Source organism: Brevibacterium sp. ZH18 (assembly GCF_022748595.1).
Classification (GTDB): Bacteria; Actinomycetota; Actinomycetes; order Actinomycetales; family Brevibacteriaceae; genus Brevibacterium.
On sequence record NZ_JALDSX010000005.1, the window covers coordinates 1 to 57,671 of the forward strand.

A 57,671-nucleotide genomic window follows, 5' to 3' on the forward strand; every position below is an offset into this window, starting at 1 on the left:
GCCGGCCGAAGGCGTCTGTCGCGACGACGCGGAGCAGATCACCGAGCTCTTCGCCGGCCTCGTCTCCGGCGGTGCTGCACTCGGCTGGGTCGAACCGCCGGGCAGCGCTGCGATCACCGACCTCCTCGACGGGCTTGCCGCTGATGTCGCCGTCGACGATGCGTGCGTGTCGATTGCACGGTCCGAGAGCGGCAGGGTCGGCGGCATCGCCTACTGGACCAGGTACTCACGACCGACGTATCGGCCCCATGTCGATATCGAGAAGGTTGCCGTGGATCCTCGAGCTGAGCACGCAGGAGTCGGCCGAGGACTGATGAACGCACTCATCGCCTCGGCGCGGGACATTGGGGTCGAGGTCATGACACTCGATCTGCGCGACGACAACGTGCGGGCCATCGCTCTCTACCGCTCATTGGGCTTCGAGCGATACGGACTGCTCAAGGACTTCGTCGCCGTTGGGGACCAGCGCTACGACAAGCACCTCTTCGCGCTCGACCTGCGCCGCTGAGTCCTGGACCTGCGCTGCTGAGTCCCGGACCTGCGCTGCTCGGCCGCTGAGCCTCGGAGATGAGCCGCTGAGTCCCGGACCTGCGCTGCTGGGTCGCTGAGTCCCGGCGGATGCAGAAATCCCCCGAACGATCGTTCGGGGGATTTCTGCGTCTGACTGCTGGGGCCTGACAGTGAGTACCGGATGTGGGACTCGAACCCACACGTCTTTCGACAATGCATTTTGAGTGCACCGCGTCTACCGATTCCGCCAATCCGGCTCGGTCGCAGATCGAAGCTGCGACCGGAGCAAGTTTACGTCAGCGTTCCAGCGAATGCACAATCGACACTGGCGGGTTCCGGTACACGCGTGGCTACCATCACAGAAGAAACCTCGACACCGAGGTCAGTCAATGGCGGGGCCTGGTTTAGACTGGTGCCGTGCTTTCAAACAGCGAACAACCAACTTCAGATGAGTCCGTGCCGGTTCGTCGCGTCGTAGTGGCAGAAGACGAGGCCGTGATTCGTCTCGACATCGTCGAAATGCTGCGCGAGGTCGGATACGACGTCGTCGGCGAGGCCGCAGACGGCGAATCCGCGATCCGCTTGGCAGAGGAGCTGCGCCCCGATCTCGTCGTGATGGACATCAAGATGCCCATCCTCGACGGAATCTCCGCGGCCGAGAGAATTGCGAAGGCGCGTATCGCCCCGGTGGTCCTGCTCACCGCGTTCTCGCAGAAGGAGCTCGTCGAACGAGCTCGCGACGCCGGAGCCATGGCCTACGTGGTCAAGCCCTTCACCTCGGCCGATCTCCTCCCAGCGCTCGAAATCGCTCTTTCGCGTCATGCAGAGATCAACTCGCTCGAGAGTGAGATCTCGGACCTGACCGAACGCTTCGAGACCCGCAAACTGGTCGAGCGCGCCAAGAGCCTGCTCCAGACCTCGATGGGTCTGAGCGAGCCGGAGGCATTCCGCTGGATCCAGAAGACGTCGATGGACCGTCGTCTCACGATGCGCGAAGTCGCCGAGACCGTACTCAAGCAGATCGGTTCGAAGTAGCAGAACCGGCACCGCTCCGATAGCGGCACCACCCGCGCAACCGCAACCGTCAGAGGCAGCGTAACTGCCAGGGGCAGCGCAACCGTCAGAGGCCGACGAATCCGTATGGATTCGTCGGCCTCTTCGTGTCCCCTCGCGTGGTGCGGACTGCTATTTGGGTTCGGTCTTGAGGATCATGTTCGTGATGCGCACGATCGACAGGAGGCGCCCGGCCTCGTCGGTCATCTTCACCTCATGCGAAGCGATCGAGCGGCCCTGATGGAGCACCTCGGCGCGAGCGGTGACTATTCCCTCCTTCGCAGCGCGCAGGTGAGTGGCGTTGAGATCGACGCCGACGACGTTCTTCCCTCCTGAGATCAGGAACGAGTGCATCGACGCCAGGGACTCGGCCAGCACGACATGCGCACCACCGTGGAAGAGGCCCATCGGCTGCGTGTTGCCTTCGACCGGCACTGACGCCGCTGCATGGTCGTGGGCGAGCTCGACGAATTCGATTCCCATCCGCTCAGCCAGAGGACCGCCCGCGCCGGCGGAGTTGAGCTGTGCGAGCAGCTCCCGCAGTTCGTCATCGGTAGTGTCGGCGGTCAGTGATGTGCCCGGTCTGAACATCGTTCTCCTTCATGTCAGTTTTGAACGATAGGCTATGTCATGTGAGTCAAGTAAACGAATCGCTCCTGCTCATCGACGGACACTCTCTGGCATACCGGGCGTTCCACGCCCTGCCCGTGGAGAATTTCGCGACCAGCACCGGCCAGCCGACGAACGCCATCTACGGCTTCATCTCGATGCTCATCAACGTCCTCCGCGACGAAGCGCCCACCCATGTGGCCGTGGCCTTCGACCTGGGGCGCCAGACCTTCCGCCTCGAGGAGTACCCCGAGTACAAGGCCGGTCGCGCCAAGACGCCGCCGGAGTTCCACCCGCAGATCGACCTCATCAAGGACATCGTCACAGCGATGGGCATCACCGTGGTGACCAAGGAGGGATTCGAAGCCGACGACGCCCTGGCGACCATGGCCCGAATGGGCACCGAGGCGGGTGCCGCAGTCGAGGTCATGAGCGGGGACAAGGACTCGTTCCAACTCTCGAACAAGACTGTGACGATCCTCTACCCGAAGCGCGGGGTCAGCGACCTCAACCGGATGACCCCCGAGGCAATCGAAGAGAAGTACGCGGTCACCCCTGCGAACTACCGCGGACTCGCAGCTCTGGTGGGGGAGAAGGCCGATAACCTTCCCGGCGTGCCCGGAGTCGGTGACAAGACCGCCGCGAAATGGCTGACGGCCTACGGCGACCTGCCCGGCGTGCTCGAAAACGCCGAGTCCATCAAGGGGAAGGTCGGTGAGAAGCTGCGCGACCACATTCCTGATGTCGAACGCAATTTCAGGCTCAACCGCCTCCTCGACGATGTCGACCTCGGAGTGACCTACGACGACCTCAAATGGGGCGAGGGTGACCCGACTGAACTGTCGAGCCTGTTCGACCAGCTCGAATTCCAGGCATTGGGCAAGCGCCTGAGCGCGATCTTCGGCGACGAGGCGGCCCCTGCTGAGAGCACCGGACCTGCCCGTGAGGTGACCGTCGAGACCCTCGACGTGCCCGGCCTGCTCGAGAAGATCGCAGATTCCGATGTGCTCGCCCTCGACTCCGATGCCCGCTTCGAGCTCGGTCACGGTGATGTCCGGGTCCTCGCGGTCTCTGACACTCCCGGCCAGGCATGGGTGGTCGACCTCGCCGAGGCGGCCGAAACCGATGTCGCAGAACTGTCCCGGACTCTCGGGAAGAAGTCCCTCATCCTGCACAGCGCGAAGACGCAGATCAAGGCGTGGAAGTCCCTGGGGCTCGACGTCACCGATGTGGCCGGAGATACTGCCCTGGCGGCGTACCTCCTGGTGCCCGATCAGCGAGCCTACGAACTCTCACAGATCGCTTCCGAGCGCACGGGCATCGACCTGGCCGAGGCCGAGGGCGACAGCGGTCAGCTGGCGCTCGACCTTGAATCCGACCAGACCGCGCAGACTCACGGTCGCCGTGCTGCCGCGCTGCTCGAGGTTCATGAGGCCCTTGCCGCGAAGATCGACGAAGCCAACATGAACCAGGTCTATCGTGATATCGAACTGCCGCTCGTGACAGTGCTCGCGCAGATGGAGCTCGCCGGCATCGCCGTGGACGAGGACGGACTCTCAACCCTCATCGACGACTTCACGAAGCAGGCGACTGCCAGCGCCGACCTCGCCTATGAGGCGATCGGACACGAGGTCAACCTCGGTTCACCGAAGCAGCTGCAGACCGTGCTCTTCGACGAGCTCGACATGCCGAAGACGAAGCGCACGAAGACCGGATACACCACCGACGCCGAGGCGCTGGCTGAGCTGTTCGTCAAGACCGAACACCCCTTCCTGCAGCACCTGCTGGCCTACCGGGATTCCACGAAGCTCAAGCAGACAGTGGTCGGCCTGCTCAAGACCGTGGCCGAGGACGGCCGCATCCACACGACCTATCAGCAGACGGTCGCGGCCACGGGTCGGCTGTCCTCGCTCGACCCGAACCTGCAGAACATCCCGGTTCGCACCGAATCGGGGCGCCGCATCCGCGAAATCTTCATCGCCGACCCGCACATCGACGGCGGCCGGCTGCTGACAGCCGACTACTCACAGATCGAAATGCGCATCATGGCGCACCTATCCGGCGATGCCGCTCTGATCCAGGCATTCAAGGACGGAGAGGACCTGCACTCCTACGTGGGTTCGAAGGTCTTCGGCGTCGGCATCGACGAAGTCGACTCGGCGATGCGCTCGAAGGTCAAGGCCATGTCCTACGGACTCGTCTACGGTCTGTCCGCTTACGGTCTCTCACGTCAGCTGGCCATCGGTGTCGACGAGGCCAAGAACCTCATGGAGCAGTACTTCGAACGCTTCGGCGCGGTCAAAGACTACCTCGACGAGATCGTCGAACAGGCTCGGTCGAAGGGCTTCACCGAAACCATCATGGGACGCCGGCGCTACCTGCCCGCCCTGCACAGTGATCGCCGACAGCTGCGGGACATGGCCGAACGCGCGGCACTCAACGCTCCCATCCAGGGATCGGCGGCAGACATCATGAAGATCGCGATGCTCAAGGTCAACGACCGCATCCAAGGCAAGCGGTCAACCATGCTGCTGCAGGTCCACGATGAGATCATCGTCGATGTCCACCCCGATGAGACCGAGGAGATCACGGCGATCGTCACCGAGGAGATGGGCTCGGCCTTCGAACTCGACGTGCCGCTCGACGTCAACGTCGGCACCGGAATCTCCTGGCACGCCGCCGCCCACTGAGCGAAGCTGGTCGTCAGCGATCAGGCGCGAGCACGATCAGGTCGTCGGTGGGGGTCAGTCCTTGTTGAGCGTGGTGGAGAAGATCACGGTGCCCGGCATCAGGGCCCCGCGCAGCGGTGACCATCCGCCCCATGCTGTCTGATTGGATTCGGGCCATTCGGGCTCGGTCACCGAGTCGATCGTGAAGCCAGCGGTCACAAGCAGGCTCACCCAGTCGCCCATCGTCCTGTGGTGCTCCGCGTAGACGGGCTGACCCTCCGAGGAGATCTCCACATAGGGGGTGCGGTCGAAGTACGAGTACTCGACCGTCAGACCTGATTCGCCGGGCACATCGGGGAACATCCAACGCATCGGATGCGTCGTGGAGAACGCCCACCGACCGCCGGGACGGACGACGCGGGCGACCTCGGACAGGACCACCTCGGCGTCCTTGACGAAGGGCAGCGCTCCATATGAGGAGAAGGCGATGTCGAAGCTGTTCGACGCGAAAGGCAGCTGACGGGCATCGGCGTGGAGGAATGTCGGGGGAGTCGCATCCGAGCTGAGCGGATGCTCCCGTTGGAGACGGGAGGCCTGTTCGAGCATTCCGGCTGAGACGTCGACGCCGGTTGCGATCGCGCCTTCTTCGGCCAGCCAGCGGGAGCACTGACCAGCACCGCAGCCGACTTCGAGGATCTGCTTGCGATGTACATCGCCGAGCAGATGCACATCGGATTCGTGGATTCCCTCGGGGCACCACATGAATTCGGAGGCGCCGAGGAAGCTGCCGTGTTCGGCCAGATAGTCCTCAGCGGAATTGTCCCAGTACCCTCTGTTTGCGCGCACCGATGCCTCTTCATCGATGGGCAGATAGCCACCGCTGATGACCTCGGGTCGTTCACTTCCGTCGCTCATCATTCCTCCGTGGCCAGGGCCGTGATTCTTTTCAGACTTCGGCGTGCATTCACGCCATGGATGATGCTAGTATTGACAACCGTATGCGCGTATGCATGCATGTCCAAAATCGTAATCGAGACCGGATGCGACTCTGACGGCTGTTTCACAGCATCGCCCCAGAGTATCGGATCTGGACCATAATTCCATCGGAGTCCCAACCTATATGACCACCACCACGCCGGAATCGGTGCAGCCGAAGCAGGTCGCTGTCAATGACATCGGAACCGCTGAGGATTTCCTCGCCGCCGTCGATGAAACGATCAAGTACTTCAACGATGGCGACATCGTCGAAGGCACCGTCGTCAAGGTCGACCGTGACGAAGTCCTCGTCGACATCGGATACAAGACGGAAGGCGTCGTCCTTTCGCGAGAACTCTCCATCAAGCACGATGTCGATCCCGGCGAAGTCGTCGAGGTCGGTGACGAAATCGAAGCTCTCGTTCTTCAGAAGGAAGACAAAGAGGGCCGACTCATGCTGTCCAAGAAGCGCGCGCAGTACGAGCGTGCCTGGGGCGACATCGAGAAGATCAAGGAAGAGGACGGCGTCGTCACCGGCACCGTCATCGAGGTCGTCAAGGGCGGCCTGATCGTGGACATCGGTCTGCGCGGCTTCCTGCCCGCTTCACTCGTCGAGATGCGCCGTGTCCGCGATCTGGCTCCTTACATCGGCCAGCAGGTCGAAGCCAAGATCATCGAACTGGACAAGAACCGCAACAACGTCGTTCTGTCCCGTCGTGCCTGGCTCGAGCAGACCCAGTCCGCGGTTCGCCATGACTTCCTGCAGACGCTGCAGAAGGGTCAGGTCCGTCCGGGCGTCGTCTCCTCGATCGTCAACTTCGGTGCCTTCGTCGACCTCGGTGGTGTCGACGGACTCGTGCACGTTTCCGAACTGTCCTGGAAGCACATCGATCACCCGGGCGAGGTCGTCACCGTTGGTGACGAGGTCACCGTTGAGGTGCTCGACGTCGATATGGATCGCGAACGTGTCTCCCTCTCGCTCAAGGCGACGCAGGAAGACCCATGGCAGCACTTCGCTCGCACCCATGTCATCGGTCAGATCGTTCCCGGCAAGGTCACCAAGCTGGTTCCGTTCGGTGCGTTCGTGCGCGTCGAAGACGGCATCGAAGGCCTCGTCCACATCTCCGAGCTCGCAGTTCGCCACGTGGACCTGCCTGAACAGGTCGTCTCTGTCGACGAGACCATCTACGTCAAGGTCATCGACATCGACCTCGAACGTCGTCGCATCTCGCTCTCGCTGAAGCAGGCGAACGAAGGCGTCGATCCCGAGGCTGAATTGTTCCTCGACCCGGCTCTGTACGGCATGCCGCAGGAGTATGACGAGGACGGCAACTACAAGTACCCAGAAGGCTTCGATCCCGAGACCAACGAGTGGATGGAAGGCTTCGACTCACAGCGCGAGGTTTGGGAACAGCAGTACGCTGCTGCTCAGACTCGCTGGGAAGAGCACAAGAAGCAGGTCGCCAAGGCCATCGCTGCGGACGCCGAAGCAGGCTCCGCCGAGGCCGGCTCCGCTTCGGAAGCCGCTCCGGCAACCGGATCGTTCTCCTCTGAAGAGGCAGCCGACGAAGGTACGCTGGCCAGCGACGAAGCTCTCGCAGCATTGCGTGAGAAGCTTGCAGGCAGCTGATAACAGCACTCACAAGGGCTCCCGGTCATCTGATCGGGGGCCCTTTGTGTATGCATCCACGCGCCGACGCGAGCGCTGGCATCGACTCCGTCCTTGGCTCTGGTACACCCTGGTGCTCACACTCGTCAGCATCTGCGTGTTCGGCCAAGTTGCTGCCGACCCTGGAGGGCAGGTCGTCGCCGGCAACGACGACTCGTCGCTGTTCATCTGGTGGCTAGGCCACGGCGCGGACATCCTTGCCTCTCATTTGGGATTCGGCAACGCGGGCAGTCACGGGAGCGGTGCCGACGGGTTCCTCTACACCGAGGCGATGAATGCCCTCGGCGGGGGAGTCAACGGAGCCTGGAACACATCGTTGGCCGGCCTGTCGATCATCCTCGCCCCCTTGACGTGGCTGGCCGGACCGATCATCAGCTACAACGTCCTCATCGTTGCTAGTCCCGTGGTTACCAGCCTGGCCGCGGCGTTCCTGTTCACACGCTTCCTCAAGCGCTTCCCTGCCTTCATCGCTGCCGGAGGCGTCGGCTTCTCGAGCTATGTGATCGCACAGCTCTCGGGCCATCCGAACCTGGGGTTCGCGATCACCCCGCCCTTGGTCGCGGCGTTCGTTCTCATGCTGCTGCGCGGCACTCGTCGATCTGGTACCCCGTCGTCCGATGCGACCGGACACCGCACGACGGCGGCAGACGACACGAGGCAAGCAGACGATGTTCCGATCCCTCGTCGACGGATTTTCGCTGACGACTTCTGGCTCCTCACCGTCGGGCTCGGGCTTGTCCTCGGTATGCAGTTCTACATCTCCACCGAAGTCCTCGCCGGCACCTTCCTTGCGGCCCTGTGCCTCCTGCTCGCCTTCGCAGTCTTCGGGCGCAGAGTCTGCACCCGCTACGGGTGGCTGCGTCTCGGGATCGGAGGCGTCATGGCTTCCGCCATCGCTCTGCTCTGCGCGCTTCCGCTGCTGTTGACGATGGCTGGCCCCAACGCACCGACAGGTGCCATCCGACCCCACGGAGTGTGGAACACAGACCTGCTCGACCCGATTGTGCCCGCAGCTCCCACGCTGCTGGGCTCCGGTGCCTCTCCGCTTCCGCGCGTGATGGACATCGACGCCGCCGAACTCGGTGCCTATGTCGGAGTGCCAGCGCTCATCGCCGCTGTCATCATCGTCATCGGCCTGCTCCGGAACTCCCGGTATTCGACGGCCCTGGGCATCGCCTCGGCGACGGGGATCCTGGTCTTCATCCTTGCACTCGGCTCGCCTGTCCTGCTCAACGGGACGACCCTCCTCGAGACCGGCCCCTTCGCCCTTGTCGAGGCGATCCCCGTGCTCAACAACATCCTGCCGATGCGCTTGGTCCTGCACTCCACGATCGCCCTCTACGCCGTGCTCGGCTGCGGTCTCCAATGGGCTCTGGACAATGTCCGCACGCGATCAGGGAAGGGCCTCCTCGCCTTACTCCTTGTCAGTGCGGTCTGCGTCATTCCGAGCGTCCAGACCTCCCGTGCGGTCTACGTGCCCGACTTCTATCGCGAATCGATTGCCGAGGTGATCCCCGCGGGATCCGTCGTCAAGACCCTGCCCCGCCCGTTGGCCTGGGCGGAACCCCACGCCGACGAGGCTATGGTGTGGCAGTCCGTGAGCGGCTTCCGCTACCGGGAGACCGGCGGCTACTTCATCGGCTCGAGTCCGGACTCCCCGGTGATCTACTCGGCACCCGAGGATGCGCTGGACGAACTCCTGCACGACTCGGTCTTCGCCGGCGAGCCGATGCCCGATGCCGGAGGCGACGAGGTGAAGTCCGCCGTCGACGAGCTACGTGCCCAAGGTGTGGACTTCATCGTCCTCGCCCCCGATGCCCCGCTGCTGCCCGGCGGCCCGGGAGAGTACGAGGACTTCCTTAACCGCAGCCTCGGCGAACCGATCTTCTCCGACGAAGGCGTGCTGGTCTACTCGCTCGATCGCTGAACGCGCACGCTGACTGCGGTGCGGGCGAACCGGCTGACTCCAGTGCGGGCAAACCGGCTGACTGCGGTGCCGGCGACGGTTAGGCTGGAGCCATGCTGAGAATAGGTCTGACCGGTGGAATCGGTGCAGGGAAATCAACCGTATCCGCGATCCTCGCCGAGCACGGCGCTGTCATCATCGACGCCGACAAGATCGCTCGAGAGGTCGTGGCCCCCGGCGAACCGCTGCTCGAAGAGCTCGCACGTACCTTCGGCGACCAAGTCATCGCGGCTGACGGGGGACTCGACCGTCCCCGACTCGCTGCCGCGGCATTCGCCGACGAGGAGGGCACGGCTGCGCTCAACGGGCTCATGCATCCCGCGATCCGCACCCGCACGGCCGAGCACTTCGAAGAGAATTCCGACGCCGAGGTGGTCGTCCACGACGTGCCCCTCCTGGTGGAGAATGCGATGACCCCCGCCTACCACCTCAATCTCCTTGTCGACGTTCCGGCGGACCTCCGCCTCCAGCGTCTGATGGATGCGCGCGGCATGGACCGTGCCGACGCCCAGGCCAGGATCGCCCGTCAGGCCGGCGACGACGAGCGCCGCGCGGTCTGCGACGTCATCATCGACAATGCCGGGGCTGTCGAAGACACGCAGGCAGCCGTCTCACACCTCGTCAGCGATCGCCTCCTGCCATTCGCAGAGAACCTGAGGCTGCAGCGTCGCGCCGAGCGCGGGGGCATCGAACTCTGCGACCCTGCCGAAGCCGATTGGTCAGGCGAGGCGGCCCGAATCATCGCGAAGCTGCGCCATGGCACGGATGACAGGTACGACGTCGAGCACATCGGATCGACGGCGATCCCGGGGCTGGTCGCCAAGGACGTCATCGATCTGCAGATGCTCGTCCCCGACCAAGCGGCGGCCGACACCCTGGCTCCTCGACTCGCCGACCTCGGGTATCCGGGGGCGGCCGGTGTCGACCACCTCGGCGAAGGGGAGCACACGGCCAAGCGGTTCCATGCGAACACAGACCCCGGCCGGGCCGTGAACCTGCATGTGCGGACCGCGGGATCGGCCTCGGCGCGCTTCGCCACTGAATTCGTTTCGCTGCTCAGCCGTGATCGTGGCGAGAGGGACCGCTACGCCGAACTCAAGCGTGAACTGGCCGAGAAGTATGCCGGTGAGGCACGCACCGAGGGCTATGCGGATGCAAAGGAACCGTACTTCCTGATGATGCGCAGGGCGCTCGTGCCCGAGAGCTTCGCTTGAGGTGCAGGTAATCCGGGTCGGATGACACGGCCGATCCGGGTTCGTCGACATGGGCGAGCCGAGGCGGAGCACACTGTGCCATGCGCGTCACCGTTGTCCGCCGAACTCGGCGAGAGGGTATCAAAAGAGCAATTGCTCTTGTGGGAAAAGGTTGAATCGGACGGGTCTGTTACCAACTTGCAATCTTCATAAGTGAGAGAAGTCACACCAGCGCACGTATATTGCTTCTGTATGACTGAGCGAGGCCAGCGAAGATGCTGCGACCTCCGAGAAGAAAGCACACGTGAATCCTATGAAAAGAACGACCGGTCTTTCCGTAGCGGCGGTCTCCATCGCCGCGCTTCTGGCCATGAGTGGATGTGCCAACCAGGGATCATCCGGAGGAGGAGGCAGCGAGGCTTCCTCGAATCGAGTCGAGCTTCCCGTGCAGAAGAAGCTGGAGGTCTCACCGGACGTGGTGAAGGCTGCCGGCGACGGCAAGGCGAAGTGCGACGCGAAGACCACGATCGCCTACGTCGGTGCGATGACCGGACCGAATGCACAGCTGGGAATCAATATCTACAACGGTTCGCAGACCGCCATCGACGAGCACAACAAGGCCAACCCGGACTGCCAGGTGACCTTCAAGAAGATCGACACCGAGGGTGACCCTGCCAAGGCGACCGGCCCTGTCGCTCAGGCGACGAAGGAGAAGGACATCATCGGCGTCGTCGGTCTCCCGTTCTCCGGTGAGTCGAAAGCCACCGGCGGCATCTTCGAAGACAACGATCTCGTTCACATCTCCCCGGCTGCGACGAACCCCGATCTCTCCGCCAACGGCTGGAAGACCTTCTTCCGCGGGCTGGGCAACGACAATGTCCAGGGCCCAGCACTCGTGAAGCTGGTCGACAAGCTCAAAGCTGAGAAGACCTGCCTGATCGAGGACGACTCAGACTACGGCATGGGTCTGGCTAAGGTCGTCCGCGAGAAGATGGGCGACAAGCTCGTCTGCGAGGACGCTGTGACCACGGGGCAGAAGGACTTCGCTCCGACGATCCAGAAGATCATGGATTCGAAGGCTGACTCTGTCATCTACTCCGGCTACTTCGCCGAGGGTGCTCCGCTGGACAACCAGCTTGTCAACAAGGGCTTCGAAGGCTACTTCATCGGGCCCGACGGCGTGAAGGACACCGCGTTCGTCAAGCAGGCCGGTGACGCAGCGAAGAACACCTACTACACATGCACGTGTGTACCGGGCGATCTGATCCCAGAATTCGCAGACGCGTTCAAGAAGGTCTCGGGCGGTGATGCACCCGGAACCTACTCGGTCGAAGGCTACGACACCATGACGATCTTCCTGTCCGGCATCGACTCGGGAATCACCGATCGCAAGAAGATGCTCGATTACGTCAAGAACTACGACGGCGTCGGCTACGGCAAGACCTACAAGTGGGACGACACAGGCGAGCTCGAGGACAAGGCCGTCTACGGCTACAAGACCGAAGGCGATGGAATCGTCTCCGTCGGTCTCATCGAATAGTCTCCACAGCCAGCGCACGATCTCAATGCCCTCCAGGGACACCGGAGGGCATTGAGCCGTGCAGTCAAGAATCGAGAACCCATGTCCGGTGAATGGATTTCGTTCGATTTCGGTGCTCTGCTCAACAGCTTCTGGGCCACCACTTTCGACGGCCTCACTCTGGGAGCCATCTACGCTCTCGTCGCACTCGGGTACACCCTGGTCTACGGTGTGCTCAACCTCATCAACTTCGCCCACTCGGAGGTCTTCATCGCTGGAGCCTTCGCTGTGGTCTTCTTCCTCAGCAGTCTCGGCTTCGGCCCCTCGGCGCCGACCCTGCCCCTGGGAATGCTCATACTCGACCTTGTGCTGGCAGGGATCATCGCAATGGTGGTCTCCGGAGGCACTGCGATCATCGTCGAACGCGTGGCGTACAAACCGCTGCGCGATCGGGGCGCTTCACGACTCGCGTTCCTCATCTCCGCGATCGGCATGTCCTTCGTCCTCCAGTACATCTTCTTCGAATGGCGCGGACCCAATGCCGAGCCGAGCGTGACGATGTTCCGGCCGAAGCCCATCTTCGAGGTCTTCGGCGCGATCATCGACTCGCAGCAGCTGACGATCGTCATCGCCGCCCTCATCATGATGGTGTGCGTCGACCAGGTGGTCAGGAGGACGAAGCTGGGCCGCGGCATCCGCGCCGTCGCCCAGGACCCCGACACTGCCACGCTCATGGGAGTCAACCGGGAGCGGATCATCGTCGCGACCTTCGCGATCGGCGGATTCCTCGCCGGAGCCGCCGCGCTGTTCTACGTCATGCGCGTTCCCGCCGGAGTCTTCTACATGGGCGGGTTCATCCTCGGCATCAAGGCCTTCACCGCGGCCGTGCTCGGAGGGATCGGAAACGTCCGCGGAGCTCTCCTCGGCGGACTGCTGGTCGGTCTGATCGGCAACTACGGAGCCACCATCCTCGGTGACTCCCAATGGACAGACGTCGTGATCTTCGTCGTCCTGATCCTCGTTCTGATGATCCGACCCAACGGAATACTCGGCACCAACCTAGGGGAGGCGAGAGTCTGATGTCTGCTCACAGTCCTTTGAGCTCGGCCGGAGCCAAACAGGCCGAAGCGGCCGGCAAACTCGGCCACAAGCGTCCCAGCTGGTACCTGCGCCTCAAATCATGGTGGAACGACCGGTCTCGCTGGCAGCAGTGGCTCCTGCTCCTCGTCGTCGTGATCCTCGCCTACCTCCTGCCCGTCATCAACCCTCCGCTGATCACGACGGAGCCGTCGAACGACTTCGCGATCTCGTGCTTCAACATGGCTCTGTACGGCCTCGTCGCACTCGGACTCAACGTCGTCGTCGGGCAGGCGGGCCTGCTCGACCTGGGATACATCGGCTTCTTCGCAGTCGGGGCCTACACAGCCTCGCTGTGGACCTCGCCCGACTCACCGCTCGTTCACATCCCCTACCTCTGGACGCTGCCCCTGGCGATGATCGTCACGGTCGTCTTCGGCATCGCGCTCGGAATCCCGACTCTGCGCCTGCGCGGAGACTACCTGGCGATCGTGACCTTGGGCTTCGGCGAGATCATCCGTCTGCTCGCGACGATCATCCCGGTCCTCAAAGGCAACACGGGGTTCCAGAACATCGGTCGACCTCCCGGGGAGATCGACGGGTCACCGATCTTCTCGGCGTCGAACGGTCTGCCCTGGTACTGGTTCACGGTGACGGTCATCGTCATCGTCATGATCCTCCTCGGCAACCTCGAACGCTCTCGCGTCGGTCGCGCCTGGTTCGCGATCCGTGAGGACGAGGACGCCGCGGAGATCATGGGAGTGCCGACCTTCCGCTTCAAACTTGCCGCATTCGGCACGGGTGCCGCACTCGGTGGACTCTCGGGAGCACTCCTGGCCGGTCAGGTCGGCTTCGTCAACAACCAGAAGTTCGACGTGCCGACGTCGATCCTCTTCCTCGCCGCGGTGATCCTCGGTGGGCAGGGCAACAAGCTCGGCGTCGTCATCGGCGGTGCGATCGTCGCGTACGTCCCGTTGCGGTTCACCGCCCTGGGCGGATGGAAGTTCCTCATCTTCGGCGTCGTGCTCGTCCTGCTGATGATCTTCCGTTCACAGGGTCTGTTCGGCAAGAAGCCGAAGCTGCTGACCTACACCGCGCGGATCCGCAGGAAGGTCAAACACGAGGCGTCACCGGAACCGGGGGATCCACCGCACGAGGCGACCGCCTCGGCGACGGATCGATCCGGTATCGACGAGAACACGGATCGATCCGGTATCGACGAGAACACCGACGACGGAGACGAAGGAGGTCGGGCATGAATGCCGACGCGAATCTGACAGAGGTTGCCCCGGAGCGCGATATCGCCGTGGCCGAAGGAGACACGCTGGTCAAGGTCAAGGACCTCAGCGTCGTCTTCGGCGGACTGACAGCTCTCGACTCGGTCTCGTTCGACATCAGGCGCGGTGAGATCCTCGGCCTCATCGGACCCAACGGCGCGGGCAAGACCACATGCTTCAATGCCATGACCGGTGTGTACAAGCCCAGCCAGGGCAGCGTGATGCTCGAGGGCCACTCCCTGCTGGGTCTGAAGAAGCACCGGATCACCCGACTGGGTCTGGCTCGGACATTCCAGAACATCCGACTCTTCGGTGAGATGACGGCCCTGGAGAATGTGGCCGTCGGCCTCGACGCCCGGCACAAATCGGGCATGATCTCTGCGATGCTGCGGACTCCTCGCCACTACCGCGAGGAGAAGCAGATCATCACGCGCGGAATGGAGCTCCTCGAGTTCGTCGGGATCGCGGATCGCGCACTCGACCGGGCGAAGGACCTGCCGTATGGCTATCAGCGTCGGCTGGAGATCGCCCGTGCCCTGGCCACGGATCCCAAGCTGCTCTGTCTTGATGAGCCTGCTGCGGGGTTCAACCCGGCCGAGAAGGAAGAGCTGATGGAGCTCATCCACACAGTGCGGGACGAGGGGTACACGATTCTCCTCATCGAGCACGACATGAAGCTCGTCATGGGCGTCACGGATCGCATCGTGGTCCTGGAGTTCGGAAAGAAGATCGCCGACGACATCCCGTCTGCGATCCGTGAGGACCCGGCAGTCATCGCTGCCTACCTGGGACAGGAGGAGCCAGATGCCACTGCTTGAGGTCAAAGATCTGGAGGTGCGCTACGGGCGCATCAAAGCCGTCGAGCACATCGACGTCGCCGTCGAAGCGGGAGAGGTTGTCGTCCTCATCGGTGCCAACGGTGCTGGGAAGACCACAACCATGCGAGCCGTCTCCGGACTGCTGGCAGCTCGTCAGGGATCGATCACCTTCAAAGGTGAGGACGTCACCCGGCTCAAGGGGCACCGACGTGTGGCGAAGGGCATCTCGTTGGTGCCGGAAGGGCGCGGCATCTTCCCCGGGATGACCGTGCGGGAGAACCTCGAGATGGGAACCTATGCCCTCAAGGGCAAGAACCCCGAATCGGAGTACGACCGTGTCTTCGAGCTGTTCCCCCGCCTCAAGGAGCGGTCCACCCAGTTGGGCGGCACGATGTCGGGCGGAGAACAGCAGATGCTCGCCATCGGGCGGGCGCTGATGGCCAGCCCCGAGGTGCTGCTGCTCGACGAACCGTCTATGGGCCTGGCGCCGCAGTTCATCCGGCAGATCTTCTCGATCATCAGGGAGATCAATTCGCAGGGGACGACAGTGCTGCTCGTCGAGCAGAACGCGAATCAGGCGCTGGCGATCGCGGACCGGGCATGCGTCCTCGAAGCCGGCCGTTTGACGAAGACGGGAACCGGCAAGGAACTGCTCGCGGACAACACGATCCGCGACGTCTACCTCGGCGGCGGCTGAGCGCCGATGCGCTCTCAGCGGTGCTTATCCGGTTCGGGTCAGTGTCGTGTCAGGGGGTGGGGTTAGTGTTGAGCTATGAGCTCAGCACGACCCCTGCCCGCCATCGGCCACAGGCCCGATGTCACGCGTACCGTCGCCCCGTTCGAAGTCATCTCCGAATACTCGCCCTCCGGTGATCAGCCCACTGCCATCAAGGAGATCGCCCAGCGCCTCGACGAGGGGGAGCGTGACATCGTCCTCCTCGGTGCGACCGGTACGGGCAAGTCCGCGACCACGGCCTGGCTGATCGAGCAGGTGCAGAGACCGACCCTGATCATGGCTCCGAACAAGACGCTGGCCGCACAGCTGGCCAACGAGTTCCGGCAGCTTCTGCCCAACAACGCCGTCGAATACTTCGTCTCCTACTACGACTACTACCAGCCTGAGGCCTATGTGCCCCAGACCGATACCTTCATCGAGAAGGACTCGTCGATCAACGACGAGGTTGAACGTCTGCGGCACTCTGCGACGAACTCCCTGCTCACCCGTCGTGATGTGGTCGTGGTTTCGACAGTGTCGTGCATCTACGGTCTGGGCACCCCGGAGGAGTACGTCGACAGGATGGTGACCCTGCAGCGCGGTCAGCAGTGCGACCGGGACGAACTTCTCAAACGATTCGTGTCCATGCAGTACGCGCGCAACGACATGGCGTTCACGCGCGGGACCTTCCGCGTCCGCGGAGACACCGTCGAGATCATTCCGCAGTACGAGGAACTGGCTCTGCGCATCGAGTTCTTCGGCGACGAGATCGAGTCCCTCCAGACGCTGCATCCGCTCACGGGTGAGATCGTGCGAGACGAGGAGACGATCCATGTCTTCCCAGCCACGCATTACGTAGCGGGCGAAGACCGAATGGGACGGGCCATCAGCGAGATCGAAGACGAACTGCAGACTCGTCTGAGCGAATTCGAAGCGCAGAACAAACTTCTCGAGGCGCAGCGTCTGAAGATGCGCACAACCTATGACCTCGAGATGATGGAGTCGATGGGATTCACCTCAGGCATCGAGAACTATTCTCGACACATCGACGGCAGAGCCGCCGGCACAGCGCCGAACTGCCTGCTCGACTACTTCCCGGAGGACTTCCTCCTCGTCATCGATGAATCCCACGTGACGGTTCCGCAGATCGGCGGAATGTACGAAGGCGACATGTCGCGTAAACGAACGCTCGTCGAGCACGGATTCCGCCTGCCCAGTGCCATGGACAACCGGCCGCTGAAGTTCAACGAATTCCGTGAACGCGTCGGCCAGGCCGTCTACCTGTCGGCCACGCCCGGAAACTTCGAACTCGGCGAGGCGGACGGGTACGTCCAGCAGATCATCCGCCCGACCGGTCTCGTCGATCCCGAGATCGTCGTCAAGCCGACCAAGGGTCAGATCGACGATCTTCTCGATGAGATCAGAACCCGGGTCGATGCCAATGAGCGCGTCCTGGTCACTACCCTGACGAAGAAAATGGCCGAAGACCTCACGGACTACCTGCTCGAACACGATGTGCGCGTGCAATACCTCCACTCCGACGTCGACACCCTGCGGCGAGTGGAGCTCCTGACCGAGCTGCGAGCCGGCGAGTTCGACGTCCTCGTGGGAATCAACCTCCTCCGCGAGGGCCTCGACCTCCCCGAGGTCTCGCTCGTCGCGATCCTCGACGCCGACAAGGAGGGCTTCCTGCGCTCGGCGACCTCACTGATCCAGACCATCGGACGTGCGGCCCGTAATATCCACGGTCAGGTCCACATGTATGCGGACACCATCACCCGCTCGATGCGGGAGGCGATCGATGAGACGGATCGGCGGCGTGAGATCCAGGTTGCCTACAACAAGGAGCACGGGGTCGACCCGATGCCCTTGGTCAAGAAGATCGCGGACATCACGGAGCGTCTCCAGCGTGAAGACGCCGACACCCGTGAACTCCTCACCGAATTCGACTACGGCAAGGGCAAGCGGGGCTACAACTCGGCGCTCACCGATGAACAGCGCGCGGCTGCGGACAAGGCCGCAGGCAAGGCCGGTTCGCTGCGCCCACCGGCTGCGGACCTCACCGAGCTCATCGAATCTCTGACCTCGCAGATGCACGCCGCGGCGGCAGAACTGCAGTTCGAACTCGCCGGACGGCTGCGCGACGAGCTCTCAGACCTCAAACAGGAGCTGCGGCAGATGAAGGAGGCGGGGCACGCCTGACAGGCGAAGCACCTCTGCACCTGGTCGCGCCGACGCGGAGGGTCGGCCGGTGTCGGTGTGACCTGCAGACAAGGCCGCTTCGCGTCCCGGTACTGCGGTCCGTGTAAACTGGGCCGTCGGAGGGGAGTATCCCAAAAGCTCCGAACTCGTCATCACGGTCCAGCTCATGGATCCGGGTTCGGACGCTGACCTGCCGGTCTGCGGGAGAGACTTTCGAAACGTACGGCTGTGCGCCGACGAATGCGCACGTTCAACCGCGAAAGGCTTCCATGACAACGCAACTGCCCCTATGGTTCGAGGCCGGGTCACTCATCGTTCTCGTCCTCATCCTCGTCGTCGATCTCCTGCTGGTGATCAAACGACCTCACATTCCCTCGATGCGGGAGTCCTCCCTGTGGGTGGCCTTCTACGTCACTCTTGCACTGCTGTTCGCCGTGGCGATGTACTTCATGGCCGATGGCGAACATGCCAGCCAATTCCTTGCAGGTTGGCTGACCGAATACAGCCTGAGCATCGACAATCTCTTCGTCTTCGTCATCATCATGACCCGCTTTAAGGTGCCTCGTCAGTACCAGCAGGAAGTCCTCATGGTGGGCATCATCATCGCGCTTGTCTTCCGCGGTGCCTTCATCCTTGCCGGCTCCGTCGTCATCGAAATGTTCATCTCGGTGTTCTACATCTTCGGTGCCTTCCTCCTCTGGACCGCCTGGAACCAGGCGTTCGGCAGTGAGGATGAAAGCGATGAGGACAACCGCTTCGTCAAATGGCTTAAGACCAAGATCAGCATCTCCGACGACTTCGACGGCAACAAGCTGAAGACCACGGTCAAGGGGGAGAAGTTCTACACCCCGATGCTGCTCGTCTTCATTGCGATCGGCACCACCGATGTGATGTTCGCCCTCGACTCGATCCCAGCGATCTTCGGCATCACCCAGAGCCCGTTCATCGTCTTCACCACCAACATCTTCGCGCTCATGGGCCTTCGCCAGCTCTACTTCATGCTCGGAGGACTGCTCGATCGGCTCATCTACCTCAAATACGGCATCGCCGCGATCCTCGCCTTCATCGGCGTCAAACTCATCCTCCACGCGGCTCACGAGAACAATCTGCCGTTCATCAACGACGGTCAGCCGCTGACCTGGGTGCCCGACATATCGACCGGTCTCTCACTGATCGTCATCGTCGGGTGCATGGCCGTCGCCACCATCGCGAGCCTCATCGTCATGAAGCGCCGCCACCAGCACGTCAAATACGGCCCCGTCGAACACGAAGCTCATCACGACGGTGTCGGCCACAGCGGGGGACACCCTGCAGGTGAGGCGACTCAGATGTCTTCGTCCGAGGCAGCACCAGAATCACCTCGGTCCGCACACGACTCAGGTTCTGATGACTCGTCGGACGGTAGCGAGTCCGGCTCCGGCAGGGAACCAGGTTCACGATGAGACCCTGCACGAGACGCCGCGCACGTTACTGCGGCGAGTGAGCTCATCACTTGTCAGTTCGGCTCCGTCGATTACTCGACGGGGCCGAACAGCAATCGGTGCGGTGCTCAGACCTCGATCAGTCGGCGCGCAGCAAGGTCGGTCACTCAGCAGACTTCGGTCAGTCAGCCGACTTCGGTCAGTCAGCCGACTTCGGTCAGTCAGCCGACAGAGGCCCGAAGACCGGCGTCCACTCCCGGACGATCGTCTCGTCGATGACACCGATCGACGCATAAGGATCGGCGGCCAGATGGCGAGCGATCTCCGCCTTGTCCGCTGCCTTGAGGATCAGCAGTCCGCCGGGCACCGGATCATTGTCCAGCGGACCGGACGCCAGAATGGTTCCCGCCTCATGCAGCTCAGCCTGCCAGGCACGGTGCGCAGGACGGTGCTCCATCCGGGTGTCGGTATCGGGTCCATAGACATAGTTGACGGTGAAGACCGGCATCTGAAACTCCTGAGGTTCGAACAATAGGATGGACATCAGTCTAAACGGAAAGGTCTGTGCATAGTTGTGGCGAGATTGCAGGAGATCCCAGCGGAGTTCGCTGATGAAGACGCAGTGTACGAGGCCTTCGGCCGCTACTGCGAAGAGCTGGGAATCGAACCGTACCCCGCTCAGGACGAGGCCTTCCTCGACATTCTGGCCGGCGACAATACAGTCATGGCGACTCCCACGGGGTCAGGTAAGTCCCTCGTGGCACTGTTCGCGCTGTATCTGTCCTTCACCCGCGGGATCAGGGCCTACTACACCGCCCCTCTCAAGGCTCTGGTGAGTGAGAAGTTCTTCTCACTCATCGACGCCTTCGGTCCGGAGAACGTCGGCATGATCACCGGCGACTCGACCGTCAACGGCGACGCCCCAGTGATCTGTGCGACTGCAGAGATCTTGGCCAATCAGTCCCTGCGCGAGGGCGGAATGCTCGATGCGGGCATGGTGGTCATGGACGAGTTCCACTACGTCGCCGACCCCTCTCGCGGATGGGCGTGGCAGGTGCCTCTGCTGGAGATGCCGCAGGCACAGTTCGTGCTCATGTCGGCCACGCTCGGAGACACCTCAGAGATCTGCCGGACGATGGAGGACACGACGGGGCGCGACAGCTCCGTCGTCACCTCGGCGACCCGTCCCGTCCCACTCGAATACGAATATTCGACCGAAACTCTCTCGGACACCCTGCAGGGATTGGTCCGCCACGACAAAGCACCTGTCTACGTGGTGTCCTACTCTCAGGCCGGCGCCATCGACCTCGCCACGAACCTGCTCTCCATCGATCTCGCTTCGAAGGAGCAAAAGGCGGCGATTGCGGCGGCGATCAAAGGCTTCGCCTTCGCGAAGGGCTTCGGACAGAACCTGCGCAAGCTGCTCCAGCACGGGGTCGGCGTCCACCATGCCGGCATGCTCCCCAAATACCGTCGACTCGTCGAACAGCTGGCACTCAAAGGCCTTCTGCTCGTCATCTCCGGCACGGACACCCTGGGCGTGGGCATCAACGTTCCGATCCGCTCCGTCCTGCTCACCGGGCTGACGAAGTTCGACGGTCGCAGGATGCGCAAGCTCAGCGTCAGAGAGTTCCAGCAGCTGGCAGGACGTGCGGGTCGAGCAGGATTCGACACCCGCGGCTATGTCGTCGCTCAGGCGCCCGAACACGTCATTGAGAATCTCCGGGCCGAGGCCAAGGCCGCCAACGCGGACAAGAAGAAGAAAAAGGTCAAGAAGAAGGCGGCCCCCGCCGGATTCGTCGGCTGGTCCGAGGAGACCTTCACGAAACTCATTGAATCCCAGGCGGAGTCGCTGCGCCCACGCATGCGCATCGACCACTCGACGATCCTCAATCTCGTCGCCCGTCCAGGATCAGATGTGTCGACCATCAGCGCCTTCATCGACAAGACACATGAGAGCCGTGAACGCCACCTCGACCTCAAGCTGACCGCGCTGAGCATCGGCCGTTCGCTCATCGATGCCGGCCTCATTGTGTCCAAGGGCGACGAACTCGTCCCGACGACGGACCTCGGGCCGCAGTTCGCGCTCAATCAGCCGCTGGCTCCATTCGTGCTCGCCGCGCTCGAACTCTTCGACCAAGATTCCGAGACCTACGCCCTCGACGTGGTCTCCCTCGTCGAGGCCACAACCTCAGTGCCGTTCCCCGTGCTCAAGGGACAACTTGATCGGATCAAACGCGACACCTTGGGCGAGCTCAAGGCCGAAGGCCTCGAATACCCGGAGCGGATGGCGATCCTCGACGAGATCGAAGGGCCCAAACCGCTTGCGGAGCTGCTCGATCCGGCCTTCGACCACTTCATCGAAACCCACCCGTGGCTGCGCGGCGGCGGCTTCGAACCGAAGTCGATCGTGCGCGACATGTGTGAGCAGGCGATGGGCTTCACCCAGTTCGTCAGCTACTACAGCCTGGCGAGGGTCGAAGGCAGCCTGCTGCGCTACCTCACGGACGTATTCCGGGCGCTGACACACAACGTGCCCGCGGATCACCGGACCGACGAACTGGCGACGATCATCGAATGGTTGGGCGAGACCATCGCCCGCACCGATTCCTCCCTGCTCGACGAATGGCGCACTCTGCAAGGTCTGTCGCCGACGGACTTCGCAGACGAAGAGCTGCCGGACCTCGACCGCAAGTTCTCCGACAACACGAAGGTCTTCACCGCCGAGGTGCGCAACGCCCTGTTCCACCGCGTGCTCCTCGCCGAACGCGCCGACTACAGCGAACTCGGCCGACTCGACGCCGACAGCGGCTTCGGCGCCACCGCCTGGGAGGATGCGATCGAAGACTTCTACGAGGAATACGGAGACCTGCTCGTCGACGGCAAAGCCAGGGGCAAGGAATATATCTCGATCGAAACCGGTTCACAGATCTGGACCGTTCGTCAGACTTTGGCCGACCCCGATGACAACAGGGACTGGGCGATCGACGCCGAGGTGGACGTTCCCGCCAGTGACGAAGCCGGAGACATCGTGCTCCGAATCCTCCATGTCGGAGAGATCAGCGCCAGTCCCCGTTCCAGCAATGTCAGTGCCGAGTAATACAGTGGACAGGTGATGAAAACGAACAGCGTCGAACAGGCTGAGCAGACGGTCGGTGTGTCCCATCTGGATACCCTGTGGGTCAAGGGCGCGCGCGCCCACAACCTGAAGAATGTGGAGATCGCCCTTCCGCGAGACTCCATGGTCGTCTTCACCGGATTGTCGGGCTCAGGCAAATCGTCCCTGGCCTTCGACACGATCTTCGCCGAGGGCCAGCGACGCTACGTCGAATCGCTGTCCTCCTATGCCCGAATGTTCCTGGGCCAGATGGACAAACCGGACGTCGATTTCATCGAGGGTCTCTCTCCTGCGGTCTCCATCGATCAGAAATCCACATCCCGCAACCCTCGGTCGACAGTCGGCACCATCACCGAGGTGTACGACTTCCTCCGTCTGCTGTGGGCCAGGATTGGCGTACCGCACTGTCCTGTCTGCGGCGAGGTCATCACGAAACAGACCCCGCAGCAGATCGTCGATCAGCTCCTCGAGCTCGAGGAGCGGACCAAATTCCTCGTCCTCGCCCCGGTCGTCCGGTCCCGTAAAGGCGAATTCGTCGACCTGTTCACCGACCTGCAGGCGAAGGGGTTCTCCCGCGCCATCGTCGACGGCGAGCAGATCAGCCTGAGCGAACCGCCGACCTTGGAGAAGCAGTACAAGCACACGATCTCCGTGGTCGTCGACCGGCTGGTGGCGAAATCCGGTCTGCGCCCGCGACTGACCGACTCCGTGGAGACCGCACTCGGACTCGCCGATGGCCGCATCGACGTCGATCTCGTCGACGAGGGGACGACTCGCACCTTCTCCGAGCACATGTCGTGCCCGAACGAGCACCCGCTGACGATCGATGAGATCGAACCGCGCACCTTCTCATTCAACTCTCCCTTCGGTGCCTGCCCCACCTGTGACGGCATCGGCACACGACTCCAGGTCGATGAGAGTCTCGTCGTGCCCGATGAGGATCTCAGCCTCGGCGAGGGCGCGATCGCTCCCTGGTCGGGTGGAAAACAGGTAACCAAGTACTTCAACCGGCTCCTCAAAGGTCTTGGTGACGAACTCGGCTTCGACATGAAGACCGCGTGGAAGGACCTGAAGAAGTCCGACAGGGATGCCGTTCTCACAGGCAAGGACTACCAGGTCCATGTCAAGTACAAGAACCGCTTCGGACGTGAACGCACCTATTCGACCGGTTTCGAAGGCGTGTACCAGTACATCCAGCGCAAGCATGATGAGACCGAGTCAGACTGGTCGCGCGAGCGCTATGAGTCCTACATGCGCGAGATCCCGTGCGGGAGCTGCAACGGCACCCGCCTCAAGCCGGAGATCCTGGCTGTCAAGGTCGGCGACAAATCCATCGCCGACGTGGCTGAGCTCGCTCTCGACGAAGCCGCGGAATTCCTCTCGCAGCTCGATCTGAGTCCCCGCGACGCGGCCGTGGCCGCACAGGTGATGAAGGAGATCAACGCTCGGCTGGGCTTCCTCCTCGACGTCGGCCTCGACTACCTCAGCCTCGACCGGGCAGCAGGCACGCTCTCCGGCGGTGAGGCTCAGCGCATCCGCCTGGCGACCCAGATCGGTTCGGGCCTTGTGGGCGTGCTCTACGTCCTCGACGAACCTTCGATCGGCCTCCACCAGCGCGACAACCGTCGACTCATCGAGACTCTCATCAAACTCAAGGAGCTCGGCAATACGCTCATCGTCGTCGAGCACGACGAGGACACCATCGCCTCGGCGGATTGGATCGTCGACATCGGTCCCGGCGCCGGCGAACACGGGGGCGAGGTCATCTATTCGGGCCCGGTCGACGGGCTGAAGGACGCCGAACGTTCAATCACCGGTGACTATCTCGCCGGCCGTCGCGCGATCCAGGTGCCCACGACCCGCCGTCCGGTCGACAAAGACCGTGTCGTCACCGTCGAGAAGGCGGTGGAGAACAATCTGCGCAATGTCACGGTGTCGTTCCCGCTCGGTGTGCTCACAGCGGTCACCGGTGTCTCAGGATCCGGCAAGTCGACGCTGGTCAACGAGATCCTCTACACGCAGATGGCCAACGTCCTCAACGGTGCTTCGCGAGTGCCCGGACGCCACAAGCGCGTGACAGGACTCGACAACCTCGACAAGGTCGTCCACGTCGACCAGTCGCCTATCGGCCGTACCCCGCGCTCGAACCCGGCCACCTACACCGGCGTCTTCGATCGCATCCGCCGTCTGTTCGCGGAGACCGAATCTGCGAAGGTCCGCGGCTACCAACCGGGCCGGTTCTCGTTCAACGTCAAGGGCGGTCGCTGTGAGAACTGCAGCGGCGACGGCACGATCAAGATCGAGATGAACTTCCTGCCCGACGTCTACGTCACCTGCGAGGTCTGCGGGGGAGCGAGGTACAACAGGGAGACCTTGGAAGTCACGTTCAAGGGCAAGTCCATCGCCGAGGTGCTGCAGATGCCCATCGAAGAGGGCGCCGAGTTCTTCGCTGCGATCCCTGCGATCGCGCGGCACCTCAACACCCTCGTCGAGGTGGGGCTGGGCTACGTCCGACTGGGTCAGCCCGCGACCACGCTCTCCGGTGGTGAGGCTCAACGTGTCAAGCTCGCAGCCGAACTCCAGAAGCGCTCCCGCGGCCGGACCGTCTACGTCCTCGACGAACCGACCACCGGTCTGCACTTCGAAGACATCTCGAAGCTGCTGCACGTCCTGCAGGGGCTCGTCGACAAGGGCAACACTGTCATCGTCATCGAACACAACCTCGACGTCATCGGCAACGCCGATCACGTCATCGACCTCGGTCCCGAAGGCGGACGGGGCGGTGGACAGGTCATCGCCCAGGGCACCCCTGAGGAGGTTGCGAACAACCCGGCAAGCCATACCGGGCGTTTCCTCAAAGCGATGCTCGATGGCTGACCCAGCAAGCTACCGCCCGGCGACGGGCAGCATCCCGACCTCGCCCGGGGTCTACAAATTCCGAGACCCCGACCGTCGGGTGATCTATGTCGGCAAGGCGAAGAACCTCCGCAATCGACTCAACTCGTACTTCTCGAATCCAGCCCAGCTGCACCCGAGGACCTCGACCATGGTCCACACTGCCGCTTCGGTGGAGTGGACCGTCGTCGACACCGAGGTCGAGGCTCTGCAGCTCGAGTGGACGTGGATCAACGAGTTCAACCCGCGGTTCAACGTCATGTTCCGCGACGACAAGTCGTACCCGTATCTTGCGATCACGATGAACGACGAAGTACCCCGCGCCTTCATCACCCGCGGGAAACGTCGCAAAGGCGTGAAGTACTTCGGGCCGTTCGCTCAGGTGTGGGCGATCAAGGACACCCTCGACCTGCTGCTCAAAGCCTTCCCGATGCGCACGTGCACGGCAGGTGTGTTCCGACGGGCTGAACGCAGCGGCCGCCCGTGCCTGCTCGGCTACATCGACAAATGCGCGGCCCCCTGCGTCGGTCAGATCAGCATCAATGAGCATCGTGACCTTGCCCGCAGCATCTCCGACTTCATGTCCGGCAATACGGGACGCTTCATCAGCTACCGGCAGAAGGAGATGGCTGCCGCGGCGGCTGAACTCGACTACGAGCGGGCGGCTCGGCTGCGCGACGAGATCGCCGCACTGCAGAAGGTCCTCGACAAGTCGGCCGTTGTCCTCTCGGTCAACGCTGACTGCGACGTGTTCGCGCTCGTCACCGAGGAGCTCGAAGCCTCGGTTCAGGTCTTTCACGTCCGCCAGGGCCGCATCCGCGGTCAGCGTGGCTGGATCATCGAACGCTCCGACGATCACAGCCCCGCGGAGCTGACCACGGACTACCTCCGACAGGCGTACACGGGGCTTGACGCAGACGCGATACCGAGGGAGATCCTCGTCGATACGCTTCCGGCGGATCTCGAATCCCTCGAGAGCTGGCTGAGTGAACAACGCGGCGGATCGAAGGTCGCGGTCAGAGTCCCCGAACGGGGAGAGAAGAAGGCCGTCCTCGAGACTGTGACGAAGAACGCGAAGGAAGCGCTCCTCCAGCACAAGCTCAAACGGTCCTCCGACCTCACGACCCGCAGCACGGCGCTCAAGGAAATCCAGGAGTACCTGTCTCTGCCGGAAGCGCCTCTGCGCATCGAGTGCATCGACATCTCCCACACGCAGGGTTCGAATGTCGTCGCATCGCTCGTGGTCTTCGAAGACGGGCTCGTGAAGAAGCGCGACTACCGCCATTTCGCAATCCACGGGGAAGCCGCCACCGATGACACGGCGTCCATGTACGACGTGGTATCCCGCCGCTTCAGCCGTTACCTCGAGCAGATGAGTTCCGACGAACCGGACGACCGCTTCGGCTACCGGCCCAGCCTGCTCGTCGTCGACGGGGCCGGCCCGCAGGTCGCTGCGGCGACTCGGGCCCTGAGCGATCTGGGCATCATCGACATCTCGGTCGTCGGACTGGCCAAGCGGTTGGAAGAGGTCTGGGTCCCCGACGATCCGTTCCCAGTCATCCTCCCGCGGAACTCCGAGGGTCTGTTCCTCATGCAGCGGCTCCGTGACGAGGCGCACCGTTTCGCCATCAGCTACCACCGCTCGAAGCGGGCGAAGGCGATGACGAGTTCCGTGCTCGACGACATCTCAGGGCTGGGAGAGTCCAAGCGGACAGCGCTGCTGCGCCACTTCGGCTCTGTCAAGAAGGTCAGAGCCGCCAGCATCGACGACCTCTGCGAAGTGCAGGGTATCGGACCGGCCCTGGCCGAGAAGATCGCCGCAGCTCTCGAGGACTGAGGCCTCGGAAACGGGAGTCCAGGTATTGCGTGCCAGGTGCCTGAACGCCTGCCCCGAATCCTTCCGACTGCTCGACAGTCGCCGAACTGATCTAGAGTAGTGCTCCAGAGCAGTCTCCCAGACCGATCCCCAAGGAGGACGCGTGAGTACGCAGGCCGAATCGAACGGTTCCGACCGTCCCATCGAGGTCGTCCTCGTGACGGGAATGTCCGGAGCGGGCCGAACCACCGTGGCCAATGTGCTCGAGGACATGGATTGGTACGTCGTCGACAATCTGCCCCCGCAGATGATGCGCCCGCTCGTCGAACTCGTCGCTCGAGCCGACGGCGCTGTGCCCAAGATCGCGATCGTCACCGATTCGAAGGGTCGTGCGAAGTACACAGAGCTTGAAGACACGATCGGGGACTTCGTCGATCAGGGTCTGTCGCTGCGCATCCTCTTCCTCGATGCCGGAGATGAGGTGCTCGTCAGGCGCTTCGAGTCCACTCGCAGACCACACCCGCTCCAGGCTGAGGGGACGCTGCTTGAGGGAATCGAATCCGAACGCACACTCCTCGCCTCCCTCAAACACCGTGCCGACATCATCATTGACACCACCGACCTCAACGTCCACCAGCTCTCCTCCCAGGTGCGTAAACGCTTCAGCAGCGAAGACGCCCCTCTGCTCCGGCTGACCGTGATGAGCTTCGGGTTCAAGTACGGACTGCCGAAGGACGCCGACCACATCGCCGACGTGCGCTTCCTGCCCAACCCCTACTGGATTCCGCACCTGCGCGGACACAACGGTCTCGACTCCGATGTCGCAGACTTCGTGCTCGCTCAAAACGGTGCCGAGGAATTCATCGAACGCTATACCGCCACCCTCTCGACTGTCGCGCAGGGCTACCTCCACGAAGGCCGCGGCTACGCGATGATCGGCATCGGCTGTACCGGTGGGAAGCATCGCTCCGTGGCTATCAGCGAACGCGTCGCCAAGAGCCTGGCCGCACAGACCGGAATTCCGGTCACCGTGCGACACCGCGACCTGGGGAGAGAATGACATGGAGACTGAAGAGCTGCCGCAGATCATTCCGGGAGCCAAGGACAAAGGTCCGAACATCGTCTCCTTCGGGGGCGGTCACGGTCTCTACTCCGCCCTGCGCGCATTCCGTCTGCTCACTGAATCGCTGACCGCTGTCGTCACCGTCGCCGATGACGGCGGGTCGTCGGGACGACTGCGCGATGAACTCGGAGGACTGCCTCCTGGTGACCTGCGCATGGCCTTGGCCGCCCTGTGCGATGACGGCATCTGGGGCCAGACCTGGCGCGATGTGATCCAGCATCGCTTCGACTCCGACGGTGAGCTCAGCGGACATGCGGTGGGCAACCTGCTCATCGCTGCGCTGTGGCAGATCCACGGTGACCATGTGGCCGGGCTCGACTGGATGGCCAAGCTCCTGCGTGCCCATGGTCGCGTCTTGCCGATGTCGTCCATTCCGTTGACGATCGAGGCCGACGTCAAGTTTCCCGGCTCCTTCCAGGTCGTCCGCGGCCAGTCCGTTCTCGCTTCGACGGCCGGTCATGTCGAGACCGTGCGCCTCGACCCGCCTGTTCCTCCGGCCCGCCAGGAGACGATCGAGGCCGTCGCCGAAGCCGATGTGCTCAACCTCGGTCCCGGCTCCTGGTACACATCGGTGATGCCGCACCTGCTCGTGCCCTCGCTGGCGAGAGCCATCGAAGAGTCCTCCGCGGTGAAGTCCCTCACGTTGAACCTCAGCTCGAGCGACGGTGAGACCAAGGACCTCAGCCTCGGAGAGCACCTCGTCTCGCTGCACAAGCATGCACCTGCCCTCGAGCTCGACTACGTCCTCGTCGACGAGGCGGCGACTAGCGTGGAGCCTGATCTGGAACAGCGCGCGCGGGACATGTTCAACGCCAAATTGTGGGTCCGTCCGCTGCGTTCGCGGCGGGCAGGACAGCATGACAGTCTCAAGCTCGCGGCGTGTTACCGTGACATGTTGGTGGACGCCGGGATCGGCGTGGACGAGCAGTGGTAGGAACTTCAGTTGCAGGAGGGCGAACAATGGCACTGACCGCTCAGGTCAAGGATGAGTTGGCACGGGTCAAGATCACCCGCACCTCAGCTCGCAAGGCCGAAGTGTCAGCGATCTTCCGCTTCTCCTCCGCGCTCCACCTCGTCAACGGATCCATCGTGCTCGAAGCTGAACTCGACACCGCCCAGGCCGCCAAACGGCTGCGCAGCGAGATCAAAGACCTCTACGGCCAGTACGCCGACATCGTCGTCATCAATGCCGCCGGAATCCGCCGTTCCAACCGTTATCTGCTGCGCGTAACCCGCGACGGGGGAGCCTTGGCCCGCCAGACGGGTCTCGTCGACAATCGCGGACGTCCGGTCCGCGGTCTGCCTTCGGCCATCGTCAACGGTTCGGTCGCCGACGCCGAAGCCGCCTGGCGCGGAGCCTTCCTCGCCCACGGTTCGCTGACCGAACCCGGACGCTCCTCAGCCCTGGAAGTCACCTGCCCCGGACCCGAGGCGGCACTGGCGCTCGTCGGTGCAGCACGCCGGTTGGGTCTGAGCGCGAAGGCCCGTGAAGTCAGAGGAGTCGACCGTGTCGTCATCCGCGACGGCGACGACATCGCAGCCCTGCTCACCCGCATGGGCTCACACAGCGCCGTCCTCGTCTGGGAGGAACGTCGTATGCGCCGTGAGGTCCGCGCCACCGCGAACCGTCTGGCCAACTTCGACGACGCCAACCTGCGCCGCTCGGCCCGAGCCGCCGTCGCCGCCGGAGCCCGGGTGGAGAGGGCGTTGGAGATCCTCGGTCCCGAGGTCCCCGAGCACCTGCGCTACGCGGGACAGCTGCGCGTGACCCACAAACAGGCGTCACTGGAGGAGCTCGGACAGCTAGCCGACCCGCCGATGACCAAGGACGCGGTGGCCGGTCGCATTCGCCGTCTCCTGTCGACGGCCGACAAACATGCCGAGGAACTGGGAATTCCCGGCACCGAAGCAAGCCTGACCCCGGAAATGCTCGAAGATCGCTAAGATCGAGGCATGAGACGAATCGCCATCAACGGCTTCGGCCGTATCGGTCGAGCCCTGTACCGACTGTCCCTCGAACCCACATCCGATCTCGAAGTCGTCGCCGTCAATGACCTCACCGACACTGCGACTCTCGCGCATCTGCTTGCCTATGACTCCGTATGGCCGCGGTTCGAACACACCGTGGACGCGGGGGAGGACTCCCTGACGGTCGACGGCAGGACCATCGCTGTGCTCAGCGAGGCCGATCCCGCAAAGATCGACTGGTCGGCCCACGACGTCGAACTCGTCGTCGAATCCACCGGCAGGTTCACCCGACGCGATCAGGCCGAGGTCCACCTCGGGGGATCTGTGAAGACCGTCGTCCTGTCCGCTCCGGGCAAGGACGTCGACGCGACGTTCGTCATGGGCGTCAACGAAGCCGACTTCGATCCCGCTGCGCACACCGTCGTCTCGAACGCCTCGTGCACGACGAACTGCATGGCCACGGTCGTCAAGGCCGTCGACGATGCGATCGGCGTCGAAACCGGGCTGCTCAACACCGTTCACGCCTACACTGGCGACCAGATGCTCGTCGACGGCCCCCACCGCGATCTGCGACGGGCCCGAGCAGCCGCGATCAACATCGTCCCGACGACGACCGGAGCTGCGCGCACCGTCGGCAAAGTCATGCCGCACTTGGCAGGCAAACTCGACGGACTGGCAGTGCGCGTCCCCGTCCCTGCCGGGTCGATCATCGACTTCACCTTCACTCCGAAGCGCACCGCGACGACCGAAGAGGTCAACGAGATCCTCTCGAAAGCCGCTGACGCGTCGCCGTACCTCGAATACAGCACTGCACCCCTGGTCTCGACGGACATCGTCGGCACCACCGCCTCGGCGATCGTCGATTCCCAGCTCACGATGGCACTTGGGTCTCAGGTCAAGATCGTTGCCTGGTACGACAACGAATGGGGTTACACCAACCGACTCAAGGACATGGTCAGCTACATCCTCCGGGAAAGGGACAAATGAGGACTTTCGACGACCCGCAGATCTTCGCCCACCACACGGTTCTCGTCCGCAGCGACCTCAACGTGCCGATGGACGAGGGCACGATCACCGATCCTGGACGCATCCTCGCGTCTGCGACCACGATCCGAACCCTCGCCGAGGCGGGGGCCAAGGTGATTGTCATGTCTCACCTGGGGCGGCCCAAAGGCGAACCCGATCCGACGTTCTCCCTGAAACCGCTCGTCCCCGAACTCGCCGAGGCGATCGGCAGGGACGTGACGTTTGCGACCGATACGGTCGGTGAGGATGCGAAGGCGAAGGCGGCGGACCTCGCGGATGGCCAGGTCCTGCTGCTCGAGAACCTTCGCTTCAATCCGGGCGAGACCTCGAAGGACGATTCCGAGCGTCAGGCGTTTGCTGCACAGTTGGCGGGCCTCGCCGACGACTTCGTCTCCGACGGATTCGGCGTCGTCCACCGCAAGCAGGCCTCCGTCTTCGACATCGCCGCTCTGCTTCCGCACTATGCCGGGTCTCTCGTCCGAGCCGAAGTCGAGGTCAGCAATCGTCTGCTCAACTCACCGCAGTCGCCGTTCACCGTCGTCCTCGGCGGTTCGAAGGTCTCCGACAAACTCGGCGTCATCGACAACCTCATCGAGAGGGCCGACAATCTGCTCATCGGCGGCGGAATGGTATTCACATTCCTCGCAGCGCTCGGGCACGACATCGGTTCGAGCCTCGTAGAGAAGGACCGGATCGACGACGTCAAAGGGTACCTCGAGCGTTCAGAACGCGGCGGAGCGAGCATCGTCCTGCCCACTGACATCGTCATGGCCGCCTCATTCGCGCCCGACGCCGAGAACTGGGTGCGCCCGATCGCCGATCTCGAATCGACACCGGCCGGTGCCGACGGGCTCGGACTCGACATCGGCCCGGACTCCGCCGTGGCCTACGCGAAAGTCATCGCCGACTCGACCACGGTGTTCTGGAACGGCCCCATGGGCGTCTTCGAGTTCCAGGCATTCGCTGCAGGGACGAAGGCTGTCGCAGCAGCACTGACGAACGGTTCGAACGACGACACTGGCGACTCCGGCACTTCGGAGCGCAATGATCGGCTGACTGTCGTCGGCGGCGGGGACTCGGCTGCTGCAGTGCGCACACTGGGATTCTCCGACGATCAGTTTGGCCACATCTCCACCGGCGGTGGCGCCAGCCTCGAATACCTCGAGGGCAAGACGCTGCCCGGACTCGAAGCACTCGCGTGAGGAAGAAGACGACAATGAGCGACCGCACCCTGCTCCTGGCCGGCAACTGGAAGATGAACCACGACCATCTCGAGGCGATATCCACCGTGCAAAAGCTCGCCTGGGCCCTCGAGGACGCCAAGCTCGACGAGTCTCAGTGTGAAGTCGTCGTGATCCCGCCGTTCACCGACATCCGTTCGGTGCAGACGCTCATCCAGGGTGACAAACTGTGGCTGCGCTACGGAGCCCAGGACGTCTCCCGTCACGCACCCGGTGCCCACACTGGTGAGATCGCAGCGTCGTTCCTGTCGCGCCTCGGCTGCACCTACGTCGTCGTCGGCCACAGCGAACGCCGGGCTGACAACCACGAGACGAATGACCTCGTCGCCGCCAAGATCAAGGCGGCGCTGGCCCAGGAGATCACACCCATCCTGTGCATCGGCGAGTCCCTCGAACAGCGTCAGGAGAAGACCCACGTGGACTTCACCCTGAATCAGCTGGACGAATCACTGGCAGGTTTCGACGCCGCAGCCCTCGAAGGCATCGTCATCGCCTACGAACCCGTCTGGGCCATCGGCACGGGGGAGACCGCCACCGCCGCAGACGCCGCAGAGATGGCAACAGCGATCCGTGCACGCCTCGACGAGAAGTACGGCTCGCCACTGGCTGCATCGACGCGGATCCTCTACGGTGGTTCGGTGAAGACCGACAACGTCGCCGAGATCCTGGGATCCGATGACGTCGACGGAGCTCTCGTGGGTGGAGCCAGCTTGAGCGGGCCCGACTTCGCCGCTTTGTGCAAGGCCGCCGTCGCGAAGTAGACTGATCACCAAATCCTCTGACGAAAATTAGGTTGACCTCGACGTGGAAATTCTTGAAATAGTTCTGATCGCGCTGCTCGTCATCACGAGCATCTTCCTGACCCTGCTGATCCTCATGCACAAGGGCAAGGGCGGAGGCATGTCGGACATGTTCGGCGGCGGTATGTCGTCATCCCTGGGATCGTCAGGTGTCGCAGAGCGCAACCTCAACCGATTCACCACGCTGATGGCCGTCGTGTGGGGCGCCTGCATCATTCTGCTGGGCCTCATCACCCGTTTCAACGCCTGAGTCAGCAGTACTCTCTGTCGGCTGAAACGCTCCGTTCAGTGCCTGAGATATTCAACGCCTGACCCGGAGCAGGTGAGGACTTCACTGTTCACGACGAAGGACCCCAACCATTCGGTTGGGGTCCTTCGTCGTTGCCTCTGCGGTAGCCGTATCGAGTGACGGCCGCCGACTCAAGTGACATCCGCTGGCTTGAGTGACATTTACTGCCCGTTGACGGCCGCTGCCCGTTGACGGCCGGCATGGGTCGGCGTCAGGCGGTATCGTGCATCGGCGTCAGGCAGTATCGTGCATCAGTGTCAGTCGACACCGAAGTGGTGCTGAGGTCGAACGGCTGAGACTGCCTGGCGCAGCTGTTCGAGTCCCCGGCTGCGATCGAGCAGGTGGACCCTGAGGACCGGTCGGCCCCGCTCCATCAGCGCTGAGGCATCGCCGAATGCCTGCGCCCGCGCGAGCTCGGTGAACCCGTACGAGCGTCCTGGGACCAGCAGATCCGTACGCGGTTCCGCCGTGATCTGCAGGAACACCCCGTTGGGGTGTCCGCCCTTGTGATACTGACCGGTCGAGTGCAGGTACCGAGGGCCGAACCCGAACGTGGTCTGCACCCCGGCATGCTGGGAGACGAGCGCGCGAAGGTCCTCAGCATCCGCCTCGGCGAGGCGATCGAGGAAGGCCTGCACGCCGACGTAGCCGTACTCGTCGACCTGGGCGAAGAGCTCTGTGATGGCACCGACGAGATCGGTGGCTTCTTCGAACTCGCCGAACACCTCGATCTGACCTTCGCGGAAGGTCGGCGGGGAGGAGTTGGTCGAGGCACCGCTGGCCAGCGCCTGCTTCGCGTTCTGCTTCGCGGACTCGACATCGGGCTGGTCGAAGGGATCGACGCCGATGCTGTATCCGGCGATGGCCGTGGCGAACTCCCAGAACAGGAAGAGTTCGCCGAGGCTGCCGTCGACCTCCGCATTGAATTCCGACGGTGCGTCGTACTCGGACTCAGGACCGAGGGTGCACAGCAGAGCGTCGGCGCGGGCATCGGAGAACCCGATGTCTGCGGGTCCGTCGACGACGACGGGCAGGATGCCCTGTCCGTCTTTGCCGAGTGATTCTGCCACCAGCTGTTCGACCCAGCGTCGCAGTCCTCTGAGCGCCGGCGTCGTCTCTGCGAGGACGAGCTTCTCGGTCGCCCGAGCATGGCCGATGCCCAGCCAGGTGCCAAAGCGCAGGGCCGGGTTGTCTGCTGAGTCGGAGACGAACTCATCCCTGACGGCAGCAGCCGAATCGATGATCGCGCGAACGTCGACTCCGGCGAGTCCGGCCGGCACAAGGCCGAAGGCCGACAGTGCACTGTACCGGCCGCCCACTGCTTCGTCCCCGTGGAACGTGGCCAGGAAGCCCTGTTCTGCGGCGAGGGAGTCGAGTTCGGTGCCGGGATCGGTGATCGCGATCATCCGCGACGCCGGGTCGATGTCGACCGCTTCGAATGCGGCGGCGAACGCGCGCCTGATCGCGTCGGTCTCGATCGTCGTTCCCGATTTGGAGGCGACGACAAGGACGGTGTGGGACAGATCAGTGCCGATCGCCTCGGCGACCTGATTCGGATCGGTGGAGTCGACGACCTCGAGATCCACACCGGCCGCGAGCGCCATGACCTCGGGAGCCAGCGATGAGCCGCCCATTCCTGTCAGACTGATCGACCGCAGTCCCTGTGACTCGAGTCGTGAGCGCAGAGCCTCGATCTCGTCGATGAGCTTCGCAGCGCGGTCGGGCAGGTCGACCCAGCCCATGCGCTTCTCACTCACCTCCTCGTCGGAGTACAGGGAGTCATCGCGCTCGGACAGGCGGGAAGGGACACGCGAGTCGATGAGACGGCCCACCTCGGCGTCGAAGTCTTCGACGGCGGGAATGCTCAGCTGCAGTCTCATGACTGGTCCAACGCCGTACGGATCGTGTCCTGAAGCTCCGCCCAGCTGACGTCGAACTTCTCCAGACCCTGTGTCTCCAACACGGTCATCACCTCCGCATAGTCGATTCCCAGTCGTGCCAATCGATCGAAGACCTCGTCCGCGGCCCGGTAGTCGTCGGCTGAGATCTCCGTGGTCACCTCGCCGTGGTCGGCGAAAGCGGCCATCGTGGGCTCGGGCATCGTGTTCACGGTGTTGTCCGCGACGAGACCCGAGACATACATGGTGTCCGCGTACTCAGGGTTCTTCACTCCGGTCGAGGCCCACAGCAGACGCTGCGGCTTCGCTCCGGCGAGTTCGAGGACCCGGAATCGCTCGGACGTGAACAGCTGCGAGTGGATCTCATGGGCGAGAACGCAGTTCGCGATGCCCGCCTGCCCCTTGAGCGAGGCTGCAGCGGGATCGTCGAGCGCGTCGAGACGGCCGTCGATCTCACTGTCCACACGGGAGACGAAGATCGAGGCGACCGAACGGATGCGGTTGAGGTCGTGTCCGGCTGCTCGGGCCTTCTCGAGTCCCTGCAGGAAAGCCTCGACAACGTGCCGGTAACGGGTGAGTGAGAACACGAGCGTGACGTTGACGCTGATGCCGGCTGCGATGGTCTCGGAGATGGCCCGCAGTCCCGCCTCGGTGGCGGGGATCTTGATCATCGCGTTCGGTTCGCCCACACGTTCCCACAAGGTGCGGGCCGCCGCTGCGGTGCCTTCGGCGTCGTGGGCCAGCGGGGGAGCCACCTCGATGGAGACTCGTCCGTCGTCGCCGTTCGTGGAGTCGAAGACAGGACGGAACAGGCGTGCGGCAGCGGCCACATCGGCCGTGGTCAGCGCCTCGATGGCCTCATCGGCTGAGGCACCGCCGGCGCCGAGTTCGGACACCGCGGATGCGTAGCTGTCCGAACCCGCGATCGCGTTCGCGAAGATCGTCGGATTCGTCGTCACACCGGTGACGTACGAGGACTCGATGAGACGGGCCAGGTCGCCCGACTCGAGGCGGTTCCGCGACAGATCGTCGAGCCAAATCGAGACGCCGTGCTCGCTGAGGGCCTTGAGATTGCTGCTCATGCGTCCGCCTTCGCAGCCGCGATCGACTCTTTGGCAGCCGAGACGACGGCAGCCGGAGTGATCCCGAACTTCTCGTAGAGGGTGGCGTAGTCGGCCGAAGCGCCGAAGTGCTCGATCGAGACGGCACGCCCGGCATCGCCGAGGTACTTGTGCCAGCTCATCGCCGAGGCTGCCTCGATGCTCACGCGAGCCCGCAGGGTCCGGGGGAGGACCGACTTACGGTAATCGTCCGGCTGGGCGTCGAACCATTCCTGGCAGGGCATGGAGATGACGCGAGCCGCGGTGCCCGAGGCCTGCAGCTCGTCGGCAGCGGCGATTGCGATGGCGACTTCCGAACCGCTGGCGAGGATGGCGACCTCTGGATCATCGGCGGTGTCGTGGAGGACGTAGCCGCCACGAGCCGCTTCAGAAGCGGGTGCGTATTTCTCACGGTCGAGGACCGGAACGGCCTGTCGGGTGAGAACGATGCCGCTGGGGCCATCGGTGCGGTCGAGGATCTTGCGCCACACGACGGAGGTCTCGTTGGCATCGGCCGGGCGCACCAGGTCGAGTCCCGGAATCGCGCGCAGTGCAGAGAGATGTTCGATCGGCTGATGGGTGGGTCCGTCTTCGCCCAGGCCGATCGAGTCGTGCGTCCACACGAAGATGTTCGGCACCTGCTGCAGTGCGGCCAGGCGGATGGCGGGGCGCTGGTAGTCGCTGAAGACGAGGAAGGTGCCGCTGTAGGGGCGGGTGCCGCCGTGCAGTGCGATGCCGTTGCCGATGAGCCCTGCAGAGAACTCGCGGACGCCGAAGTGGATGTTGCGGCCGTATTCGTTGCCGGAGAAGGCATCTGTCGAGCGGTGCTCGGGTAGGAAGCTCGGCTCACCCTTGATCAAAGTGTTGTTCGATCCGGCGAGGTCGGCTGAACCGCCCCACAGCTCCGGCATGGTGCCGGCGATGGCATTGAGGACCTGACCAGAAGCGGCGCGGGTGGCGATGCCCTTCTCGCTGGCATCGAAAACGGGGAACTCATTGTCGAGACCGGCAGGCAGCTCACGCTTGGCCAGACGGTCGAAGAGCTCGGCGTTGGCCGGGTTGGCCTCGCGCCAGGCAGCGAAGGACTCGTTCCATTCGATGTGTGCGCTGCGACCGCGGTCGAGGGCCGAGCGGGTGTGGTTGAGCACCTCTGCGGGGACGGCGAAGGTCTCATCCGGGTCGAAGCCGAGGACTTCCTTGGTGGCCTTGATCTCGTCATCGCCGAGAGCCGAGCCGTGCGACCCGCCGGTGTTCTGCTTGTTGGGTGCCGGCCAGGCGATGATCGTCGAAAGACGGATGAAGGAGGGACGGGAATCCGCACGGGCGGCTTCGACGGCCGCATGGAACGCGTCCATGTCCTCGTTGTACTCGTCTCCGGCGCGGAAGTCGACATGCTGCACATGCCAGCCGTAGGCGGCGTAGCGTGCTGCCGTGTCCTCGCCGAAGGCGATCGCGGTGTCGTCCTCGATCGAGATGCGGTTGTCGTCCCAGATGACGATGAGGTTCGACAGCTCCTGGGTTCCGGCCAACGAGGAGGCCTCGCCTGAGACACCCTCTTCGAGGTCGCCGTCGGAGGCCAGCACCACGATCGAATGGTCGAAGGGAGAGGTGCCCGGTGCAGCTTCGGGGTCGAAGAGGCCGCGTTCGCGGCGGGAGGCCATGGCCATTCCCACTGCCGAGGCGAGGCCGGAGCCGAGCGGACCGGTCGTGATCTCGACGCCTGCGGTGTGGCCCACCTCTGGGTGTCCGGGAGTCAGCGAGCCCCAGGTGCGCAATGCCTTGAGGTCATCGAGTTCGAGACCGAAACCGGCCAGGTAGAGCTGCACGTACTGGGTCAGCGAGCTGTGCCCGCAGGAGAGAACGAAGCGATCGCGTCCGACCCAGGTGGGATCGGCAGGATCGTGCTTGAGCCCGTACTGGTAGAGGTAGTGCGCTACCGGAGCCAGGCTCATCGCGGTTCCAGGGTGGCCGTGTCCGGCCTTCTGGACCGCGTCGGCGGCGAGCAGACGGGCGGTGTCGACAGCGCGAGCGTCGAGTTCTGTCCAGGACAGGGAATTCATGTCTTCGAGCGATCCTTCGTTCGTCGTAGAAGCGTGCACTCAAACTCTACCGTGCCGCCCTCGAAACGATAAGGAGCCAGCGCACACCGGACACGGCACTGTCTGCGAAACGCCTCAACGCCGACTGGCAAAATATTCGACAGGAGGTAGAATCGGGTCCGTGAGTGAACTTCGTCAGAACCAGGGCACGCAGAGTGAACGTCCTCTGCAGAGGGCAATCGACGAGGAGCGACTCTCAAAACGACCGCGATCGAAGATCGGTGCCTACATCGCGCTGACCAAACCGCGGGTCATCGAACTCCTCCTGGTCACGACCGCCCCTGTGATGTTCCTCGCCGCCCACGGCATGCCGAACATCTGGCTCGTCATCAACACGCTCATCGGCGGTGCAGCCGCTGCTGCCTCCGCCTCGGTCTTCAACTGCTATGTCGATCGTGACATCGACGCGAAGATGGAACGGACCAAGCACCGTCCGCTGGTCACCGGCGAGATCACGCCGCGCGCCGCGCTCATCTTCGCCTTCGCTCTGGGCCTGGGCTCGATCTTCTGGCTCGGCGGCTTCACCAACTGGGTGACCGCCGGCCTCACCGCCTGCGCGATCCTCCTCTACGCAGTCTTCTACACCCTCATCCTCAAGCGCCGCACCTCGCAGAACATCGTGTGGGGCGGAGCTGCGGGCTGCATGCCCGTGCTCATCGGCTGGTCGGCGGTCACCGGGGGACTCTCGTGGGAGCCGCTCGTCCTCTTCCTCGTCGTCTTCTTCTGGACGCCGCCGCACTACTGGCCGTTGGCGATCAAGTACAAGGCCGACTACGACGCCGCTGAGGTCCCGATGCTGCCGTCGAAGGTGCCGCCGACGAACGTCGGCCGCCAGATGATCGCCTACACGTGGGCCATGGTGGCCTGCTCGCTGGCGCTTATCCCACTGGCTCCGATGGGCCCCGTCTACACGACCGTGGCCGTCCTCGCCGGGGCCTGGTTCCTCTGGTCCTGCTACGCCCTGGTCTCCCGTGCGAAGAAGGGCAAGAGCGGCACCTCACTGCGTGCCATGAAGGTCTTCCACGGCTCGATCACTTACCTGTCGCTGCTCTTCCTGGCAGTCGCGATCGACCCGTTCATCCCCGGCTTCTGGTGAACTGAACCGTTCCCGGGCTATAGCGAACTGAACCGTTCCTGGCACCGGCGCGCTGAACCGTTCCCCGTCACTGGTGAACGGAACCGTTCCCCGTCACTGGTGAACGGAACCGTTCCTGGGCTATGGCGAACTGAACCGTTCCCGGCTGTGGTGATCAGCCGGCGTTGACGAGATCGTCGATGACGATTTTCTTCATCCCCATCAGCGCCTTCACCTGAGCTTCTCCGCTCATCAGCTCGCCGAGGTTGGCCGGCAGGATCTGCCAGCTGATCCCGTACTTATCCTTGAGCCACCCGCACCGTTCATGGTCGGGAGAGGCCGAGAGCGACGTCCAATAGTGGTCGATCTCGGCCTGATCTGCGCATGAGACGGTCAGAGAGATCGCCTCGTTGAACTGGAACATGGGGCCTCCATCGAGGCAGATGAAGCGACTCCCGTTGAGTTCGAAGATCCCGTTGATGACCTTTCCGCTCATCCCCGCGTAATGGGGATCCAGCGATTCATCGGGGTAGCGTTCGACGGAGACGATGCGCGAGTTCGGGAAGATCTCGCAGTAGAAGGCCATGGCCTCCTCGGCGTGGTCAGCGAACCACAGGCACGGCGTGATCGGTGTTGGCATGAGTGCTCCTCGGGTATGCGCTGTCGAGGACGGCAACGCTTGCCGCGATCGTAGCCGAGAGTCCGATCATATGGAACGCCACGAGCACGATCGGCACTCCGGTGAAGTACTGGATGTAGCCGATGAGGCCCTGCGCGAGCTCGATGATGAGGAGCACAATCAGCGGCTTGACCATGACGTTGTGCTTCTTGCGGGCGATGACGAGTGAGGTGATGGTCGCGATGATGAGGAGCCACACAGGGAAAGCGTGCGCGCGGGTGATCCATACGTTGTCCAGACCGTTGCGCGTCGACATCGTCGAACCAGAGTGCGGTCCTGCACCGGTTGTGAGGACGCCGAAGAGCACGACGATCGCGGTCAGCGCGAGGATGATCCAGCCCAGCGCCGGCAGTGGGGATGGAGCCTTGTCGCCGGTGCGCACGCCCGTGTCATAGGTGCGGCGAACGAAGTACGCGGCGACGCCGACGGCGATGGCCGAGGGAACGAAGTGTCCGGCGACAACCCAGGGGTTCAGCTTCGTCCACACGGTGATGCCGCCGACGATGGCCTGGACTGGCACGATGGCCAGCAGCCCGAGGTTGAGCCAGAACAGATCGGGGCGCTGCTTCCGCGACTTCCAGAGCAGAAGCAGGATGATGACGCCGAGGATGGCCAATGCGACCGCCAGAGTGCGGTTGCCGAATTCGATGAGGCCGTGAATGCCCATCTCGGGCGTGGTCACGAGGGAATCGGGGGTGCATTTCGGCCAGTCCGTGCAGCCGAGGCCAGACCCGGTGAGACGGACGATTCCGCCGCTCAGGATGATTCCACCCTGCGCAATGAGCATGGCCCAGGCAGCGACGCGGATCTTTGTAGTGACCATTTCTCTCCTCATTCGAATCGGAACCACCTGCGTGCGGCAAGCGTTCCCAGCAGCCCCCATACGAGGAGCACGATCAATGCTTTGACGTCGAAGCCCGCTCCGCCGACGGCCGCGCGCATCGCGTCACCGAGGGCTCCGGAGGGCAGGTATCCGACGACGGTGCCCCACTCTCCAGGGTGGGCAAGCACGAGCCCGCCAACCCCCGCCATGAGCACCCAGATGAGGTTGGCCCCGGCCAGAGTCGCCTCGGCGCGGACCGTTCCCGCCATGAGCAAGCCTAGAGACAGGAGTGCTGCGGTGCCAAGAAGCGTGGTCAGGACCAGCGCCAGAGGGTCGACGGGTCCCCTGAAGCCGAGTCCCAGCGCGATCGCGAAGGCCAGTGCGAACTGGATGATGACCACGGCGATGACGGCACCGAGCTTGCCGAAGATCAGCCCGTTGGTTCCTAGCGGCGTCGTGGCCAGCTGTCGCAGAACGCCGTAGCGGCGGTCGAAGGCGGTGGCGATGGCCTGCCCGGTGAAGGCCGTCGATGCCAGGCACAGACTCAGCGCACCTGGCAGTGCCACGGTGAGAGGATCCTCTCCGGCGGAGATGGTGCCCAGGGCGGAGAGCAGGGGAGTCTTCGCGAGGAAGACGAGCATCCCCAGCGGGAGGATGAGCGAGAGCAGGAGCTGTTCGCCGTTGCGCAGAACCGAAAGCGTCTCGAATCTGATCTGGGCCGTGATGCGGCGAGTTCTCATCGCAGGGGCCTTCCGGTGAGATCGAAGAACACGTCGGCCAGTGACTGCGAGGCCATGTCGATGTCCGTGATCGCCAGTCCGGCGTCGGCCACGGCCGCGCACAGACCCGCGATCTGCGTGCTCTCGAGTTCGCCGGTGATGACGAAGGTCGTTCCCTTCGCCGAGGTGGGGGCGATGGCGTTCATGCGGGTGAGCAGTGACGAGTTCCCTGGGTCGAGTGAAGCCGTCGCCGCTGCCGACGCGGGTCGCGCCACAGTGATCACGAGCCGGCGGCCCTCGGGCGACGCGTTGCGCAGGTCTTCGGGGGCACCTTGGGCGATGATGCGTCCTCGGTCGATGACGACGATCTCATCGGCCAGCTCCTCCGCCTCGGCGAGGTCGTGGGTTGTCAGTACGACGCTGACGTCGCGCGCGGCCAGGTCGCGGATGAAGGTGTGAACGACCTCGCGGGCGCGGGGATCGAGACCGGCGCAGGGCTCGTCGAGGAAGACCAGGCGCGGCCTGCCGATCAGCGCAGCGGCCAGGGCCACGCGCTGCTTCTGCCCGCCGGAGAGTCGACGGATCGTGCGTGAGGAGAATTCGTGGAGGCCCAACGGTTCGGCGAGTTCGTCGACGCTGAGCGGATTCGGGTAGAGAGCGGCAAGGTGTCGCAGGATGGCCAGCGGCTTGGCACTCATCGGCAGACCGCCGTCCTGGAGCATCACACCGGCGAGAACCGAGGTCTGCTCATGGTCGCGGTGCGGGTCGAGGCCGAAGATCTCGATGGAACCGGCATCGGGGCGCCTGGTGCCGACGGCCAGAGAGATCGTCGTCGACTTGCCGGCGCCGTTGGGCCCGAGTACACCGAGGATCGATCCGGTGGACGCTTCGAGGTCGATTCCGTCGACGACGTGGTGTGCGCCGTACGAGTAGTGGAGACCACGAATGGTGAGGGCCGATTCATACACAAAACCATTCTACGACGCGTCGAATCCGGGCAGAGTTAGGCTCACCTAGTTTTACGAAACAAATTACGCAACATTATTGTTGTCTTAGTCAAGGAGGTGGAGAATGGCTGTTAACGAGTCGGAAGAGAACCGCACGCGCCAGAAGGTATTCAGGTCGGTGCTCGACGAAGGGCCGATCACCGCCTCGGCGCTGGCCAAAGGTCTCGACCTGACTCCAGCGGCGATCCGTCGCCACCTGGATGCTCTGGAGGGCGAGGACCTCATCGAGGTCCGCGAGCTCGCGGGCAAACAAGCCGGACGCGGACGACCGGCCAGGCATTATGTGGTCACGTCACGCGGCCATGGGTCGGTCACCCATTCCTATGACCAATTGGCTGTCGACATTCTCCGGTTCATGCGGGATCGGGTCGGCGCGGACGCCGTCGAGGACTTCACCGAGGACCTCGTCGCCAAACTGCGCGACCGCCTCGGCGGAGAACTGGATCGACGGGGAGGCACCACGGTGGCTTCCCGTTCCCGGGCGCTGGCATCCGCTCTGACGAAGGAGGGATATGCCGCCTCGGCGACACCGGTGGCTGCCGGAACCCCTCTTGAAGCGATGCAGCTGTGCCAGGGCCACTGTCCGATCCAGGCAGTCGCCACCGAGTTCCCTGAGATCTGCGAAGCGGAGCTATCGATGTTCTCTGACTACCTCGGAGTCGATGTGCGGCGTCTGTCGTCATTGGCCCACGGCGACCACGTCTGCACCACCCACATTCCGACCTCGGAACTTACCAGACCCCTCATCCACAGCAATGATCGACCTCAAGGAGGTTCACGATGACTGACACAGGCAATCGGATCATCGATGCGAATCCCGAGCTCAAAGACCTCGGGCAGTACGCATACGGTTGGCACGACGGAAACGACGCGGGCGAATTCGCCGCACGCGGACTCTCGGAAGAGGTCGTGCGCAACATCTCGAAGCTCAAGGACGAACCGGACTGGATGCTGCAGCGCCGTCTCAAGGCACTGAAGCTGTTCGAGAAGAAGCCGATGCCCAGCTGGGGCGCAGACCTCAGCGGCATCCACTTCGACGACATCAAGTACTTCGTCCGCTCGACAGAAGGCCAGGCGACGTCCTGGGATGACCTGCCCGAGGACATCCGCAACACCTATGACAAGCTCGGCATCCCCGAGGCTGAGAAGCAGCGCCTCGTCGCAGGTGTGGCCGCTCAGTACGAGTCAGAGGTCGTCTACCACCAGATCAACGAAGAGCTCGAGAAGCAGGGCGTCATCTTCGTGGACACCGACACCGGTCTGCGCGAGTACCCGGAGATCTTCGAAGAGTACTTCGGCTCGATCATCCCGTCCGGTGACAACAAGTTCTCAGCGCTGAACACGGCAGTCTGGTCCGGCGGCTCCTTCGTCTACGTCCCCAAGGGCGTCCACGTCGAGATCCCGCTGCAGGCCTACTTCCGCATCAACACGGAGAACATGGGTCAGTTCGAGCGCACCCTCATCATCGCCGACGAAGGCTCGTCGGTTCACTACGTCGAGGGCTGCACCGCGCCGATCTACAAGACCGACTCGCTGCACTCCGCTGTCGTCGAGATCGTGGCCAAGAAGGACGCGAAGGTTCGCTACACGACGATCCAGAACTGGTCGAACAACGTGTACAACCTCGTGACCAAGCGTGCGATCGCCGAAGAGGGCGCCTCCATGGAATGGGTCGACGGCAACATCGGCTCGAAGGTCACCATGAAGTACCCGGCCATCTGGCTGACCGGTGAGCACGCTCGCGGAGAGACACTGTCCGTGGCATTCGCCGGCGAAGGCCAGCACCAGGACACCGGTGCGAAGATGGTCCACGCCGCTCCGAACACCCACTCCTCGATCGTGGCGAAGTCCGTGGCTCGTGGCGGCGGACGTTCCGGTTACCGCGGACTCGTCCACGTGCACCCGGGCGCCAAGGGCTCGTCGAACAACGTCCTCTGTGATGCGCTCCTGGTCGACAACATCTCCCGTTCGGACACGTACCCCTACATCGACATCCGTGAGGACGACGTGACCTTGGGGCATGAGGCCACCGTGTCGAAGGTGAGTGAGGATCAGCTCTTCTACCTGATGAGCCGCGGCATGGAGGAGACCGAGGCGATGGCGATGATCGTGCGCGGATTCGTCGAGCCGATCGCTCGCGAACTGCCGATGGAATACGCCCTCGAGCTCAACCGCCTCATCGAAATCCAGATGGAAGGTGGCGTGGGCTGATTCAGCCCGCCACCGACTGCGACAAGGAGTTTTCTAAGTGACTGATACCACCAATCCGCTGGGCCTCGATGAGCACTCTCATGGCGCCGGCGTCCACGTCCCCGATTCCAAGCGGGACGCTCGCACCCGCAGCTTCGACATCGCCGACTTCTCTGTCCCGAACGGACGCGAAGAGGAATGGCGTTTCTCCCCGGTGCGCAAGCTCAGCGATTTCTTCACCGACGCCGCCTCCGCGGCGAAGCTGACCACCTCGGGCGATCTGCCTGAAGGCATCTCCGTCGAGGAGATCACGCTTGAAGCGGCACAGGAACTGGGCATCCTCGAGCCCGAGGATCGCGCAGCCGTCGTCGCTGCGAACCGTGCACCCACGGTGACCCACTACTCGGTGCCTGCGAACACCGAAGTCGACGGTGCTGCGATCATCCATGCCGACGGTACCGGCAACGACCTGACCCATGGTCACGTCGTCGTCTCCGTCGGCGCGAACGCGAAGGCGACCATCGTCGTCGAGCACGAAGGAATGGCCCGATACTCCGAGCTCGTCTCGCTCGTGGTCGGCGACGGCGCAGACGTGACATTCGTGTCCCTGCAGCTGTGGGACGACGAGGCTCAGCACCTGGGCCAGCACGATGCGATCGTGGGCAAGGACGCGAAGTTCAAGCACATCGTCATCAGCCTCGGCGGTGACATCGTGCGTCTGAACACGAACGTGCGCTACTCGGCAGCCGGGGGAGAGGCCGAACTTCTCGGACTCTACTTCGCCGACGCCGGCCAGCACTTCGAACACCGCACCTACATCGACCACAACACGCCGAAGGCCACGTCGAACGTCCACTACAAGGGCGCTCTTCAGGGCAAGGACGCACGCAGCGTGTGGATCGGCGATGTGCTCATCCGCCCCGAGGCACTCGGCATCGACACCTACGAGCTCAACCGCAACCTCATCCTCTCGGATGGCGCACGCGCTGACTCAGTGCCGAACCTCGAAATCGAAACCGGCGACATCGCCGGTGCCGGACACGCATCCTCGACCGGACGCTTCGACGAAGAGCACCTCTTCTACCTGATGAGCCGCGGCATCCCCGAGGACGTTGCACGTCAGCTTGTGGTCCGCGGATTCTTCAACGAAGTGATCCAGAAGATCCAGGTGCCCGAGATCGAGGAAGTCCTCAATGAGCGAATCGAGGACGAACTCTCCCGGAGCGTTCTGTGACCATGATCGACGTCGCGGCCGCCTCCGAGGTGGCCGCCGGAGCGACGATGCGCATCGAAGTCGAGAACTTCGAGATCTGCATCGCCCGTGACTCCGACGGCGCGATCCACGCCATCGACGATCTGTGCACACACGGCGAGGTCTCCTTGGCCGAGGGCGATGTGGAGGGGTGTGCCATCGAATGCTGGCTGCACGGCTCCCAGTTTGACCTCAACTCGGGCCAGGCCCTGACCCCTCCGGCGTTCGAACCTGTCGCGGTCTACGACTGCAAGGAGATCGCCGGCCGCATCCTGATCGACCCTCATACGACCCTGAACTGAAAAGGATTGACATGTCCAACCTGAAAATCACTGACCTGCACGTCAGCGTCAACACCGAAACCGGCCTCAAGCCCATCCTCAACGGCATCAACCTCGAAATCAACTCGAACGAAACCCACGCCATCATGGGCCCCAACGGCTCCGGCAAGTCCACCCTGGCCTACTCGCTGGCCGGTCACCCGAAGTACAAGGTGACCTCCGGCTCGGTCACCCTCGACGGCGTGGACGTCCTCGCGATGTCCGTCGACGAGCGTGCGAAGGCCGGTCTGTTCCTGGCCATGCAGTACCCCGTCGAGGTTCCCGGCGTGACCGTGACGAACTTCCTTCGTTCGGCCAAGACGGCCATCGACGGTGAGGCTCCGAAGCTGCGCCACTGGACCAAGGACCTCAAGTCGGCGATGGAGAACCTCCGCGTCGATCCCGAGTTCGCCAGCCGCAACGTCAACGAAGGATTCTCCGGCGGCGAGAAGAAGCGCCACGAGATCCTCCAGATGGAGATGCTCAAGCCGAAGTTCGCTGTCCTCGACGAGACCGACTCCGGCCTCGACGTCGATGCTCTGCGCATCGTGTCCGAAGGTGTCAACCGGGTCAAGGAATCCACCGACGTGGGCGTCCTCCTCATCACCCACTACACGCGCATCCTCAGCTACATCAAGCCCGATCACGTGCACGTGATCATCAAGGGCAAGGTCGCTGAAGAGGGCGGGCCGGAACTGGCCGAGCGCCTCGAAAACGAAGGCTACGACCGCTTCCTGCAAGCCTCAGCCTGATGTTTTCCCGTCTGCGCAACGACTTCCCGATCCTGGACACCAGGGTCGGGGAGTCAGCGCTGTCCTACCTCGACTCCGGTGCGACTTCGCAGAAGCCGCAGTGCGTTATCGACACGTTCACGGAGTACTTCCAGCAGCGCAACGCAGCCGTCCACCGTGGAGCCCACACGCTCGCGGTGATGGCCACTGACGCATTCGAATCCGGCCGTGAAGCCGTGTCGAACCTCGTCGGCGGCGTACCCGAACAGGTGTGCTGGACGAAGAACGCCACCGAGGCGCTCAACGTCGTGGCGCTGGGCATGGACCGGGCCAGCCACGGTTTCGGCGGGGAGTCCGCCGGTCGCTTCGCTCTGGGACCCGACGACTCGATCGTCGTGACCGAGATGGAGCACCATGCGAACCTCGTGCCCTGGCAGCAGCTGGCACAGTCCACTGGAGCGCAGCTGCGCTGGATTCCGGTCACGGACAGCGGCGAACTCGACCTGAGCGATCTGTCCTCGATCGTCGACGAGACGACGAAGGTCTTCGCCTTCACCCACGTCTCGAACGTTCTGGGCACGATCAACCCGGTTAAGATCCTCGTCGCTCGGGCTCGCGAAGTCGGCGCATTCGTCGTCCTCGACGCGTGCCAGTCCGTACCGCACATGCCCGTGAATTTCGTCGACCTCGATGTCGACTTCGCGGCTTTCTCTGCGCACAAGGCGCTCGGGCCCACCGGCCTCGGCGTCCTCTGGGGCAAGTCGGAACTCCTCAACTCTCTGCCGCCGGTGCTGACCGGCGGATCCATGATCACCACCGTGACGATGGACAAGTCGGAGTTCATGGATGCCCCGCAGCGCTTCGAGGCCGGCACTCAGCCGGTGGCCGAGGTCGCTGCTTTCGCGACGGCGGTCAACTACCTCGCCGAGGTGGGTCTAGACCGGATCTTCGACCATGAACGTGAACTCGCCCGAGTTCTGCTCGATGGAGTTGCACAGATCCCCGGCATTCGTGTCCTCGGGGCCGCGAAGGACCGGATCGGGACCGTGGCCTTCGACGTCGAGGGTGTCCATGCCCATGACGTCGGCCAGTACCTCGATTCGCAGGGTGTGGCCGTGCGCGTGGGCCACCACTGCGCTCAGCCGCTGCACCGCCGGTACGGAGTCACCGCCTCGACGCGGGCGAGCACCTACCTGTACAACAACGTCGAGGACTGCGAACGTTTCCTCGCAGCCTTGGCTGAAGTCCGTCCGTTCTTCGGAGTCCAGTGAGGTTCGTGTCATGAGTACTCAGATGCAGCAGCTCTATCAGCAGGTCATCCTCGACCATTCGCGGTCGCGGATCGGCAACCAGGCCCTGCTCCGTGATGACGCGACAGGCGCACACGGGTTCTCCCATCAGGTCAATCCGACCTGCGGCGACGAGATCGAGCTCGAGACCGAACTGCTCGATGACGGCACCATCGCCGTGCGCTGGACCGGCGACGGCTGCTCGATCTCGATGGCCTCGGCCTCGGTGCTGTCCGAGCTGGCCACGGAGGCTTCAGTCGCCGACATGCTCGACATCGAGGCGAAGTTCCACGAGCTCATGCACTCGCGTGGGACACTGGAAGCGGATGAGGAAATACTCGGCGACGCTGCGGCGTTCACCGGAGTGTCGAAGTTTCCGGCCAGGATCAAGTGCGCACTCCTGTCCTGGGTGGCGTTCAAGGATGCCCTCAACCAAGCACAAACTTCTTTGGAGGAGTAGAAATGCCCGAAGTCATTGACGCACCGCAGAATGCGAGTGTCGACGAGGTGCGAGAGGCGATGATGGACGTCGTCGACCCCGAGCTCGGCGTCAACATCGTCGACCTGGGTCTCGTCTACGGTCTCTCGGTCGAGGATGACGGCACCGCCGTCATCGAAATGACCCTGACGTCCGCCGCGTGCCCACTCACCGACGTCATCGAAGATCAGACAGCTCAGTGCCTGGACGGGATCGTTCCCGCCTACCGGGTCAACTGGGTCTGGATGCCGCCATGGGGTCCGGAGAAGATCACCGACGACGGCCGCGAGCAGATGCGCGCCCTCGGGTTCAACATCTGAGGTTCCACAGGATGAGGCGTCCCCGCGGGGACGCCTGAGTTCCACCTCGCCGAGGTGGGGGTGCTGTCCGCAGTGCCCCCACCTCGGCGTTGTTCTGGGTTCGATCGCACGTGGCATGGTCACGTAGATCACCGCCCCGGGATGTGGGCGCACGTCGTCGGCGTGAAAGAATGAAGACTCGACTTCCAAGGAGACCCATTGACGATCATCGCCGCCGCTGACGGCTCCGCCCTCGGCAATCCCGGGCCCGCCGGTTGGGCCTGGTACGTCGACGACGACTGCTGGCACGCCGGAGGGTGGAAGGAGTCGACGAACAATCGCGGCGAGCTCATGGCCGTCCTCGACCTGCTCGAGTCGACTGCCGACGCCGCCGAGGACCTCAAGGTCTTCTGCGACTCCCAATACGTCATCAACGCACTGACGAAGTGGATGCCCGGCTGGAAGCGCAAAGGCTGGAAGAAGGCCGACGGCAAAGAGGTCCTCAACAAGGACCTCCTCGAATCACTCGATGTGGCGCTGCGCGACCGTGAGGTCGAGTTCGAGTGGGTCAAAGGCCACAGCAACCATGCGATGAACGAAGCCGCCGATGACCGTGCCCGTGCCGCCGCGACCGCCTATCAGCGTGGCACGAGTGTGCCGTCCGGCCCCGGATACGTCCCCGCGGGGACGTCTGGAGCGACAACTTCAGCGTCGGTGCCTTCGGCAGCGACCACCTCGGCCGGTGAGCAGGCGACGACCGTGGTGTCGTGTCGCGTGCCCACCCACCTTGCCGACGAACTCGTGACTCGGGCCCAGGCCCGAGGCATCCACCCACAAGAATTCTTGGTCGAGATCATCGGCCGTAGTTTGGAGAATGAATGATTCAGGCCAACGGTCTCGAAGTCACCGTCGGCGCCCGCACGCTGATGTCTGATGTGTCCTTCCGCGTCGACAAGGGGGACCGGGTCGGGCTCGTCGGACGCAACGGCGCCGGTAAGACCACCCTGACGAAGGTGATCATGGGCGGTCACCCCGCGTCGAAGGGCGACGTCTCGATCTCCGGAACCGTCGGCTATCTGCCGCAGGACCCGCGCAGCGGTGACCTCACGGCCACGGGCAAGGAGCGCATCCTCTCCGCCCGTGAGCTCGATGTGGTGGTCAAGCGACTGCGCAAAGCCGAACGGCAGATGGCATCACCGGATGAGAACGTTTCGGCCAAGGCCATCGATCGGTATCCGCGCATCGAGGCCGAATTCATGGCCGCCGGCGGTTACGCCGCGGAGTCGGAGGCCTACGCGATTGCTGCGAACCTCGGTCTCGACGAGGAGCTCGTCAACCAGGAGATCGGCACGCTCTCCGGCGGTCAGCGCCGTCGTGTGGAACTCGCCCGGATCCTGTTCTCGGCCCCGGACACGATGATCCTCGATGAGCCGACGAACCACCTCGATGCGGAATCCGTGATGTGGCTGCGCGACTACCTCAAGGGGTATTCGGGGGGACTCATCGTCATCAGCCACGACCTCGATCTCATCGACGAAGTCGTCAACAAGGTGTTCTTCCTCGACGCGACCCGTCAGACCATCGACATCTACTCGATGGGCTACCGTCTCTACCTCAAGCAGCGTGAGGACGACGAGCGTCGCCGCCGCCGCGAGCGTGCGAACGCGGAGAAGAAGGCCAGTGCGCTGACCGCCCAGGCGAACAAGATGATGGCGAAGGCCACGAAGACCGTCGCGGCTCAGCAGATGGCCAAACGTGCCGAGCGCCTGCTCGCCGGTCTCGACGACGAACGCAGCACTGAGAAGGTCGCAAACCTTCGCTTCCCGGCTCCGGCCGACTGCGGACGTGTGCCGCTGACAGCGGAGGGTCTGTCGCGCAGCTATGGTTCGACCGAGGTCTTCACCGGCGTCGATCTGGCGATCGACAAGGGTTCACGTGTCGTCATCCTCGGCTACAACGGCGCCGGTAAGACGACGCTGCTGCGGCTCCTCGCCGGCCTCGACGAACCCGATTCGGGCAAGGTCGTGCCCGGCTTCGGGCTCAAGCTCGGCTACTACGCGCAGGAGCACGAGACTCTCGACCTCGAGCGCAGCGTGCTCGAGAACATGAGTCGGAATTCGCCGCACCTCAACGACACGGCCGTGCGCAATGTGCTCGGTTCGTTCCTGTTCTCCGGTGACGACGTGCACAAACCCGCCCGGGTCCTCTCCGGCGGCGAGAAGACGCGTCTGGCGCTGGCGACCCTCGTGGTCTCAAGTGCGAACGTCCTCCTCCTCGATGAGCCGACGAACAACCTCGACCCGGCCTCACGCGAAGAGATCCTTTCTGCGATCCGTCGCTATGAGGGTGCCATCATCCTCGTCACCCACGATGAGGGAGCAGTGTCCGCGCTCGACCCCGATCGGGTGCTGCTGCTTCCCGACGGCGACGAGGACCTGTGGAACGACACCTACCTCGACCTCGTCACCCTGGCCTGAGTTCGACCCGGCTTGGGAGTGCCTGAAGCCGTCGGGAGTGCCTGAAGTCCTCAGGAGTGCCGGAATCGGTCCTCGAGGAGTTCGTCCTCCTGCGCTTCGGCTTCGCCGTGGACGCTCGGCGCTCTCAGCCGGTGGCGGCCGTAGCGGCTGCCAGGTTCACTGATTTTGGCACCGGCATCCAGAGCTGCCTTGTCGATGACGATGTATTCGGTTTCGCCCGATGACGTTCCGGCAGCCTCGGCGGAGGCCTTGCGCTCCCGCCTTGCCGAGATCGATACGGCGATGATGATCATGATTCCGAACGCGAACCACTGCAGCATGTAGGACAGATGGTTGCCGGGATCGACGTCCGGCGGCGGCAGTGGAGTCAGCCCTGACTTGTCGGGCAGTCCGTTGGTCGTGTCGACGGCCTCGGCGTAGACGTTCTCATACGCGTCATCCATTCCGGGAATCCGTGCCGGATCGATGGCCTTGATCATGCCCTTCGGATTGTCATCGTCTGAGCCGTCCTGGGACGGGCGCAGGTGCGCATTGAGCGTCTGCTCCCCGGTGGGCGTTGCCGGCACATGGTCAGAGTCGGAGATCCATCCCCTGACGACGGCGAGCGTCTCGCCGGATTCCAGACGGAACGGGACGACGAGGTAGAACCCGGTCTGATCGTTGACTGTGCGGTTGCGTGCGAGCACGGTGTCGGCGGCGAGGAATTCGCCGTGCAGGGACACCTGGCGCCATTCGTCGTCCTCATTCAGCGTCGCCGAGGTGGTCGGCAGGACCGTCGAGATGTCCACGGGATCGGCCCCGTAGTTCGTGTTGATGGTCTCGATCTCAGCCTCGCGCTGTTCGCGGCGGTCCTTCTGCCAGAGGGCGAGGAACACACAGGCGATGACGACGATGATGGTCATGGCGATGTATTTCAGCCAGCGAGCGCTGAAGAGGAAGGAATAGCGGGACATCAACCGGCGTCCTCCGGTATTTCGTCGATGGATACGTCTGAGAGGTAGAACCCGCGCAGGTTGAGGAAGTCTCGCAGGTGATCGAGATGTTCATCACACGCCAGCCAGGTCTTGCGACGGTTAGGCGTGTGCAGACGAGGGTTGTTCCACAGGATGGCGCGGGTGGCATCGGCTCGGCAGCCTTTGGCCGAGCACCGGAGTTCGTCTGTCACGACTTTCCGCCCCAGGCCCACCCGGTGCCTGCAGGGTGCTCGGAGTCATCTGAACCTGATGCTGCGCCGGATCGTGTCGGGTCTGCGCCGGTCGCGCCCGGGACAGTTTCACCGGGGACGGTCTCTCCCGGGACAGTCTCGCCGGGAATCGTGTCTCCGGAATCAGTGTCGCCGGAAACAGTGTCTCCGTTGATGGTCTCGCCTCGGGCCGGGGGCAATGCGTCCAGGGGCGCGCTGTCGAGGAGGGCGGATTCGTCGACCTCTGCCCGTTCGCGCCCGGCGTTGGCGATGATCACTGCTGGATACGGCAGGAGCACGGCGCCGGCCACGCAGATCCACATGAGCACCTTGAGGTCGGCGACGAACATGAAATAGGCGGCCACGAAGCAGAGTGTGCGGATACCCATCGTGATCGAGTATTTGATGATCCGCGACTTCATGTCGTCATCGAGGGCAGTGTCTGCCGTGGTGATCTGCTGCGGGTGCTTGGACATAGCCTTCTTCGATCGATTGCTCGTACAAAATCATACTCTTCGTTTGTGTGCGTCGTATCGACGCCGGCCCGAACACGATAGGTTGGGAACGATAGATTTGGTCAGTATCGTCGATCAACAGGAGAGTTTTGTGACTGAACCACGCATAGTCCTCGTGACCGGAGGAAACCGGGGGATCGGGCGCACCATCGCCGAGGAGTTCCTCGCCCAGGGCGACAAGGTGGCCGTCACCTCCCGCAACGGAGACGCCCCCGAAGGTGCATTGGCCGTATCCGCCGATGTCACAGACACCGATTCACTCGACCGTGCCTACTCGGAGATCGAAGAGAAGCTCGGTCCCGTCGAGGTCGTCGTCGCCAATGCCGGCATCACCCGTGACAATCTGCTCATGCGCATGAGCGATGAGGACTTCGGCGCCGTCGTCGACACGAACCTCACCGGTGCCTTCCGCACCGTCAAGCGCGGAATCACGAATATGATCCGTGCCAAGAAGGGCCGCATCGTCCTCATCTCCTCGGTCTCCGGACTCTACGGAGTTCCGGGACAGGCGAACTACTCGTCGTCGAAGGCCGGCCTCGTCGGGTTCGCCCGGTCGATCACGCGTGAGCTCGGCTCGCGTGGCATCACCGCGAACGTCGTTGCTCCCGGCTTCATCCGCACCGACATGACCGACGAACTCGATGAGAAACAACAGAAGGAATACCTCTCGACCATTCCGGCGAAGCGATTCGCCGAGCCGGCCGAAGTCGCGAAGGTCGTCCGTTGGGTCTCCTCGGACGAGGCCGCGTACATCTCCGGAGCCGTCATTCCCGTCGACGGCGGGCTGGGAATGGGACACTGAGTCCCGCGAACATCTAGACTTCACACCAGGGACGCCGACACCGACGGCGTCAGAGCCACAGAACTGACTCAGTTTGACCGCACACAGTTTGAAAGGACCACCATGGGAATTCTTGACGGAAAGCGCATTCTCGTCACCGGCGTGCTGACCGAGGCCTCGATCGCCTTCGCAGCCGCCCGCATTGCACAGGAGCAGGGTGCAGAAGTCATCCTCTCCAGCTTCGGCCGCCAGATGAAGATCACTCAGGTCATCGCCGAGCGTCTGCCCTCGACCCCGAAGGTCATCGAACTCGATGCCACGAACGAAGAGGACCTGGCAGCACTGCCCGAACGCCTCGAGGGCAACATCGACGGCATCGTGCACGCGATCGCCTTCGCCCCGAAGGACGCCCTCGGCGGCGTCTTCCTCGACACCCCGTGGGAATCGGTCTCCGCTGCGATCCACGTCTCGGCCTACTCACTCAAGGCGATCACCGTGGCCGCCAAGCCCGTGCTCAACAAGGGTGCCGGTGTCGTCGGCCTGACCTTCGACGCCACCATCTCCTGGCCGGTCTACGACTGGATGGGCGTGGCCAAGGCCGCCTTCGAGTCGACGGCCCGCTACCTCGCGAAGTACGTCGGCGAGGACGGCGTCCGCGTCAACCTCGTCTCGGCAGGACCGCTGAAGACCACTGCCGCCACTTCGATCCCCGGCTTCGGCACCCTCGAAGACATGTGGGGCGACCGCGCACCGCTGGGCTGGGACCAGAAGGACACCACTCCCGCCGGCAAGGCCATCGTGGCGCTGCTCTCGGAATGGTTCCCTGCCACCACCGGTGAGATGGTCCACGTCGACGGCGGCTTCCACTCCACCGGCGCCTGAGAGCGACAACATGCCTGTTCTCATTCTCGCCCGCCACGCCAAGGCGGAGGCCGAAGGCCGAACCGACTTCGAACGTTCACTGAACGCGAAAGGTCTGGCTCAGGCTGTCGAAGCAGGGGCCGAGATCGCCGAACGATGGTCGCCTGACGTGGCCATCGCCTCGGCGGCCAGGCGCACCGTCCAGACCGGACAGGCCGTGGTCGAAGCGGTCAACCGGCACAACGGTGAACCGGAATCAGGTCAAGGTCTCGCGCTTCGCGAGGACGAATCCCTCTACCAAGGGGGAGTCGAGGACTGGATCGATGCGATCAATTCGATCCCGTCCGATTCGACGTGCGCCTACATCGTGGGCCACCAGCCCACCGTCGCCGAGGTGGTCGCCCACCTGAGCCCGGAAACCGGCGTTCCCGACTCGTTCCGTCCCTCCTCGCTCGCGGTCTTCGACCTCGAGAGCTGGGATGTCGAACCCGGGAACTATCCGGCACCTGAGCTGAGGGTCTTCCTCGGCGTGTGAGGCATCAGATCGTGTGACGCTTCGCTTCGTCTGATTTCACAGAGATGATCGGCCTCACGAAGATGACCGGCCTGACAGACACCTGTGGCCCTCGGATATCCGAGGGCCACAGGTGTCTCTGCGCTTCAGGCGCAGGGTCTCACGAGCAGGTTTCGATCAGCCGCGTGCCTCGATGAGAGTGAGCACCTCACGCAGGTCTCGCGTCGTCACGGATGCGTCGGCGGCCTCGACGAGGGCCGGCTTCGCGCAGAAGGCGACGCCGAGACCTGCGGCCCCGATCATGCCGATGTCGTTGGCGCCGTCGCCGATCGCCACGGTACGTGCCGGATCACAGTCATAGGACTGCACCAGATCGGCGAAGATCTCTGCCTTCGCACCCGGATCGATGACGCGACCGCTTGTGCGACCGGTCAGCTTCTCGTCCTCGATCTCGAGGCCGTTGGCATAGACCTCGGTGATGCCCAGCTTTGCTGCGACCGGAGCGATGATCGGGGTGAACCCACCTGAGACCAATGCCACCGTGCCGCCGCCGGACTGGACGGCAGCGACGAGCTCGCGGGCACCGGTGGTCAGGGAGATCTGCGCACGCACCTCGTCGAGGACCGTGACCGGCAAACCTGCCAACAGGGCCACACGTTCGGCCAGCGAGGCCGCGAAGTCCAACTCACCGGCCATGGCACGCTCGGTGATGTCAGCAACCTGATCACCCACCTCGGCGTGGACGGCGATGAGGTCGATGACCTCTTCATTGATGAACGTCGAATCGACGTCCATGACGAGCAGCTGGATGGAGTTCTCTGGCATCGGGGTTGCGGAGTCTGAGTCATTCACCCCTTCATCGTAGCCACAGCCATGATGTAGTCAGCGGCCGCGGGGTGCAGGCGAGACAGCAGATCCCCGAACGCCGGCGGATCCACGGTGGCCGGAGCGAGCACTGTGCGCATTCGGTCATGGATGTCGAGTGCCGCGTAGATCGCTCGCGCATCGGCGACCGAAGGGATCAGCCGGGAGATCGGATGGGTCGAACTCAGCTCCTCCTGCCAGTCTCGCCACGGACCCTCGCGCCACGTCGTGGGCACGTCGATGGTTTCGATCAGGGTCAATCCCTCCATCACGAGCAGACGCAGACGACGCAGAGCCTCGGCGGGGGTTTCGACCGTGACCGGGCGGAAGACCGTCTCCCGGCACGCGATGACCTCGACGTTGGCCTCGGCGCCCAAAAGCAGCACCGCAGCCTGCTGTGTGCCCCGGTGGAGGACGATCGGAGCGGTGTGTCGACCGACCCGAAGCCGGTCGGCCTTATCTACCGGCGGTGTCGTGTGCGGCAGCGACGGGTGGTGGAGGGCCAGGCGGGCATGAGTGATCCCGGCAGCGGCCGCCTGAGCTGTGAACAGGAGCAGGCCTGTCGGCG

General features: G+C 63.5%; 52 protein-coding genes and 1 tRNA gene (1 of these 53 running past the window's edge). 37 read left to right on the forward strand and 16 right to left on the reverse strand.

Annotated elements, in window-relative coordinates:
* Positions 1–508 (forward strand): GNAT family N-acetyltransferase (locus tag MPN20_RS03055; RefSeq protein WP_242779369.1); only part of this gene is annotated, 508 nt, incomplete at its 5' end.
* 177 nt (positions 509–685) lie between these two features.
* On the opposite strand, the gene MPN20_RS03060 is transcribed toward MPN20_RS03055, so the two are convergent.
* A tRNA-Leu gene (locus MPN20_RS03060) sits at positions 686–767 on the reverse strand.
* A 199-nt stretch (positions 768–966) separates the two neighbouring features.
* On the opposite strand from MPN20_RS03060, the gene MPN20_RS03065 reads away from it, so the two are divergent.
* Positions 967–1,545 (forward strand): response regulator, encoded by a 579-nt coding sequence (locus tag MPN20_RS03065; protein WP_242779372.1) that lies wholly within the window; start codon positions 967–969, stop codon positions 1,543–1,545.
* Between the two features lie 150 nt (positions 1,546–1,695).
* Here the strand turns inward: MPN20_RS03065 and MPN20_RS03070 are convergent, their stop codons facing one another.
* Positions 1,696–2,154, reverse strand: coding sequence for a PaaI family thioesterase (locus MPN20_RS03070; protein ID WP_242779375.1), 459 nt, complete (start codon positions 2,152–2,154; stop codon positions 1,696–1,698).
* Positions 2,155–2,195: 41 nt separating this feature from the next.
* On the opposite strand from MPN20_RS03070, the gene polA reads away from it, so the two are divergent.
* Positions 2,196–4,862 (forward strand): DNA polymerase I, encoded by a 2,667-nt coding sequence (gene polA, locus MPN20_RS03075; RefSeq protein ID WP_242779378.1) that lies wholly within the window; start codon positions 2,196–2,198, stop codon positions 4,860–4,862.
* Positions 4,863–4,916: 54 nt separating this feature from the next.
* Here the strand turns inward: polA and MPN20_RS03080 are convergent, their stop codons facing one another.
* Entirely contained in the window at positions 4,917–5,756 is an 840-nt protein-coding gene (locus MPN20_RS03080; RefSeq protein WP_242779381.1) for a class I SAM-dependent methyltransferase, read from the reverse strand.
* A gap of 205 nt (positions 5,757–5,961) precedes the next feature.
* Here MPN20_RS03080 and rpsA point away from each other — a divergent pair, with 205 nt between their 5' ends.
* The 10 genes from rpsA to MPN20_RS03130 all read left to right on the forward strand — a co-directional run bounded on the left by rpsA (position 5,962) and on the right by MPN20_RS03130 (position 19,694).
* Positions 5,962–7,446, forward strand: a complete 1,485-nt coding sequence (gene rpsA / locus MPN20_RS03085; protein ID WP_242779383.1) for a 30S ribosomal protein S1 — start codon at positions 5,962–5,964, stop codon at positions 7,444–7,446.
* A 112-nt stretch (positions 7,447–7,558) separates the two neighbouring features.
* Positions 7,559–9,412, forward strand: a complete 1,854-nt coding sequence (locus tag MPN20_RS03090) for a hypothetical protein (RefSeq protein ID WP_242779386.1) — start codon at positions 7,559–7,561, stop codon at positions 9,410–9,412.
* 92 nt (positions 9,413–9,504) lie between these two features.
* Complete coding sequence (coaE, locus tag MPN20_RS03095; protein WP_242779389.1) at positions 9,505–10,665, forward strand: dephospho-CoA kinase; 1,161 nt, start codon at positions 9,505–9,507, stop codon at positions 10,663–10,665.
* A 292-nt stretch (positions 10,666–10,957) separates the two neighbouring features.
* Positions 10,958–12,184: a branched-chain amino acid ABC transporter substrate-binding protein gene (locus tag MPN20_RS03100; protein WP_242779392.1), complete on the forward strand. Its 1,227-nt coding sequence runs from the start codon at positions 10,958–10,960 to the stop codon at positions 12,182–12,184.
* Between the two features lie 81 nt (positions 12,185–12,265).
* Positions 12,266–13,243, forward strand: coding sequence for a branched-chain amino acid ABC transporter permease (locus MPN20_RS03105; protein ID WP_242779395.1), 978 nt, complete (start codon positions 12,266–12,268; stop codon positions 13,241–13,243).
* A complete protein-coding gene (locus MPN20_RS03110) occupies positions 13,243–14,499 on the forward strand; it encodes a branched-chain amino acid ABC transporter permease (RefSeq protein ID WP_242779398.1) in 1,257 nt (418 codons plus the stop codon). Before MPN20_RS03105 ends, MPN20_RS03110 begins: the two co-directional genes overlap by 1 nt.
* Positions 14,496–15,335 (forward strand): ABC transporter ATP-binding protein, encoded by an 840-nt coding sequence (locus MPN20_RS03115; RefSeq protein ID WP_242779401.1) that lies wholly within the window; start codon positions 14,496–14,498, stop codon positions 15,333–15,335. The genes MPN20_RS03110 and MPN20_RS03115 overlap by 4 nt, the downstream gene beginning before the upstream one ends.
* Entirely contained in the window at positions 15,322–16,032 is a 711-nt protein-coding gene (locus MPN20_RS03120; RefSeq protein ID WP_242779404.1) for an ABC transporter ATP-binding protein, read from the forward strand. Before MPN20_RS03115 ends, MPN20_RS03120 begins: the two co-directional genes overlap by 14 nt.
* 75 nt (positions 16,033–16,107) lie before the next feature.
* Entirely contained in the window at positions 16,108–18,252 is a 2,145-nt protein-coding gene (gene uvrB, locus MPN20_RS03125; RefSeq protein ID WP_242779407.1) for an excinuclease ABC subunit UvrB, read from the forward strand.
* A 269-nt stretch (positions 18,253–18,521) separates the two neighbouring features.
* On the forward strand, positions 18,522–19,694 hold the full coding sequence (locus MPN20_RS03130) for a TerC family protein (protein WP_242779410.1): 1,173 nt from the start codon (positions 18,522–18,524) through the stop codon (positions 19,692–19,694).
* A gap of 196 nt (positions 19,695–19,890) precedes the next feature.
* On the opposite strand, the gene MPN20_RS03135 is transcribed toward MPN20_RS03130, so the two are convergent.
* Positions 19,891–20,181 carry a YciI family protein gene (locus tag MPN20_RS03135; protein ID WP_242779413.1) on the reverse strand — a complete coding sequence of 97 codons (291 nt, stop codon included), beginning with the start codon at positions 20,179–20,181 and terminating at the stop codon, positions 19,891–19,893.
* A 66-nt stretch (positions 20,182–20,247) separates the two neighbouring features.
* Here MPN20_RS03135 and MPN20_RS03140 point away from each other — a divergent pair, with 66 nt between their 5' ends.
* The 10 genes from MPN20_RS03140 to secG all read left to right on the forward strand — a co-directional run bounded on the left by MPN20_RS03140 (position 20,248) and on the right by secG (position 33,910).
* Entirely contained in the window at positions 20,248–22,773 is a 2,526-nt protein-coding gene (locus MPN20_RS03140) for a DUF3516 domain-containing protein (protein ID WP_242779416.1), read from the forward strand.
* A 15-nt stretch (positions 22,774–22,788) separates the two neighbouring features.
* Positions 22,789–25,668, forward strand: coding sequence for an excinuclease ABC subunit UvrA (uvrA, locus tag MPN20_RS03145; RefSeq protein WP_242779419.1), 2,880 nt, complete (start codon positions 22,789–22,791; stop codon positions 25,666–25,668).
* Positions 25,661–27,523 (forward strand): excinuclease ABC subunit UvrC, encoded by a 1,863-nt coding sequence (gene uvrC / locus MPN20_RS03150; protein WP_242779422.1) that lies wholly within the window; start codon positions 25,661–25,663, stop codon positions 27,521–27,523. The genes uvrA and uvrC overlap by 8 nt, the downstream gene beginning before the upstream one ends.
* Before the next feature lie 142 nt (positions 27,524–27,665).
* Positions 27,666–28,562, forward strand: coding sequence for an RNase adapter RapZ (gene rapZ, locus MPN20_RS03155; RefSeq protein ID WP_242779425.1), 897 nt, complete (start codon positions 27,666–27,668; stop codon positions 28,560–28,562).
* A gap of 1 nt (position 28,563) precedes the next feature.
* Positions 28,564–29,559, forward strand: a complete 996-nt coding sequence (gene yvcK / locus MPN20_RS03160; RefSeq protein ID WP_242779427.1) for a uridine diphosphate-N-acetylglucosamine-binding protein YvcK — start codon at positions 28,564–28,566, stop codon at positions 29,557–29,559.
* A gap of 26 nt (positions 29,560–29,585) precedes the next feature.
* Positions 29,586–30,569, forward strand: coding sequence for a DNA-binding protein WhiA (gene whiA / locus MPN20_RS03165; protein ID WP_242779430.1), 984 nt, complete (start codon positions 29,586–29,588; stop codon positions 30,567–30,569).
* A gap of 9 nt (positions 30,570–30,578) precedes the next feature.
* On the forward strand, positions 30,579–31,580 hold the full coding sequence (gene gap, locus MPN20_RS03170; RefSeq protein ID WP_242779433.1) for a type I glyceraldehyde-3-phosphate dehydrogenase: 1,002 nt from the start codon (positions 30,579–30,581) through the stop codon (positions 31,578–31,580).
* A complete protein-coding gene (locus tag MPN20_RS03175) occupies positions 31,577–32,821 on the forward strand; it encodes a phosphoglycerate kinase (RefSeq protein ID WP_242779436.1) in 1,245 nt (414 codons plus the stop codon). The genes gap and MPN20_RS03175 overlap by 4 nt, the downstream gene beginning before the upstream one ends.
* Positions 32,822–32,835: 14 nt before the next feature.
* The gene (tpiA, locus tag MPN20_RS03180) at positions 32,836–33,621 is read left to right on the forward strand and encodes a triose-phosphate isomerase (protein WP_242779439.1); all 786 of its coding nucleotides are present in this window, start codon (positions 32,836–32,838) and stop codon (positions 33,619–33,621) included.
* 43 nt (positions 33,622–33,664) lie between these two features.
* Positions 33,665–33,910: a preprotein translocase subunit SecG gene (gene secG, locus MPN20_RS03185; protein WP_242779442.1), complete on the forward strand. Its 246-nt coding sequence runs from the start codon at positions 33,665–33,667 to the stop codon at positions 33,908–33,910.
* A 296-nt stretch (positions 33,911–34,206) separates the two neighbouring features.
* Here secG and MPN20_RS03190 read toward each other — a convergent pair whose 3' ends face one another.
* The 3 genes from MPN20_RS03190 to tkt are packed head-to-tail and all read right to left on the reverse strand — an operon-like array spanning position 34,207 to position 39,007.
* A complete protein-coding gene (locus MPN20_RS03190) occupies positions 34,207–35,829 on the reverse strand; it encodes a glucose-6-phosphate isomerase (protein ID WP_242779445.1) in 1,623 nt (540 codons plus the stop codon).
* Positions 35,826–36,929: a transaldolase gene (tal, locus tag MPN20_RS03195; RefSeq protein WP_242779448.1), complete on the reverse strand. Its 1,104-nt coding sequence runs from the start codon at positions 36,927–36,929 to the stop codon at positions 35,826–35,828. The genes MPN20_RS03190 and tal overlap by 4 nt, the downstream gene beginning before the upstream one ends.
* The gene (gene tkt / locus MPN20_RS03200; protein WP_242779451.1) at positions 36,926–39,007 is read right to left on the reverse strand and encodes a transketolase; all 2,082 of its coding nucleotides are present in this window, start codon (positions 39,005–39,007) and stop codon (positions 36,926–36,928) included. The genes tal and tkt overlap by 4 nt, the downstream gene beginning before the upstream one ends.
* A gap of 160 nt (positions 39,008–39,167) precedes the next feature.
* Between tkt and MPN20_RS03205 the strand changes: the two genes are divergently transcribed.
* Positions 39,168–40,142: a heme o synthase gene (locus tag MPN20_RS03205; protein ID WP_242779454.1), complete on the forward strand. Its 975-nt coding sequence runs from the start codon at positions 39,168–39,170 to the stop codon at positions 40,140–40,142.
* 154 nt (positions 40,143–40,296) lie between these two features.
* Here the strand turns inward: MPN20_RS03205 and MPN20_RS03210 are convergent, their stop codons facing one another.
* From MPN20_RS03210 to MPN20_RS03225, 4 genes are read right to left on the reverse strand one after another with little or no spacing between them, the layout of a single operon-like run.
* Entirely contained in the window at positions 40,297–40,761 is a 465-nt protein-coding gene (locus MPN20_RS03210) for a VOC family protein (protein ID WP_242779457.1), read from the reverse strand.
* Positions 40,724–41,623, reverse strand: coding sequence for a COX15/CtaA family protein (locus tag MPN20_RS03215; protein ID WP_242779460.1), 900 nt, complete (start codon positions 41,621–41,623; stop codon positions 40,724–40,726). Before MPN20_RS03215 ends, MPN20_RS03210 begins: the two co-directional genes overlap by 38 nt.
* Before the next feature lie 8 nt (positions 41,624–41,631).
* Positions 41,632–42,363: an ABC transporter permease gene (locus tag MPN20_RS03220; protein ID WP_242779463.1), complete on the reverse strand. Its 732-nt coding sequence runs from the start codon at positions 42,361–42,363 to the stop codon at positions 41,632–41,634.
* The gene (locus MPN20_RS03225; protein WP_242779466.1) at positions 42,360–43,310 is read right to left on the reverse strand and encodes an ABC transporter ATP-binding protein; all 951 of its coding nucleotides are present in this window, start codon (positions 43,308–43,310) and stop codon (positions 42,360–42,362) included. Before MPN20_RS03225 ends, MPN20_RS03220 begins: the two co-directional genes overlap by 4 nt.
* Positions 43,311–43,413: 103 nt before the next feature.
* On the opposite strand from MPN20_RS03225, the gene MPN20_RS03230 reads away from it, so the two are divergent.
* From MPN20_RS03230 to MPN20_RS03275, 10 genes are all read left to right on the forward strand, one after another.
* Entirely contained in the window at positions 43,414–44,133 is a 720-nt protein-coding gene (locus MPN20_RS03230) for a helix-turn-helix domain-containing protein (protein WP_242779469.1), read from the forward strand.
* Entirely contained in the window at positions 44,130–45,560 is a 1,431-nt protein-coding gene (gene sufB, locus MPN20_RS03235; protein WP_242779471.1) for a Fe-S cluster assembly protein SufB, read from the forward strand. Before MPN20_RS03230 ends, sufB begins: the two co-directional genes overlap by 4 nt.
* 37 nt (positions 45,561–45,597) lie before the next feature.
* Positions 45,598–46,773: a Fe-S cluster assembly protein SufD gene (gene sufD, locus MPN20_RS03240; protein WP_242779473.1), complete on the forward strand. Its 1,176-nt coding sequence runs from the start codon at positions 45,598–45,600 to the stop codon at positions 46,771–46,773.
* Between the two features lie 2 nt (positions 46,774–46,775).
* Entirely contained in the window at positions 46,776–47,093 is a 318-nt protein-coding gene (locus tag MPN20_RS03245) for a non-heme iron oxygenase ferredoxin subunit (RefSeq protein ID WP_278189623.1), read from the forward strand.
* An 11-nt stretch (positions 47,094–47,104) separates the two neighbouring features.
* Entirely contained in the window at positions 47,105–47,863 is a 759-nt protein-coding gene (gene sufC / locus MPN20_RS03250) for a Fe-S cluster assembly ATPase SufC (protein ID WP_242779479.1), read from the forward strand.
* A complete protein-coding gene (locus MPN20_RS03255) occupies positions 47,863–49,113 on the forward strand; it encodes a SufS family cysteine desulfurase (RefSeq protein WP_242779482.1) in 1,251 nt (416 codons plus the stop codon). Before sufC ends, MPN20_RS03255 begins: the two co-directional genes overlap by 1 nt.
* Positions 49,114–49,123: 10 nt before the next feature.
* Positions 49,124–49,591: a Fe-S cluster assembly sulfur transfer protein SufU gene (gene sufU, locus MPN20_RS03260; RefSeq protein ID WP_242779485.1), complete on the forward strand. Its 468-nt coding sequence runs from the start codon at positions 49,124–49,126 to the stop codon at positions 49,589–49,591.
* A 2-nt stretch (positions 49,592–49,593) separates the two neighbouring features.
* Positions 49,594–49,929 carry a metal-sulfur cluster assembly factor gene (locus MPN20_RS03265; protein ID WP_242779487.1) on the forward strand — a complete coding sequence of 112 codons (336 nt, stop codon included), beginning with the start codon at positions 49,594–49,596 and terminating at the stop codon, positions 49,927–49,929.
* A 198-nt stretch (positions 49,930–50,127) separates the two neighbouring features.
* Positions 50,128–50,790, forward strand: a complete 663-nt coding sequence (locus MPN20_RS03270; protein ID WP_347566791.1) for a ribonuclease H — start codon at positions 50,128–50,130, stop codon at positions 50,788–50,790.
* Complete coding sequence (locus MPN20_RS03275; RefSeq protein WP_242779490.1) at positions 50,787–52,385, forward strand: ABC-F family ATP-binding cassette domain-containing protein; 1,599 nt, start codon at positions 50,787–50,789, stop codon at positions 52,383–52,385. The genes MPN20_RS03270 and MPN20_RS03275 overlap by 4 nt, the downstream gene beginning before the upstream one ends.
* A 50-nt stretch (positions 52,386–52,435) precedes the next feature.
* On the opposite strand, the gene MPN20_RS03280 is transcribed toward MPN20_RS03275, so the two are convergent.
* Genes MPN20_RS03280 through MPN20_RS03290 form a run of 3 tightly spaced genes read right to left on the reverse strand, consistent with a single transcriptional unit; the run spans position 52,436 to position 54,044 of the window.
* Complete coding sequence (locus tag MPN20_RS03280) at positions 52,436–53,338, reverse strand: SURF1 family protein (RefSeq protein WP_242779493.1); 903 nt, start codon at positions 53,336–53,338, stop codon at positions 52,436–52,438.
* On the reverse strand, positions 53,338–53,550 hold the full coding sequence (locus tag MPN20_RS03285; RefSeq protein WP_242779496.1) for a hypothetical protein: 213 nt from the start codon (positions 53,548–53,550) through the stop codon (positions 53,338–53,340). The genes MPN20_RS03280 and MPN20_RS03285 overlap by 1 nt, the downstream gene beginning before the upstream one ends.
* Positions 53,547–54,044, reverse strand: coding sequence for a DUF3099 domain-containing protein (locus MPN20_RS03290; protein ID WP_242779498.1), 498 nt, complete (start codon positions 54,042–54,044; stop codon positions 53,547–53,549). The genes MPN20_RS03285 and MPN20_RS03290 overlap by 4 nt, the downstream gene beginning before the upstream one ends.
* A gap of 130 nt (positions 54,045–54,174) precedes the next feature.
* Here MPN20_RS03290 and MPN20_RS03295 point away from each other — a divergent pair, with 130 nt between their 5' ends.
* The 3 genes from MPN20_RS03295 to MPN20_RS03305 all read left to right on the forward strand — a co-directional run bounded on the left by MPN20_RS03295 (position 54,175) and on the right by MPN20_RS03305 (position 56,260).
* A complete protein-coding gene (locus tag MPN20_RS03295) occupies positions 54,175–54,885 on the forward strand; it encodes a beta-ketoacyl-ACP reductase (RefSeq protein ID WP_242779501.1) in 711 nt (236 codons plus the stop codon).
* A 102-nt stretch (positions 54,886–54,987) separates the two neighbouring features.
* Positions 54,988–55,746, forward strand: a complete 759-nt coding sequence (gene fabI, locus MPN20_RS03300; RefSeq protein ID WP_242779503.1) for an enoyl-ACP reductase FabI — start codon at positions 54,988–54,990, stop codon at positions 55,744–55,746.
* Positions 55,747–55,756: 10 nt separating this feature from the next.
* Positions 55,757–56,260: a histidine phosphatase family protein gene (locus MPN20_RS03305; protein ID WP_242779506.1), complete on the forward strand. Its 504-nt coding sequence runs from the start codon at positions 55,757–55,759 to the stop codon at positions 56,258–56,260.
* Between the two features lie 156 nt (positions 56,261–56,416).
* On the opposite strand, the gene serB is transcribed toward MPN20_RS03305, so the two are convergent.
* Positions 56,417–57,064, reverse strand: coding sequence for a phosphoserine phosphatase SerB (serB, locus tag MPN20_RS03310; protein WP_242779509.1), 648 nt, complete (start codon positions 57,062–57,064; stop codon positions 56,417–56,419).
* Between the two features lie 23 nt (positions 57,065–57,087).
* Positions 57,088–57,671 carry the 3' portion of a hypothetical protein gene (locus MPN20_RS03315; protein ID WP_242779512.1) on the reverse strand. It continues 151 nt past the right edge of the window, so only the last 584 of its 735 coding nucleotides appear in the window; the start codon falls outside the window, past its right edge; it ends in the stop codon at positions 57,088–57,090.

Bases quoted from the DNA above. Each gene is read 5' to 3' on its own strand.
- yvcK (WP_242779427.1), top strand. From the start codon at position 28,564: ATGGAGACTGAAGAGCTGCCGCAGATCATTCCGGGAGCCAAGGACAAA.
- uvrB (WP_242779407.1), top strand. From the start codon at position 16,108: ATGAGCTCAGCACGACCCCTGCCCGCCATCGGCCACAGGCCCGATGTC.
- MPN20_RS03210 (WP_242779457.1), bottom strand. From the start codon at position 40,761: ATGCCAACACCGATCACGCCGTGCCTGTGGTTCGCTGACCACGCCGAG.
- MPN20_RS03220 (WP_242779463.1), bottom strand. From the start codon at position 42,363: ATGAGAACTCGCCGCATCACGGCCCAGATCAGATTCGAGACGCTTTCG.
- coaE (WP_242779389.1), top strand. From the start codon at position 9,505: ATGCTGAGAATAGGTCTGACCGGTGGAATCGGTGCAGGGAAATCAACC.
- sufU (WP_242779485.1), top strand. From the start codon at position 49,124: ATGAGTACTCAGATGCAGCAGCTCTATCAGCAGGTCATCCTCGACCAT.
- MPN20_RS03175 (WP_242779436.1), top strand. From the start codon at position 31,577: ATGAGGACTTTCGACGACCCGCAGATCTTCGCCCACCACACGGTTCTC.
- MPN20_RS03265 (WP_242779487.1), top strand. From the start codon at position 49,594: ATGCCCGAAGTCATTGACGCACCGCAGAATGCGAGTGTCGACGAGGTG.
- sufC (WP_242779479.1), top strand. From the start codon at position 47,105: ATGTCCAACCTGAAAATCACTGACCTGCACGTCAGCGTCAACACCGAA.
- MPN20_RS03105 (WP_242779395.1), top strand. From the start codon at position 12,266: ATGTCCGGTGAATGGATTTCGTTCGATTTCGGTGCTCTGCTCAACAGC.
- uvrC (WP_242779422.1), top strand. From the start codon at position 25,661: ATGGCTGACCCAGCAAGCTACCGCCCGGCGACGGGCAGCATCCCGACC.
- tkt (WP_242779451.1), bottom strand. From the start codon at position 39,007: ATGAATTCCCTGTCCTGGACAGAACTCGACGCTCGCGCTGTCGACACC.
- tpiA (WP_242779439.1), top strand. From the start codon at position 32,836: ATGAGCGACCGCACCCTGCTCCTGGCCGGCAACTGGAAGATGAACCAC.
- MPN20_RS03230 (WP_242779469.1), top strand. From the start codon at position 43,414: ATGGCTGTTAACGAGTCGGAAGAGAACCGCACGCGCCAGAAGGTATTC.
- MPN20_RS03115 (WP_242779401.1), top strand. From the start codon at position 14,496: ATGAATGCCGACGCGAATCTGACAGAGGTTGCCCCGGAGCGCGATATC.
- MPN20_RS03070 (WP_242779375.1), bottom strand. From the start codon at position 2,154: ATGTTCAGACCGGGCACATCACTGACCGCCGACACTACCGATGACGAA.
- MPN20_RS03275 (WP_242779490.1), top strand. From the start codon at position 50,787: ATGATTCAGGCCAACGGTCTCGAAGTCACCGTCGGCGCCCGCACGCTG.
- sufB (WP_242779471.1), top strand. From the start codon at position 44,130: ATGACTGACACAGGCAATCGGATCATCGATGCGAATCCCGAGCTCAAA.
- uvrA (WP_242779419.1), top strand. From the start codon at position 22,789: ATGAAAACGAACAGCGTCGAACAGGCTGAGCAGACGGTCGGTGTGTCC.
- MPN20_RS03110 (WP_242779398.1), top strand. From the start codon at position 13,243: ATGTCTGCTCACAGTCCTTTGAGCTCGGCCGGAGCCAAACAGGCCGAA.
- whiA (WP_242779430.1), top strand. From the start codon at position 29,586: ATGGCACTGACCGCTCAGGTCAAGGATGAGTTGGCACGGGTCAAGATC.
- MPN20_RS03100 (WP_242779392.1), top strand. From the start codon at position 10,958: ATGAAAAGAACGACCGGTCTTTCCGTAGCGGCGGTCTCCATCGCCGCG.
- MPN20_RS03135 (WP_242779413.1), bottom strand. From the start codon at position 20,181: ATGCCGGTCTTCACCGTCAACTATGTCTATGGACCCGATACCGACACC.
- MPN20_RS03305 (WP_242779506.1), top strand. From the start codon at position 55,757: ATGCCTGTTCTCATTCTCGCCCGCCACGCCAAGGCGGAGGCCGAAGGC.
- MPN20_RS03255 (WP_242779482.1), top strand. From the start codon at position 47,863: ATGTTTTCCCGTCTGCGCAACGACTTCCCGATCCTGGACACCAGGGTC.
- MPN20_RS03215 (WP_242779460.1), bottom strand. From the start codon at position 41,623: ATGGTCACTACAAAGATCCGCGTCGCTGCCTGGGCCATGCTCATTGCG.
- MPN20_RS03280 (WP_242779493.1), bottom strand. From the start codon at position 53,338: ATGTCCCGCTATTCCTTCCTCTTCAGCGCTCGCTGGCTGAAATACATC.
- tal (WP_242779448.1), bottom strand. From the start codon at position 36,929: ATGAGCAGCAATCTCAAGGCCCTCAGCGAGCACGGCGTCTCGATTTGG.
- rpsA (WP_242779383.1), top strand. From the start codon at position 5,962: ATGACCACCACCACGCCGGAATCGGTGCAGCCGAAGCAGGTCGCTGTC.
- MPN20_RS03245 (WP_278189623.1), top strand. From the start codon at position 46,776: ATGATCGACGTCGCGGCCGCCTCCGAGGTGGCCGCCGGAGCGACGATG.
- serB (WP_242779509.1), bottom strand. From the start codon at position 57,064: ATGCCAGAGAACTCCATCCAGCTGCTCGTCATGGACGTCGATTCGACG.
- MPN20_RS03120 (WP_242779404.1), top strand. From the start codon at position 15,322: ATGCCACTGCTTGAGGTCAAAGATCTGGAGGTGCGCTACGGGCGCATC.
- fabI (WP_242779503.1), top strand. From the start codon at position 54,988: ATGGGAATTCTTGACGGAAAGCGCATTCTCGTCACCGGCGTGCTGACC.
- MPN20_RS03190 (WP_242779445.1), bottom strand. From the start codon at position 35,829: ATGAGACTGCAGCTGAGCATTCCCGCCGTCGAAGACTTCGACGCCGAG.
- MPN20_RS03290 (WP_242779498.1), bottom strand. From the start codon at position 54,044: ATGTCCAAGCACCCGCAGCAGATCACCACGGCAGACACTGCCCTCGAT.
- MPN20_RS03080 (WP_242779381.1), bottom strand. From the start codon at position 5,756: ATGAGCGACGGAAGTGAACGACCCGAGGTCATCAGCGGTGGCTATCTG.
- gap (WP_242779433.1), top strand. From the start codon at position 30,579: ATGAGACGAATCGCCATCAACGGCTTCGGCCGTATCGGTCGAGCCCTG.
- MPN20_RS03130 (WP_242779410.1), top strand. From the start codon at position 18,522: ATGACAACGCAACTGCCCCTATGGTTCGAGGCCGGGTCACTCATCGTT.